42 protein-coding genes (1 of these 42 running past the window's edge) are annotated in these 51,988 nt (G+C 35.7%); 19 read left to right on the top strand and 23 right to left on the bottom strand.

Annotation, left to right across the window (positions count from 1 at the left end):
• The 13 genes from trpC to DCO46_RS04665 form a co-directional block, all read right to left on the bottom strand.
• Positions 1-72, bottom strand: partial view of an indole-3-glycerol phosphate synthase TrpC gene (gene trpC / locus DCO46_RS04605; protein ID WP_116751403.1) — the 5' end (the start) only. 708 nt of this gene lie to the left of the window's left edge; 72 of the gene's 780 nt are visible here — the first part of the coding sequence; its start codon is at positions 70-72; the stop codon falls past the left edge of the window.
• 72 nt (positions 73-144) lie between these two features.
• Positions 145-1,137: an anthranilate phosphoribosyltransferase gene (gene trpD, locus DCO46_RS04610; protein WP_116751404.1), complete on the bottom strand. Its 993-nt coding sequence runs from the start codon at positions 1,135-1,137 to the stop codon at positions 145-147.
• Positions 1,138-1,244: 107 nt separating this feature from the next.
• The gene (locus DCO46_RS04615; RefSeq protein ID WP_116751405.1) at positions 1,245-1,811 is read right to left on the bottom strand and encodes an anthranilate synthase component II; all 567 of its coding nucleotides are present in this window, start codon (positions 1,809-1,811) and stop codon (positions 1,245-1,247) included.
• A gap of 87 nt (positions 1,812-1,898) precedes the next feature.
• Positions 1,899-2,342, bottom strand: a complete 444-nt coding sequence (locus DCO46_RS04620; protein ID WP_116751406.1) for a hypothetical protein — start codon at positions 2,340-2,342, stop codon at positions 1,899-1,901.
• Between the two features lie 114 nt (positions 2,343-2,456).
• Positions 2,457-3,857, bottom strand: a complete 1,401-nt coding sequence (locus tag DCO46_RS04625; RefSeq protein WP_116751407.1) for an anthranilate synthase component I family protein — start codon at positions 3,855-3,857, stop codon at positions 2,457-2,459.
• Positions 3,858-4,154: 297 nt separating this feature from the next.
• Positions 4,155-5,435, bottom strand: coding sequence for a hypothetical protein (locus DCO46_RS04630; RefSeq protein ID WP_116751408.1), 1,281 nt, complete (start codon positions 5,433-5,435; stop codon positions 4,155-4,157).
• Positions 5,436-5,638: 203 nt separating this feature from the next.
• A complete protein-coding gene (locus DCO46_RS04635) occupies positions 5,639-6,205 on the bottom strand; it encodes a YceI family protein (protein ID WP_116751409.1) in 567 nt (188 codons plus the stop codon).
• Between the two features lie 31 nt (positions 6,206-6,236).
• Positions 6,237-6,869, bottom strand: a complete 633-nt coding sequence (locus DCO46_RS04640) for an NAD(P)H-dependent oxidoreductase (RefSeq protein WP_116751410.1) — start codon at positions 6,867-6,869, stop codon at positions 6,237-6,239.
• 4 nt (positions 6,870-6,873) lie between these two features.
• Positions 6,874-7,335 carry a MarR family winged helix-turn-helix transcriptional regulator gene (locus tag DCO46_RS04645; protein WP_116751446.1) on the bottom strand — a complete coding sequence of 154 codons (462 nt, stop codon included), beginning with the start codon at positions 7,333-7,335 and terminating at the stop codon, positions 6,874-6,876.
• A gap of 295 nt (positions 7,336-7,630) precedes the next feature.
• Positions 7,631-9,208, bottom strand: a complete 1,578-nt coding sequence (locus tag DCO46_RS04650) for a glycerol-3-phosphate dehydrogenase/oxidase (RefSeq protein WP_116751411.1) — start codon at positions 9,206-9,208, stop codon at positions 7,631-7,633.
• A gap of 266 nt (positions 9,209-9,474) precedes the next feature.
• Positions 9,475-9,954: a DUF6691 family protein gene (locus DCO46_RS04655; protein WP_116751412.1), complete on the bottom strand. Its 480-nt coding sequence runs from the start codon at positions 9,952-9,954 to the stop codon at positions 9,475-9,477.
• A 10-nt stretch (positions 9,955-9,964) separates the two neighbouring features.
• Positions 9,965-10,528: a YeeE/YedE family protein gene (locus DCO46_RS04660; protein ID WP_116751413.1), complete on the bottom strand. Its 564-nt coding sequence runs from the start codon at positions 10,526-10,528 to the stop codon at positions 9,965-9,967.
• A gap of 118 nt (positions 10,529-10,646) precedes the next feature.
• Positions 10,647-12,062 carry an MBL fold metallo-hydrolase gene (locus tag DCO46_RS04665; RefSeq protein ID WP_116751414.1) on the bottom strand — a complete coding sequence of 472 codons (1,416 nt, stop codon included), beginning with the start codon at positions 12,060-12,062 and terminating at the stop codon, positions 10,647-10,649.
• 205 nt (positions 12,063-12,267) lie between these two features.
• Between DCO46_RS04665 and DCO46_RS04670 the strand changes: the two genes are divergently transcribed.
• The 3 genes from DCO46_RS04670 (at position 12,268) to cydB (ending at position 15,475) form a co-directional block, all read left to right on the top strand.
• Positions 12,268-12,858 (top strand): HD domain-containing protein, encoded by a 591-nt coding sequence (locus tag DCO46_RS04670; protein WP_116751415.1) that lies wholly within the window; start codon positions 12,268-12,270, stop codon positions 12,856-12,858.
• Positions 12,859-13,049: 191 nt separating this feature from the next.
• A complete protein-coding gene (locus DCO46_RS04675) occupies positions 13,050-14,396 on the top strand; it encodes a cytochrome ubiquinol oxidase subunit I (protein WP_116751416.1) in 1,347 nt (448 codons plus the stop codon).
• A 2-nt stretch (positions 14,397-14,398) separates the two neighbouring features.
• A complete protein-coding gene (cydB, locus tag DCO46_RS04680; RefSeq protein ID WP_116751417.1) occupies positions 14,399-15,475 on the top strand; it encodes a cytochrome d ubiquinol oxidase subunit II in 1,077 nt (358 codons plus the stop codon).
• Between the two features lie 470 nt (positions 15,476-15,945).
• Here the strand turns inward: cydB and DCO46_RS04690 are convergent, their stop codons facing one another.
• Both DCO46_RS04690 and DCO46_RS04695 read right to left on the bottom strand, forming a co-directional pair.
• Positions 15,946-16,731, bottom strand: a complete 786-nt coding sequence (locus tag DCO46_RS04690; protein WP_116751419.1) for a sulfite exporter TauE/SafE family protein — start codon at positions 16,729-16,731, stop codon at positions 15,946-15,948.
• A 176-nt stretch (positions 16,732-16,907) separates the two neighbouring features.
• Positions 16,908-17,549, bottom strand: a complete 642-nt coding sequence (locus tag DCO46_RS04695; protein ID WP_116751420.1) for a Crp/Fnr family transcriptional regulator — start codon at positions 17,547-17,549, stop codon at positions 16,908-16,910.
• Between the two features lie 360 nt (positions 17,550-17,909).
• Between DCO46_RS04695 and DCO46_RS04700 the strand changes: the two genes are divergently transcribed.
• The 10 genes from DCO46_RS04700 (at position 17,910) to DCO46_RS04745 (ending at position 31,067) form a co-directional block, all read left to right on the top strand.
• Entirely contained in the window at positions 17,910-18,221 is a 312-nt protein-coding gene (locus tag DCO46_RS04700; RefSeq protein WP_072963814.1) for a rhodanese-like domain-containing protein, read from the top strand.
• 78 nt (positions 18,222-18,299) lie between these two features.
• Positions 18,300-19,880 (top strand): NADP-dependent glyceraldehyde-3-phosphate dehydrogenase, encoded by a 1,581-nt coding sequence (locus DCO46_RS04705; protein WP_116751447.1) that lies wholly within the window; start codon positions 18,300-18,302, stop codon positions 19,878-19,880.
• A gap of 303 nt (positions 19,881-20,183) precedes the next feature.
• Positions 20,184-22,055: a M1 family metallopeptidase gene (locus tag DCO46_RS04710; protein ID WP_116751448.1), complete on the top strand. Its 1,872-nt coding sequence runs from the start codon at positions 20,184-20,186 to the stop codon at positions 22,053-22,055.
• 200 nt (positions 22,056-22,255) lie between these two features.
• Positions 22,256-22,864 carry a tetratricopeptide repeat protein gene (locus DCO46_RS04715; RefSeq protein ID WP_116751421.1) on the top strand — a complete coding sequence of 203 codons (609 nt, stop codon included), beginning with the start codon at positions 22,256-22,258 and terminating at the stop codon, positions 22,862-22,864.
• 62 nt (positions 22,865-22,926) lie between these two features.
• Entirely contained in the window at positions 22,927-24,186 is a 1,260-nt protein-coding gene (locus DCO46_RS04720) for an alpha/beta hydrolase-fold protein (protein WP_116751422.1), read from the top strand.
• A 9-nt stretch (positions 24,187-24,195) separates the two neighbouring features.
• Positions 24,196-24,600 (top strand): GNAT family N-acetyltransferase, encoded by a 405-nt coding sequence (locus DCO46_RS04725; protein ID WP_116751423.1) that lies wholly within the window; start codon positions 24,196-24,198, stop codon positions 24,598-24,600.
• A gap of 204 nt (positions 24,601-24,804) precedes the next feature.
• Positions 24,805-25,182, top strand: a complete 378-nt coding sequence (locus tag DCO46_RS04730) for a hypothetical protein (RefSeq protein WP_116751424.1) — start codon at positions 24,805-24,807, stop codon at positions 25,180-25,182.
• 177 nt (positions 25,183-25,359) lie between these two features.
• Complete coding sequence (locus DCO46_RS04735; protein ID WP_207784947.1) at positions 25,360-26,439, top strand: efflux RND transporter periplasmic adaptor subunit; 1,080 nt, start codon at positions 25,360-25,362, stop codon at positions 26,437-26,439.
• A 34-nt stretch (positions 26,440-26,473) separates the two neighbouring features.
• Positions 26,474-29,641, top strand: a complete 3,168-nt coding sequence (locus DCO46_RS04740) for an efflux RND transporter permease subunit (protein ID WP_116751426.1) — start codon at positions 26,474-26,476, stop codon at positions 29,639-29,641.
• A complete protein-coding gene (locus DCO46_RS04745; protein ID WP_116751427.1) occupies positions 29,634-31,067 on the top strand; it encodes a TolC family protein in 1,434 nt (477 codons plus the stop codon). The genes DCO46_RS04740 and DCO46_RS04745 overlap by 8 nt, the downstream gene beginning before the upstream one ends.
• 197 nt (positions 31,068-31,264) lie before the next feature.
• Here DCO46_RS04745 and DCO46_RS04750 read toward each other — a convergent pair whose 3' ends face one another.
• The 3 genes from DCO46_RS04750 to DCO46_RS04760 form a co-directional block, all read right to left on the bottom strand.
• The gene (locus DCO46_RS04750; protein WP_116751428.1) at positions 31,265-31,603 is read right to left on the bottom strand and encodes a hypothetical protein; all 339 of its coding nucleotides are present in this window, start codon (positions 31,601-31,603) and stop codon (positions 31,265-31,267) included.
• A complete protein-coding gene (locus DCO46_RS04755) occupies positions 31,603-32,070 on the bottom strand; it encodes a Panacea domain-containing protein (RefSeq protein WP_116751429.1) in 468 nt (155 codons plus the stop codon). The genes DCO46_RS04750 and DCO46_RS04755 overlap by 1 nt, the downstream gene beginning before the upstream one ends.
• A 119-nt stretch (positions 32,071-32,189) precedes the next feature.
• The gene (locus DCO46_RS04760; protein ID WP_116751430.1) at positions 32,190-33,047 is read right to left on the bottom strand and encodes an AraC family transcriptional regulator; all 858 of its coding nucleotides are present in this window, start codon (positions 33,045-33,047) and stop codon (positions 32,190-32,192) included.
• A gap of 110 nt (positions 33,048-33,157) precedes the next feature.
• On the opposite strand from DCO46_RS04760, the gene DCO46_RS04765 reads away from it, so the two are divergent.
• Positions 33,158-34,138, top strand: a complete 981-nt coding sequence (locus tag DCO46_RS04765; protein WP_116751431.1) for a zinc-dependent alcohol dehydrogenase family protein — start codon at positions 33,158-33,160, stop codon at positions 34,136-34,138.
• A 50-nt stretch (positions 34,139-34,188) separates the two neighbouring features.
• Here DCO46_RS04765 and DCO46_RS04770 read toward each other — a convergent pair whose 3' ends face one another.
• Positions 34,189-35,550: a GH1 family beta-glucosidase gene (locus DCO46_RS04770; protein WP_116751432.1), complete on the bottom strand. Its 1,362-nt coding sequence runs from the start codon at positions 35,548-35,550 to the stop codon at positions 34,189-34,191.
• Positions 35,551-35,958: 408 nt separating this feature from the next.
• On the opposite strand from DCO46_RS04770, the gene DCO46_RS04775 reads away from it, so the two are divergent.
• Complete coding sequence (locus DCO46_RS04775) at positions 35,959-36,378, top strand: lipocalin family protein (RefSeq protein WP_116751433.1); 420 nt, start codon at positions 35,959-35,961, stop codon at positions 36,376-36,378.
• 96 nt (positions 36,379-36,474) lie between these two features.
• Here DCO46_RS04775 and DCO46_RS04780 read toward each other — a convergent pair whose 3' ends face one another.
• Together DCO46_RS04780 and DCO46_RS04785 are read right to left on the bottom strand one after the other, a co-directional pair.
• Positions 36,475-40,101, bottom strand: coding sequence for a PAS domain S-box protein (locus DCO46_RS04780; protein WP_116751434.1), 3,627 nt, complete (start codon positions 40,099-40,101; stop codon positions 36,475-36,477).
• An 11-nt stretch (positions 40,102-40,112) separates the two neighbouring features.
• Positions 40,113-40,562 carry a response regulator gene (locus tag DCO46_RS04785; RefSeq protein ID WP_116751435.1) on the bottom strand — a complete coding sequence of 150 codons (450 nt, stop codon included), beginning with the start codon at positions 40,560-40,562 and terminating at the stop codon, positions 40,113-40,115.
• Between the two features lie 315 nt (positions 40,563-40,877).
• Between DCO46_RS04785 and DCO46_RS04790 the strand changes: the two genes are divergently transcribed.
• Both DCO46_RS04790 and nagB read left to right on the top strand, forming a co-directional pair.
• Positions 40,878-42,965, top strand: a complete 2,088-nt coding sequence (locus DCO46_RS04790) for an alpha-L-fucosidase (protein WP_410503661.1) — start codon at positions 40,878-40,880, stop codon at positions 42,963-42,965.
• A 149-nt stretch (positions 42,966-43,114) separates the two neighbouring features.
• A complete protein-coding gene (nagB, locus tag DCO46_RS04795) occupies positions 43,115-45,028 on the top strand; it encodes a glucosamine-6-phosphate deaminase (RefSeq protein ID WP_116751437.1) in 1,914 nt (637 codons plus the stop codon).
• Positions 45,029-45,272: 244 nt separating this feature from the next.
• On the opposite strand, the gene DCO46_RS04800 is transcribed toward nagB, so the two are convergent.
• Together DCO46_RS04800 and DCO46_RS04805 are read right to left on the bottom strand one after the other, a co-directional pair.
• Positions 45,273-45,986 carry a LytR/AlgR family response regulator transcription factor gene (locus tag DCO46_RS04800; RefSeq protein ID WP_116751438.1) on the bottom strand — a complete coding sequence of 238 codons (714 nt, stop codon included), beginning with the start codon at positions 45,984-45,986 and terminating at the stop codon, positions 45,273-45,275.
• A gap of 66 nt (positions 45,987-46,052) precedes the next feature.
• Positions 46,053-47,111, bottom strand: a complete 1,059-nt coding sequence (locus DCO46_RS04805) for a sensor histidine kinase (RefSeq protein ID WP_116751439.1) — start codon at positions 47,109-47,111, stop codon at positions 46,053-46,055.
• 121 nt (positions 47,112-47,232) lie between these two features.
• Between DCO46_RS04805 and DCO46_RS04810 the strand changes: the two genes are divergently transcribed.
• A complete protein-coding gene (locus tag DCO46_RS04810) occupies positions 47,233-49,470 on the top strand; it encodes a GH92 family glycosyl hydrolase (protein ID WP_116751440.1) in 2,238 nt (745 codons plus the stop codon).
• A gap of 36 nt (positions 49,471-49,506) precedes the next feature.
• Positions 49,507-51,384, top strand: coding sequence for a sodium:solute symporter family protein (locus DCO46_RS04815; protein WP_116751441.1), 1,878 nt, complete (start codon positions 49,507-49,509; stop codon positions 51,382-51,384).
• Positions 51,385-51,988: the final 604 nt, after the last annotated feature.

Here is a 51,988-nt window from a genome sequence, read left to right on the forward strand (position 1 = left end):
AACCGGAATGATTGATTTTTTCAGAAGTACTTCTCGTTGTTTATCAAATATTATTTTATCTAAGATATTCATTGTTTATTTGTTTCAGGTTTCAAGTTTCAGGTTTGCTCCAACAACTAGAAACCTGAAACTTGAAACAATTCTTTACTTGCTTAGTTCTTGTAATTTTTTGAGTGCCTGATGTCCTTTACCGGAAAATAGACTTTCTTTGGCAAGTTCAAAACCTTCTTGCGGACTGCACTTTGTTACTGTCGAAATTGCCATTGCAGCATTGGCACAAACCACATTATTTTGTGCTTCGTTTCCTTTTCCTGAAATGATAGTAGTAAACATTTCTGCTGATTCTTCAATTGTTTTTCCGCCTTCGATTTCCGTTTGAGATAAAAGACGAACGCCAAAATCTTCCGGTTTCAACATTCCTTCCATGTGGCTGGTAATGATTTTAGTAGGTCCGGTTAATGAAATTTCGTCATAACCGTCAAGCGAATGCAAAATCGTAAAATTGACATTGGTATTTTGGTATAAATAGGCATACATTCTCGCTAGTTCCAAATTGAAAACCCCTACCAGCTGATTGTTTGGAAATGACGGATTTACCATAGGTCCCAACATATTAAAAAAGGTTTTTACAGCCAGTTCTTTTCTGATTGGGCCGACATTTTTCATCGCCGGGTGAAACAGGGGAGCGTGCAGCACACAAATTCCGGCCTGATCGATACATTTTTCTAAAAACGAAGGATCATTACTGAATTTAATACCCATTTTTTCCATTACGTTGCTTGATCCTGAAATAGATGAAACCCCGTAATTTCCGTGCTTGGCTACTTTTATTCCGGCTCCGGCTGCTATAAATGAAGCTAAGGTCGAAATGTTGAACGTATCTTTTCCGTCACCGCCCGTTCCGCACAAATCGATGGTATTGTAAGCTGATAAATCAACACGAATGCATAATTCCAATAAAGCTTCGCGAAAGCCCGAAAGCTCGTCAATCGTAATGCTTCGCATCATAAAAACAGTCAAAAAAGCCGAAATCTGACTTGGATTATACTGACCGCTTGAAATATTAATCAATACGTTTTTTGCTTCTTCTTTTGAAAGTATTTCGTGATTGATTAATTTGTTTAATATAGTTTTCATTTTTTCTTTAAGTTGCTAAGGTTCTAAGTTGCTGAGATACTGAGTTTTTGTTTCAAGTTTCAAGTTTTCGCTAACCTGAAACCTGAAACCTGAAACAAAATTTTATTTTAACTCTTAATCCAGTTCTCTAAAATTCTTTTTCCTTTTGGAGTTAAAACACTTTCGGGATGAAACTGAACGCCTCTTACATCATAATTTTTGTGTCTTAATGACATGATTTGACCGTTTTCGTCTATTGAAGTTGCTTCCAGAACGTCTGGTAAATTAGCGTCAACCACCCACGAGTGATACCTTCCCACTTCGAATTCATTCCCTAAACCTTCAAACAAAATTTCGTCTGAAACTACTGTTTTTACATTTGTAGCAACTCCATGGTATACTTTGTCAAGATTTGAAAGTGTTCCTCCAAAAACTTCTCCTATTGCCTGCTGTCCTAAACAAACGCCTAAAATACTTTTTGTTGGAGCATATTTTTCGATTACCGCTTTTAATAAACCGGCTTCATCAGGAATTCCGGGGCCTGGCGAAAGCAATATTTTATCGAAAGAAGCGATTTCGTCAATTTCGAATTCGTCGTTTCTGTAAACCGTAACTTCGCAGTTTAAATCTTCTAAATAGTGCACTAAATTGTAAGTGAAACTATCGTAATTGTCTATAACTAATATTTTTTTCATTTTTCTTAAGGTTCTAAGTTGCTACGGTTCTGAGTTACTAAGTTTCAACTTGAAACCTGAAACAAAGAAAACCTGAAACTAAATTTTCTATTTTTCCCGAACGTATTTTTCATTGATAATACGGTCGATTCCTAATTTTTCTACTTTTTCGATTCCTTTTTGAATCAGAGTGTCATTTTTAATTTTTACTACAAATTCAAATTTGCCGTTTTCCCATTGCCTGTTATTAAAAAACTCCAGATTTTCTGTGTATATACTGTCTTTTAAAGTGTATTTTCCGCCTCCGCCAAAAAACACGGCATTTGTTGAATCCTTGCCATTATGTAAATCATGATTGAAAAAAGCAAAATGGGTATCATTTATAATTTTAATCATTTTTGTTTTTGGATTGAAAGTCGAAAACGTTGAATCTTTTTCTGTTGTTTCAGCTGATATAAGACGCCAGGTTCCCTGAATTGAATTCTCCCTTTTTTCTGAATTACAAGAGGTTATAGTAACGATTAAAATTAAAATTGATAATGCTTTTTTCATGATTTTGTGGTTTTTGGTTATTGTTTCAGGTTTCAGGTTTCACGTTCCAACAACTTGACCCGAGGCTGAAAGCCGAACGGGCGAAGCAAACTTGAAACCTGAAACAAAAGAAATCTATATTTGTTCTGCCATTTCAAGCGCAGTATTCAACGCTCTTAATTTATTATACACTTCCTGCATTTCGCTTTCTTCATCTGAGCTGGCAACAATTCCGGCACCGGCCTGACAATGCAGCTGATGGTTTTTGGAAAGGAAAGTCCGGATCATAATAGCATGATTAAAATTGCCTTCAAAGTCCATAAAGCCAATGGCACCGCCATAAAAATTACGATTGGTTTTTTCATAATCTTCGATTAACTGCATGGCTCTGTGTTTTGGTGCACCGCTCAAAGTTCCTGCCGGGAAAGTATCGGCAACAACCTGCATGGTAGTGGCTTTTTCATGTAAATGTCCCGTAACTTTTGATACTAAGTGAATTACATGCGAGAAAAACTGAACTTCTCTGTATTTTTCTACGTTTACATCGTGTCCGTTTCGGCTTAAATCATTTCTTGCCAAATCGACAAGCATTACGTGTTCGCTGTTTTCTTTTTTATCTTCAGAAAGTTCTTTTGCCAAAAGAGCGTCGCGTTCGTCATTTCCGGTTCTTTTGAAAGTTCCTGCGATTGGGTGAATTTCGGCCTTTCTGTTTTTTACAATAATTTGTGCTTCAGGAGAAGAACCGAATATTTTGAAATCGCCATAATCAAAAAAGAATAGATATGGAGATGGATTAATACTTCTTAAAGCTCTGTAAACATTAAATTCATCACCTTTAAATCCTTGTGTAAAACGACGTGATAAAACCAGTTGGAAAACGTCTCCGCGGAAACAGTGTTTTTTAGCTAAAGCCACATTATGTTTAAATTCTTCATCGGTAAGGTTTGAGAATCCTTCGCCTTCTTTGGTGAACTTATAGGAAGCAATATTTCTGGATTGCAATAATTGCTCAATTTCTGCAATGTTGTTTTTTCCATCAACGCTGTGGCAGAAAATATAAGCTTCGTTTTTGAAGTGATTTATGGCAATGATATTTTGATACACCGCATAAAATACGTCCGGAATTGAAGTCGCGTTGTCTTTTTTAGCAATGGAAACTTTTTCGAAATAACGAACAGCATCGTAAGAAATGTATCCGAATAAACCGTTGTTAATGAATTTGAAATCATTTTTCTCAGACTTAAACTGACTTGAAAATTCCTGAATTATTTCCGGAATATTCGTTGAAGCATCTACTGAAATTGTTTCTGCAGTTCCGTCAGGAAACGTTTTTGTGATCACTTCGTTTTCGATTTTAATCGTTGCAATCGGGTTACAGCAAACGTAAGAGAAACTATTGTCATTTCCGTGATAATCACTACTTTCCAGTAACAGACTGTTTGGAAATTTATCTCTTATCTTAAAATAAATACTTACCGGCGTGATGGTGTCTGCCAGAATTTGTTTGTAGTGTGTGTTGAGTATAAAAGGTTTCAATGTATATAGATTTTAATTTTTTAATATTTTTTGTGTTTTGGTTTGAACCAAAAAAAAAGGCTTGTCGTGATGACAAGCCTTTTATATTTATAGTTTTACAATACCATAGGAAGCTTTGTTCACGACGTTTGACGTAAATTCTTCCACCACCAAGTATTGTTTAAAATTGTTCTCATTTCTTTTTTTGTTGAAGCAAAGATATAAATGTAATTTGGATTGAGAGATATAAAAAGGCAAAAAAAACTTTTATAAATCTGAAAATTTGTTACATTTTATTTTTAATTCTTCTTTAAATGCTTAATTTCCGATTGCAATTGTGTTATTTATGTTTGCTCTAAAATCCGGGTTTCCTTTAATATTTGGCATAATAAATAATTCATTGTTCTTCATTTTAGTATAACCTATTCCGTTTTCAGGCTTATTATACCAGTTGTCAAGAGTACTATTGATACTGCCTGATTCGCTTGTAATACCACCATTGCAATTATTTACCACCACATTTTTGAATGTAATTTTAGATAAACTTTCATCACCGTTTCCAACATTTGCTTCCAATAAAACAAAAGGAGTGAAACCGGAAACAATTGTATTGGTTAAACTGAAAAAAGTATTTTCTCTGACAAAAACAGACTCCCTTACCAATCCCTGATTGTTTTCTTCAAGATTTACCAAAGTAATATTGCTTGCCGTTATTTTGGTAAATTTCTTGCTCATATCCGTATTCTGAACTTTATCATATGAATCTATCTCAAAGCATCTTGATCCTGAAACATCTGATGAAAAAGGGTGTCGGATAGCAATACTATTACTAATATTGATTTGGGCACCTTGTGTAAAATCAAAATCATCATCTGTAGTTCGGTAAGAAACTAAATTACTCATGTTCAAATCTCCACCGTAACATTCGAAAGAATCATCATTCGAAAAACTGATTTGGATATTATTTAGGATTGTTTTTTTTCCAACACCTGCTAAGGAAAGCCCGTTAAGTTCTTTTAAAGCACTTAATTTTCGGCCTGCATATTCAATTCTCACATATTTTAAAATCCCCGAATTATCTTCTGCGTCCTGACCTCCGTAATGATTCAGAATTGGGTCTAAGTCAAATGGCAATGTGTGCAAACCTCCAAGAGTATTGATCGGTGCTTTTCCTAATACAATAATACCACCCCAGTCACCAGGTTTTCTTTCTGTTTTTTCTTTATTTGAAGTAAAAACAATAGGATCCGTTTCTAAACCTTCGGCTATAATTTTTGAACCATTTGTTATAACAAGTGTCCCGCAGCTTTTATCATCTCCACGAATTACAGTTCCCGGTTCGATACTTAAAGTAGCGTTATTTGTTACATAAACAACACCAACTAATTGATACGTATTGCGTTTTAATAATTTAGTGTCTTTATCTATTGTTCCGGCAATTATATTTGTGGCTTCGTTATATTCGTTTGCGGCAGGTTTAAAATTTGTCCAGTTGTTCATCCAGTTATTAGTTCCGATAATTCCTTTTTGCTGTTGCTGGGCGTGAAGAAAAAAACTACTGAGAAGAGTGAAAATGGCGACTTGTATTTTTGTTTTCATAACTATAATTTGATTTCTAGTTTTTGATTTTTTTAATTACTCAAAATTAGAAGCCATATGTTAATCAAAACTCTGATCGTTGTTACCAAAAAGTTATGTAAATATTAAGAACGTTATTTTTTTGAAAACTTCGCAAAAAAGAAACCCTAATAGCATAAACTATTAGGGTTTCTTAAAATATTTGAACTAGTAAGTCTTAAATATTAGAATTTTAAAGCTACAGTCAATTCAAATTCGTCATTGATAGTTTTGTCTCCTAAACCTTCGAAGAAACTTCCTGAACCGTATTTGATATCATATTTAGTTCTGTCAACTTTAAATGCAGTAGTAGCAGTATTTCCAGCTACAGCAATATCAAAAGTTACAGGTTTAGTGATTCCTTTGATAGTTAAATCTGCAGTTACTGTATAAACGTCAGTTGCTTTAGCACCAATAGTTTTGAAAACTAATTTTGCAGTTGGGAATTTTTCAGTTCCGAAGAAATCGTCAGCTTTTAAGTGACCGTTTAATTTTCCTTGGTATTCTCCAGTTAAATCTGTAGAAGTTAAAGAAGTCATGTCAACTGTAAAGCTACCACCAACTAATTTTTTCCCTTTGAAAACTACTGCACCTTCTTTAAAGTTTACAGTTCCAGAGTGCTCTCCTGTTACTTTTTTACCTACCCATTTGATAGTAGATGCTTTTACGTCGATTTTTTTAGTTTGAGCATTTACTGAAATACTAGCCGCTGCTACGAATAATGCTATTGCAATTGTTTTTAAATTTTTCATGTTGTTAAAATTGATTTTGGATTAATAATAATTATAGTGTGATAAATAATTCTTCTTGAGATTTTCTAACTTTTTTGTGGTGCTGAACGTCGTCCTCATCATGTCTGTAACCTACAGTTGCAATAACTGAAGCACTTAAACCTAACTTATCAAATCCAAGGATTTCATTAAAACTGGCAGCATTAAAGCCTTCCATTGGTGTAGCGTCGATTTTTAATTCGGCAGCTGCTCCTAATAAGTTTCCTAAAGCAATGTAAGTTTGTTTTGCTGTCCAGGTATTTTTTGCATCACCGGATAAATTACCCACAACATTTTTCATCATATCGCTGAAACCACCTAATGCATCAACAGGAACACCTCTTGTTTTGCTGATGTTAGCGATATATTGGTCAACAGAAGTGGCATCAAGAGCTACATCACTTGCAAAAATAAACAGGTGAGAAGCATCTGTAATTTGAGTCTGACCATAAGCCGCAGCTTTTAATTGTTCTCTTAATTCCGGGTTTTCAACGATAACAACTTTATAAGGTTGTAATCCGTATGAAGAAGCGCTTAACCTAACGGCTTCTTTTAAAGTATTTAAGTCAGCATCAGAGATTTTTTTTGCCGCATCAAATCTTTTTGTTGCATATCTCCAATTTAGACTTTCTAAAAATGTGCTCATAATATTAATTTTCTTGGGTTCGGTATTTTTCTAATAATTTATTCAGTAATTCTAATTCTTCCGGGCTTATATTGTTTGCAAATGCACGCTCGTGCTCATCTACTTTCGGATCTAATTCTTTTAATACATCCAGTCCTTTTTGGGTAATCAAAACTTCGATTTTTCGTCGATTTCCCGGGCATACATTTCTGGTTACAAATTCTTTCAGTAATAATTTATCAACTAATCGCGTTGTATTACTTGTCTTAGCTAACATACGTTCCTGAATGACGCACATATTAGCAGGATTTCCTTTTTGTCCTCTTAATATACGCAGCACATTATATTGTTCTCCGGATAAATCATACGGTTTCATCAACTCGTTGAAATTATCCTGAATTACATTTTGCGTGTACATAATGTTTAGAATAACTTTTTTCGCATTATCCATCTTAACTGTACTCTTAATAACCTCTTCAATTGTCATAGTCGTAAGTGTATAATTTGTATATACAAATGTATAGCTTTTAATAGTTGTATATACAACTGTCATGTTAATTTTTTGTTAATACGAAAAATGCTGAAGATTCCTTAAAGGAAGCAGACATTTTAGAAGATAAAAATAATACATTTTTTATTTTAAAAGCCTGATTTTTTGATATTTAATGTTTATTTAAAATAGGGAAGAAAACTTCATTGAAGTGTTTTTGAAAAACAATTTTTGTAAGATTAATTTAAAAAACAAACAGAAAAGAGACTCTGAAAACTTTTAAATTTCATCCTTATCGAAACTCAGAAAGGAAAAAACCTTTGGAAATTTCTTTAAAATTTAAAATTTCTTTCGCTATCCAGGCTTCATCATATCCAAGTTCTTTTGCAATTATTCTCGCAGTTTTTTCAGAAGAGTCAATTGCCGCTCTGGCATCTAAGAATAATAAACGAACACGTCTGGCTAAAACATCGTCAATAGTTCTTGCCATTTCATAACGAATTGCCCAGACAACTTCTGCCATGGTAAATTCATAATCAGGGTGTAGTTTTTCAGCCAATTCTGGTTCATTTTTTTGCAGTTCCATTATTTTAGGAATATCAGAACCATAGATATAAAGGTGATCTTCGCGTTCAGGACCGTTGGTGGGTTTATTTCCATGAATGGGAAGATGCTCTGTTGTACATTCTTTAAATGGTAGTTTACCGGTTTTGATGGCTTTGTCAATAATGTCTTCAGCAATTTTTCTGTACGTTGTCCATTTTCCTCCTGTAATGGTAATCAGACCCGTTTCAGAAACGATAATTTTATGACTTCTGGACACTTCTTTAGTATTTTGGCCTTCTTCTTTTGGTGCAGCCAACGGACGTAAACCTGCAAAAACGGATAATACATCTGCTCTTGTTGGTTTTTTTGCTAAATAATGACGGGCTGTTTCGAGAACAAAATGAATCTCGCTTTCTAAAGCAATTGGTTCTAAACTTTGTTTTTTAATTAAGGTATCTGTTGTTCCAACCACAATTTTATTATGCCACGGAACTGCAAACAAAACTCTTCCGTCATTTGTTTTCGGAATCATCAGAGCATGTTCGCCCGGTAAAAATGATTTGTCAAATACCAAATGTATTCCCTGGCTCGGAACAATATATTTTTTATAAACGTTATCGTTCAGTTTCATTATGGCATTTGTAAAAACGCCCGTAGCATTTATAATGACAGAACCTTTTATGTCATATTTATTTCCAGTTTCCTCATCTGTTGCCTGAACACCGGTAACCTGGTTTTTGTCATCCTTTAATAAATGGACAACTTTGACATAATTTAAAAGACACGCACCATTTTCTACAGCTGTCTGTGCAATATTTATCGCTAAACGGGAGTCGTCAAATTGTCCGTCATGATAAATAACACCGTTGACCAATCCGTTTTCCTGTACATTGGGAAGCATTTCAATAGTTTTTGCTTTCGAAATATATTTGGAACTGCCTAAACTCAAACAACCCGAAAGTATATCATAAATTTTTAGTCCGAAAGTATAGAAATAACCGCCCCACCAATTGTAGTTCGGAATTATAAAGGATTGATTTTTGACTAAATGGCCGGCATTTTTAGCCATTAAACCTCTTTCTTTAAGAGCTTCTCTGACCAAATGAATATTTCCCTGCTCCAGATAACGCACGCCGCCATGAACTAATTTTGTACTTCTGCTGGAAGTTCCTTTTGCAAAATCTACTGCCTCAAGCAAAATTGTTTTATACCCTCTGCTGGCAGCATCAAGAGCAGTTCCGAGACCGCTTGCTCCTCCACCTATAATTATTACGTCCCATTTTTCGGTATTTTGTAATCTGGATAACTGCTCTGAACGATTCATAGTTTTTATGGGACTTATTTGTTTCAGGCAAACTTAACAAAAGGAAATTAGATTTAGATGAAGAAGTTTCTTTTGGGCGTTATTTGTTTCAGGTGTATTAACGTTCACATATTTAACCGCAAAGGACGCAAGGTGTTTTACAAGTAAGGCTTTTTATAAAGCGCAAAGTTCGCAAAGCTTTATAAATAAACTTTGCGAACTTTGCGTATATCTTTGTGTCTTTGCGGTTAAATCAACCTGAAACAAGTAAACCTGAAACAAATTTTTTAATGAGGAAGTTTATCCTTAATCAATCCATATACCCAAGTTCCGGCTATTGCACTTACTAAAGTCACAACAATTACAGTTGCACCTGTACCAATTTGAGCAAAAAGAGGTCCCGGGCATGCTCCGGTAATGGCCCATCCGAAACCAAATAATAAGCCTCCGTAGATTTGTCCTTTGCTGAATGTTTTTGGCTGAATTTCAATTTTCTCGCCCTGCAGGGTTTTGATATTGAATTTTTTAATCAGGAATACAGAAATTACTCCAACGGCAACTGCACTTCCGATTACGCCGTACATAAAGAAAGATTCTAAGTTGAACATTTCCTGAATGCGGAACCAGCTGATGATTTCTGCTTTTACGAATACAATTCCGAAAAAGATGCCGACAATTAAATATTTAAGGTTTACGAATGCAGTTTCGTTTTTCTGGCTTGCGTTAATTCCTTCGCCGTCTGTATTTTTATTTTCTAAATGATCCATTTTTGAAATTTTAAAGTGAAAGAATATGTGGCAAAATCAAAAGTGCCATGACAAAACCGCCAATCATAAAACAGATCGTTGCCACTAATGACGGCCATTGCAGGTTGGATAATCCCATAATAGCATGTCCGCTGGTACATCCTCCTGCGTAACGGGTTCCAAAACCGACTAAAAATCCGCCTACGACAATCATAATAAATCCACGAAGTGTGAATAAACTTTCCCAGGAAAATAATTGTGATGGGACTAAACCGGTATGGTCTGTGATTCCGTAAGTGGCTAATTTCTCTGATAATTCATGAGTGATTACAACTTCATTTGGATTTGACAGTAAATATGCGCCAATTACACCGCCTAAAAATATTCCGAGAACGAAGAATAAATTCCAGCTTTCTTTTTTCCAGTCGTATTTAAAAAACGGAATATTCGCCGGAATACACATCGCACAAATATGTCGCAATGACGAACTGATTCCGAAAGATTTATTTCCGATAATTAATAAAATGGGAACGGTCAATCCGATCAACGGACCTGCAACGTACCAAGGCCAAGGTTCTTTAATAATTTCTAACATAGTTTAAGGTTCTAAGGTACTAAGATTCTAAGTTGCTAAGGTTTCTTTTAGGTTCTGAATTGCTAATTTTCAAAGGCAAAAAATCTTAGAGCCTTAGAATCTTAGCAACTTAGTACCTTTATTTTAAAACCTTGCTCTGACAAACAAAATCTGATTTTGGCAGATTGGTTTTTGAAATTGCTCCAAAACCGCCATCAATTTCGGTAAAATTTCTGAAACCGCGTGCTTGTAAAATAGAAGCCGCAATCATACTTCTGTAACCGCCTGCGCAATGTATGTAAAAATGTTCATTTGGGTTAATGTCTTTTACCCAGTCATTAATATAAGCCAAAGGTTTGCTGTAAGCGTCTTCGATATGTTCTGCTTCGTATTCTGTTTCTTTGCGAATGTCGATTATTTTGTCTTCCTGAAGATTTACTTCGCTTGCAAATTGTTCCGCTGAAATCCGGTTTACAGAATCTGTTTCGAAACCCGCTTTTTGCCAGGCTTCAAAACCGCCTTCCAGATGTCCGATGATGGTGTCAAAACCCACACGGCTTAAGCGTGTTACGGTTTCTTCTTCCATACCGTTTTCGGTAACTAGAATAATTGGCTGTTTTACATTGGCAATCAAAGTTCCAACCCAGGGTGCAAAATCACCGTTGATTCCGATATTGATAGATTGTGGGATATATCCCTTGCTGAAATCGGCTGCACTTCTTGTATCCAGAATCAAAGCGTCTGTTTCTTCTGCAACGGCTTCGAATTCTGCTGCTTTTATGGCTTTCATTCCGTTGTGCAAAACGCTTTCGAAACTTTCGTAACCTTGTTTGTTCATGGCAACATTCATACTGAAATAGGCCGGAGGAGGCAATAAACCGTCGGTTACTTCAGTAATAAATTCTGCTTCGGTCATATTGGCGCGCAAAGCATAATTCGTTGCTTTTTGATTTCCGATAGTCGAAACGGTTTCTTTACTCATGTTTTTTCCGCAGGCACTTCCGGCTCCATGTGCCGGATACACAATTACATCATCAGCCAGTGTCATAATTTTGTCTCTTAACGAATGATACAGAATACCCGCTAACTGATCTTGTGTCATTCCCGCAGCTTTTTGAGCTAAATCAGGACGTCCAACATCACCTATGAATAAAGTATCTCCGGAAAAAATAGCATGATCTTTTCCGTTTTCATCTACCAGTAAAAAAGTAGTGCTTTCCATAGTATGCCCTGGGGTGTGCAATACTTTTATCGTAATTTTTCCGATTTTGAATTCCTGTCCGTCTTTTGCAGAAACGCAGTCAAATTCGCAAGTTGCATTTGGACCGTAGATAATTGGCGCTCCTGTTTCTTTGCTTAAGTCAACGTGTCCGGAAACAAAATCAGCATGAAAATGCGTTTCAAAAATATATTTCAGTTTTACCTGATCGCGTTCTAAACGGTCCAGATAAGGCTGAATTTCTCTAAGTGGGTCAATAATAGCGGCTTCGCCATTTGAAGTGATATAATAAGCACCCTGCGCAAGGCATCCGGTGTAAATTTGTTCTATTTTCATAATAGGTATTGTAAAATGATGGGATACAAAGGTAACTTTGTTTTTTAAAAAAATAGGTGACTAATGTTACAGAAATTAGGTTTTTGTGTAAAAAAATTGTGGAGTTTGTCATATTAGATTCAGATAAATTAATTTAAAGTAGAGCAATTACGCTTTAAGCTTTAATTTTGCATATGACGATTGTCATTTCAAAACAAAAATAAAAATGAACACACAAGACTTATTAGATCAGATCGCTTTTATAAAAGAGATTGATAAAGTAAAATACATTCAGAGAAAAACAAAGCTTTTTAACAGTGAACGAAATGAAAACGATGCAGAACACAGCTGGCATCTGGCTTTAATGGCAATTGTTCTCGCAGGACATTCAGATGCACCGATTGATGTTTTGAAAGTGGTAAAAATGGTGCTGATTCATGATATTGTTGAAATCGATGCCGGTGATGTTTTTATTTATGATACTTTAAAAAGTCATGATAATACAGATGAAGAGAGAATAGCCGCAAATCGGATTTTTGGTTTATTGCCTAAAAATCAAGCAGAAGAATTAATTTCTATCTGGGAAGAATTTGAAGCCGGAGAAACCAACGAGGCAAAATTTGCAAAATCAATGGACAGATTAGAACCGTTATTGCAAAATACTTCTAATAACGGCGGAACCTGGAAAGAGTTTGGAGTGAATTACGATAAGGTCTACGAAAAAAAGAGTGTAATTAAAAATGGTTCCGCATCTTTATGGAATTATGCCGAAGGTTTAATAAACGAAAGCGTTGAAAAAGGAATTCTGAAAAAATAATAAAACATAGCTCAAGGTTTTAACCTTGGGGAAACGGATTGTGGTTTTGCATTATGTCCCCACGGTTGAAACCGCGGGCTATTAAATTGTTGAAAAGTTTAACAAATATCAGGCGATAAACTTTTTTTAAAGCACGCTAATTCGGGTTCTAATGGTTAAATTTGTGGAACTTCATAAAACAAATACCACTTATGGAAGAAATGCTCTTTTATGACCGAATGCAATTTGCCTTCACCATTACTTTTCATTATCTTTTTCCACAACTTACAATGGGTCTTTCGCTCATCATTGTGTACTTTAAGTGGAAATATCTCAAAACTAAAAAAGAAGAATACAATCACGCCACCCATTTCTGGATGAAGATATTTGCCCTGAATTTTGCAATGGGCGTAGTAACCGGAATTCCGATGGAATTTCAATTCGGAACCAACTGGGCAAAGTTCTCCGAATTAACAGGCGGAATTATTGGGCAGACACTCGCCATGGAAGGAATGTTTTCTTTCTTTCTCGAATCTTCTTTCTTAGGAATATTTTTATTTGGAGAAAAACTCCTTGGCCATAAATGGCATTTTGTCACCGGATTATTAATCATGATTGGTTCCTGGGCCAGTGGTTACTTAATTATTGCCACACATTCCTGGATGCAGAATCCGGTTGGTTATGAAATCCTTGAAAACGGAAAATTTGTACTGACCAATTTCAAAGCCTTATTTCTAAATCCATGGCTTTGGCCTTCTTACCTGCATAATCAGGCGGCTTCTATGGTTACGAGTTCGTTTGTTGTAGCCGGAATTGGTGCTTTTTATATCCTGAGTCAGAAGAACATTTCTTTTGGGAAATTGTTTTTAAAAACCGGCGTTATTTTCGGATTGATTTCCAGTGTCATAGTAGCTGTTCCGACAGGAGATTTACTGGCTAAAAATGTTGTAAAATATCAGCCAGTGACTTTTGCTGCAATGGAAGGAATTTTTCATACCGAAAAGAAAGGTTCTGAAATTGTTTTAATTGGTCAGCCCGATGTAAAAGACAAAAAACTGGACAATAAAATTGCGGTTCCAAACATCCTGAGTTTCCTGACTTACGGAAACTGGGATCAGGAAATTAAAGGTTTAGATCAGTTTGAAGAAGATTTGCACCCAACAAATATTTCGGGATTGTATTATGCGTATCATATTATGGTTGGACTCGGAACGGTTTTTATTGGTTTAATGGTGTTGTCACTTTTCCAGTTAATAAGAGGGAAATTATTCGAAACCAAATGGATTTTATGGTCGCTCATGTTTATGATGCCATTTCCGTACATCGCCAATACAACCGGCTGGTACACGGCCGAATTGGGCAGACAGCCGTGGCTGGTTTATAATTTAATGCCAACTTCTGCCGGTGCATCGCCAACGGTTTCTTCCGGGAATACTTTATTTACTTTATTAGGTTTCATCGGATTATACCTTTTGCTTGGTATGCTGTTTTTATTATTGATTGGAAAAATTATCAATAAAGGTCCGCGTCATGTGGAACTTTCAACAGAAAAAATATAAATATGGAATTTTTTTGGTACGTTGTTTTAATGGGAATTCTGGCCGTTTATCTGGTTTTGGACGGCTATGATTTTGGAGCAGGAATTATTCATTTATTTTTTGCCGATACAGAAAAAGATAAAAAAGCAATTACAAGTGCGATTGGTCCGTTTTGGGATGCCAATGAAGTCTGGCTGATTGCAGCCGGAGGGGTTTTGTTTTTTGCTTTTCCGACATTATACGCATCTTCTTTCAGCGGATTTTACCTGCCTTTAATCATGATTTTGTGGCTTTTGATTTTCCGTGCGATCGGATTGGAAATGCGCGGACAGGTACATCATCCGATGTGGGAATCAATTTGGGATAAAGCTTTCGGAATTGCGAGTTTACTTTTGGCATTGTTCTTCGGAATCGCTTTAGGAAATATCGTTCGTGGTGTCAATCTCGGAATGGTGCAAAATGGTGTTTCTACACAGGAACCACATTTTTTCTTTCTGCCATTATGGAATCCGACTTTTAGCCCGCAGGCAAATGAGTTGGGAATTATTGACTGGTTTACACTTTTCTTAGGAATCGTAAGCGTTGTCGCTTTGACGATTCACGGTGCAAACTGGATTATTTATAAAACGAATTCAACTTTGAACCCGAAGTTGAAAAATGTAGTTTTTATATTGAACATCGTTTTACTGGTTTTGGTTTGTATTTCGTTGCAAATCTGGCATTTTATCGAACCTAAACCTTTTCATAATTTTGTAGAAAATCCTGTTTTATGGTTTTTTCCTTTGTTGACTTTTATTGGGATTTTAGGATTATTCAAAGTGCGTTCGTTCAAAAAAGACGGTCATGGATTTATATTTTCCACTTTATTTTTAATTGGAGGATTTGCTTCGACAGCAGTTTCGATTTTTCCGAACGTTTTGCCTTCAACGAATAAAGTAAATCCGTCACTGACTATTTATAACACCGCTGCAGGTGAATATGGTTTAAACGCCGGATTGAGCTGGTTTTTTATTGCTCTCTTTTTGGTGATTGTTTACTTTATTATTCAATATCGTGTTTTCAGCGGTAAAATGGATGATGTAGGGTATGGGGAGCATTGAGTTTTTGCCACTAATTACACTAATTTTAACGAATTAATTATTATATGAATAGCCGTTGGTTTTAACCAACGGATTAAGTTAATAAGTTGGAAGGCTTTAGCCAAAACTGGAAAGTTTGGCTGAAGCCTTTTTACATACATTTGTTTACCTCCAGCTAAAGCTGGAGGCAATTCATCGAGAAACCTTAGAAACTACAAAATAATAAATTTATTCAAGTCTGAGTTAGGGATAGAAGCGGTATCCTTTTTCTTACTTATTTAGTAAGAAAAAGATATAGCGAATAGTCTGTTCGCCTCGGCGAAAACGCCCAAAAAATACAAAATCCGTTTATTCCCCAAAATAAACGGATTTTTTTAGTTTCATCTTTTTCAAAATTCAAAAAAATTGATAAAGATTCTACAAGTGAAACTAAAATCAAAATAAAAAAATCTGCCCTATCTGCTAAATCTGCGTGAAATAAAAAAACAATTCTAAAACAAAACTTCTTTAGCAATAATATAAAATCCCATTACCAGAACAAACCATCCAAAAAGCGGTTTTAGTTTTGCTCCGTCGATTTTTTTAGAAAGCTGGCTTCCTAACACCATTCCGAGAAGTGCCATTGCGGAAACACTTAATAAAAAAGGATAATTTATTGGTGTTCCGATATATAAATCTCCTGCAAAACCTAGTGAAGAATTGATTGTAATAATTAATAACGAAGTTCCAACGGCTTGTTTCATTGGTAATTTGGCAAAGAACAATAATGCAGGAATAATTAAGAATCCGCCTCCGGCGCCTAAAAAACCCGTTACAATACCAACCAGAAACCCGATGAGGCTTAATTGCAGGTAATTGGTTTCGCAGCCTTTTATTTCAGGCTGGTTTTTTCGGATCATCGAAACGGCAGCCGTAATCATCAAAACCGAAAATACGATCATGATTAAAAAATCTTTTGAAACAGTATAAGAAGCCACGGAAAAAAGTGTGGCGGCAATCTGAGGAAATATAACTTCGCGGATAATGAGAATCGAGATAACAGACGGAATGGCAAAATACAACGCAGATTTTAGTTTCAGGTTTCCCATTTTGTAATGACTGTAACTTCCGAACAAAGCGGTCAGTCCCACAATAAATAAAGAATAGGATGTTGCCTGATCAGGATTTACTTTAAATAAATACACTAAAATTGGAATAGTCAAAATAGATCCGCCCCCGCCAATTAAGCCCAGTGAAATCCCGATAATGATTGAAGCAAAATAAGCTATATATTCCATTGCATTTATTTTTAGGCAAAGTTGCTTCGGAAATTAGAAATCTACAGTAACATTTATCACAGAAGTAAATTATAATACTAATTTACACAGATTTGATTTGTAAAAAATGTCAGTTCGAGCGTCACGAGAACCCGCAAAGCATTTCGACTTCGCTCAATGTGACAAAATAATTCGTGCTAATTCGTGAAATTAGTGTTTAATAATTCAATCTGGTTTCGGTTGAGTTTTACCAGACCTCTTTGTTCCATTTTTTTTAATAATCTTGAAACAACTTCTCTGGACGTATTTAATTCGGTTGCGATTTCCTGATGTGAAAGTTTAACTTCAGAGCAGCCGCAGGCTTCTGAATGTCTTTTTAAATAGAATTCCAAACGCTCATCCATAGAACGGAAGGCGATATTATCAACCACTTCCAGAACTTCTTCAAAACGGCTTCTGTACGTTTCAATTACAAATTCGTACCAGGATCTGTGCTCCATCATCCATTTGTCCATCATCTGCAGCGGAATCATCATGACCGAAACATCTTCGACCACTTTTGCCATAATCTGGCTTTTTTCACTTTTAGCAGTACAAATCATCGAGATGGCACAAGCCTGCCCGGGCTGCAGATAATACATCAGAAATTCACCGCCGTCTTCACCTTCACGGTAAATTTTGATTTTACCTCTGGTAATTAAAACAGTATTTTTAATGTATTGCCCGGTTCGCATTAAAATAGTTCCTGCTTCAAAATCCTGAGCAGTGCCATTTTCTTCAATTGTAGAAATGAGTTCACGGGAGAAATTTGGAAATATAGTTTGTAATGAATGCTGCATTATAGAGGTTTTTTTGACACGAATTTTACAAATTGTCCCAAATTAATTAATGAAGATTAGTAAAATTAGTGGCGGATACTTTTATCAAAATCTGATTAAAAATTGTAATTGTTTGCAAAGATAACAGAATGAAATGGTATTAATTGTCAGAAAACTATTTTTAAGTTGTATTTTACACAAATGAAAAAATCCTATTTTCTATCGATTTTATAGACTGTATTTTTAAAAATAGTGAGTAAATTTGTAAAACACTGATTATAATCCTTTCTCTAAAACGTTTTCTGAGAATAATAATCGAAATCGCATTTTGTACGTATTTTATTTAATAAAAACGTCGTAATTTTACAAAAAACATATATTATGAATCTATCACAAGAAGATTGGGTTAACCAACTAGCTGCTGACGAGAATGCAGTTATACTTGACGTAAGAACTGAAGACGAGTTTAATGACGGCTATATCGAAAACGCTGTTAATATTGATATTAATAAAGGTCAGGGTTTCATTTATGAAATCGAAGAATTAGATAAGAATAAAAATTATTATGTGTATTGCCGTTCTGGAGCCAGAAGTGCCAAAGCATGTCAGATTATGAATGAGTTAGGTATCAATAATGCCTACAATCTGCTTGGCGGAATCCTGGATTGGGAAGGTGAAACGATAAATCCATAAAAAAGAAGAAGAGGCCTGAAAAAGCCTCTTTTTTCTTTTGAAATGCTATTAAATAACCAAACAAAAAATTACCAAATTATGAGTTTTATCCCAGAAGAATATCAGATTAAAACCCTTATAAATCAAGATACATATCTTGTAGACGGAGAGTTGAAAAAATGGACAGGGCAAACCACACCTGTATTTTCGACGATTTCATCTACCGAAAAATACTCGCCAACTTTATTAGGATCAATCCCGTTTATGGGAGAGAAAGAAGCGCAGGAAGTTGTTGACGCTGCTACAGCCGCCTATGATATGGGACAGGGATTATGGCCAACGATGAAAGTGGCTGACCGTATTAAATGTATGGAAAACTTTGTGAAGCAAATGAAAGCGACACGCGAAGAAGTGGTGAAGTTTTTAATGTGGGAAATTGGTAAAACACTAGGAGATTCACAAAAAGAATTTGACAGAACGGTAGAATATATCCACGATACAATTGACAGTTACAAAGAACTGAACGGCCGTAGTTCATATTTCTCAAAAGTACAGGGTGTAAACGCAATGATTCGTCGTGGGCCACTTGGTGTAGTTTTATGTCTTGGGCCTTATAATTATCCGCTAAATGAAACTTTCTCCTTATTGATTCCGGCTCTGATTATGGGTAATGCTGTAATCTTCAAACCTGCTAAACATGGCGTGTTGTGTATTTCACCATTATTAGAGGCTTTCAGAAGCAGTTTTCCAAAAGGAGTGATCAATATTGTTTACGGAAGAGGGCGCGAAGTGGCTTCTCCGATCATGAAATCAGGAAAAATTGACGTTCTGGCCTTAATCGGAAACAGTAAATCGGCCATTGCTTTACAGGATCAGCATCCAAACAAAAACAGACTTCGTCTGATTTTAGGCTTAGAAGCAAAAAATCCGGCGATTATTTTACCCGATGCCGATTTAGATCTGGCGATTCAGGAATGTATTGCAGGAAGTTTGTCTTTTAACGGTCAGCGTTGTACAGCTTTGAAAGTATTATATGTTCACGAATCTGTAAGAGAAGAATTCAACCGACGTTTCTCAGAAAAAGTAGATGCACTGGTATTCGGAAATCCATGGGAAAGTGGTGTTTCTCTGACGCCGCTTCCTGAGACAGATAAACCGTCATACATTCAGGGATTAATTGACGATGCTACATCAAAAGGAGCAAAAATACTGAACGAAAAAGGAGGAAAACGTACTGATAACTATATTTTTCCGGCAGTTTTATATCCGGTAGACAGCAAAATGCGCGTGTATCACGAAGAACAGTTTGGACCTGTAGTGCCGATACTTTCATTTAAAGATATCAAAGAACCATTAAAAGATATGGCCGAATCTAATTACGGACAACAAGTGAGTTTGTTCGGAAAAGATATTAAAACGCTTGCTCCGCTGATTGATGCTTTGGTAAACTTAGTTTGCAGGGTAAACCTGAACAGTTCATGCCAAAGAGGGCCGGACGCATTCCCTTTTACAGGACGTAAAGATTCTGCTGTGGGTACTTTAAGTATTCCGGATGCCTTGCGTTCTTTCTCAATTCGTACGTTTGTGGCTTCAAAAGATATTGATTACAATAATGAAATTCTGCAGGAATTGCTGAACAGCAAAGAATCGAATTTTATTAATACCGATTATATTTTGTAGTTCCCAAGGTTATATATTAATTGTAGATTGCCGCCTTTTTCTTTTGAGAGAGGCGGTTTTTTTAATTATAGATTTCAGTGCCGAAGCTTCGGGATTAGAATTTGGATTTTAGTCCCGAAGCTTCGGGATTAGAATTTGGTCCCGAAGTCTCGGGATTAGAATTTGGAATTTGAAATTTGGATTTCAGAATTTGATTTTTAAAAATCCTTACGATTGATATTTTTTCAATAAATTGTAACAATAAAATAAAATAATCCACTAATGTTGTATTACGATTCCAAAAATCATATAATCAAAAGAACTATGAGAAAAAAAGCACTTCAATTATTACTTTTTAGTTTTCTTTTTCTGGCACAATATGGCTTTTCGCAAGACCTTTTTATGCCAAGAAATATTGAACAGGCTTACGCTAAAGGAACACGCTCCGCCGACGGGAAACCCGGTAAAAATTACTGGCAGAATCATGGTAAGTATACCATGGAACTTACCGTTAATGCTGATACTAAAATAGTAAGCGGAACTGAAACTATTGTTTATGAAAATAACAGTAATGATACCTTAAGAAACCTGCCAATACGATTTGTCAATAACCTGCACAAACCATCTTCGCCAAGAGGAGGAGCGGTAAGCAATGATTTTTTGACTGACGGATTAACGATTACATCTCTTAAAGTGGAGGGCGAAGTGTACAATGAAGATGCAAAAAGCTGGGGAACTGTGGGAAATGTAAAATTGAAAAAACCAATACTTCCTCATAGCAAAATTACAATTAACATAGATTGGAATTACCCATTGTCTAAAGAAAGCGGAAGAGAAGGACAAATTGACGATACTACTTTCTTTGTCGCTTACAGTTACCCGAGAGTTTCTGTTTTTGATGATTATAATGGCTGGGACAGACTGCCTCATACAGACCGTCAGGAATTTTATAACGATTTTAATGATTATACCTATTCTGTAAAAGCACCAAAAAATTATGTAGTTTACGCAACAGGAGATTTATTAAACCCTGATGAGGTTTTGCAGCCTGAATTTTCTGCCCGTTTAAAAAAATCCTACACAACAGATGAAATACTTCATATTGCAAACGAACAGGAAATGAAAAGCGGTGCCGTGACTAAACAATATGACTGGAATGTATGGAAATTTGAAGCTAAAAATATTTCAGATGTTTGTTTCGGATTAAGTAATCATTATCTGTGGGATGCAGGAAGTGTGGTTGTCGATAAAAAAACAAATCGTCGTGCCAGTATTCAGGCAGCATACGATGTAAAAGGGACTGATTTTGTAAACTCAGTCAAAAATAACCAATACGCTTTAGATTATTTTTCTAACAACTGGCCCGGAATTCCATATCCGTTTTCTAAAATGACTGCTTTTCAGGGTTTTGCCGATATGGAATACCCAATGATGTGTAATGATTCGCAAATGAACGATCCTGTTTTTGCCCAATTGGTTCAGGATCACGAAGTAGCACATACGTATTTCCCTTTTTATATGGGAATCAATGAAACACGCTATGCTTTTATGGATGAAGGCTGGGCAACAACCTTCGAATATTTAATCGGAATTGCAGAACATGGTAAAGAAGCTGCAGATAAATTTTATAAAGAATTTAGAGTTGCCAATTATATTAATGATCCTTCAACAGAAGAAGACCAGCCGATAATCACTATGTCTACGCAAGTTTCAGGACCGGGTTACGGAAACAATTCATACGGAAAAGCGTCTCTTTCCTATATCGCCTTAAAAGACTTACTTGGAGATGATTTATTTAAAAAATCATTACATGCTTACATGCAAAACTGGAACGGAAAACATCCGATTCCGTGGGATTACTTTAATTCAATAAATACAGCTTCAGGAAAAAACCTGAACTGGTTTTTTAATAATTGGTTTTTCACAACTCATTATATTGACCTTTCCGTTAAAAATGTTGATGCTAAAAGTATTTCGGTTCAAAATGTGGGTGGTTTTGCAATCCCGTTTGATGTAAATATAATTTACACAGACAACTCAAAAGAAACTTTACATCAGACACCTGCGATTTGGGAGAAAAACCAAAAAGTGGCTACTATTGCTTTGAAAAAGCAAAAACAAATAAAACAAGTTAGTATTGATGGGGGAATCTTTATGGACGCCACACCAAAAAATAACGAGTGGAAAAGTAAATAACAAATTAAAAGCCGGTTTTCATAAATCGGCTTTTTGTATATTTTTTTAAATTGGGTATATGTGTAACTTTTTGAATATTAGTAATTTGAAAAGTTTTTATTTCGTTTTAGTAGATTTTTTTTGGTGTAAAAGCCTAAAAACATAATAATATAACAATAATTAAGTTATGTTTACGAAAAATTTAAAAGCCCCCAGTTTAAATGAAAAAATACATTACGATTGTTATTTTATTATTGACGTTCAAAAATTTTGCCCAAAACAACCCAAAAGAAGCATTTCAAAAAAGCAGGTACGAGTTAGCACTTTCCCATTATAAAAAAGGCGAAAATACCAAAGCTCTTGATCTTTTTTCAGTAGCATATAAAATCAATCCTGAAAACGAATTCGGTAAACAATCTATAGAAAAAATAGAGAGTTTGAAGAATGTTTTAAGAAAAGATTTTATAAGTAAAATTGTCGGAACCTGGTATTTTACAGGAGATAAGCCTTCGTGGGCCATTCATGCAGAAGATGATAAGACATTTACTAAATTGATTGAAGTCAGTGAAAACAAGATTGCATTTTACGAACAGGATAAAAAAACGAAAGTAAAAAAACTTATAAAAACCGAAGATCTGACTTTTTATGATAAAGATAAATCAGATCCTTTATTTTCGGCAATAATCTTATCAACTGGTAATATTTGGCTGTGTTCTGTAAATGAAGATTCAAGAGTACTGCATGCTGTTAACATAGCAGAAAAAGATCAAAACGGTACTAAAAAAATCGACACGGATAATAAGGAACGATTTTACACTAAAGCATTATAAGATGCATATTCTTCTTTGCATTTTATAAATATTAATTTAAGAATTTATAAAAGACTAAGAATATGATAAATAATAACTTTACCGGAATTTCTGCAAAGAAAATCCTGCTGCTTTCTGTTTTAGTTTTTGTAACAAGTTTAGGATTTGCGCAAAAAAGCAGAAAAATTGAGATTGGAGCTGTTGACAGTATTTTTTCTAAAACTTTAAATGAAAACAGAAAAATTCTGGTTCACCTTCCCAAAAGTACCCAGCATACCGGTTTTGCCAGACAAAAATATCCGGTTCTCTATTTATTAGACGGCGACAATCATTTTAGTTCCGTAGTCGGAATGATTGAACAGTTGAGTGAAATCAACACGTTGTGCCCGGAAATGATTATAGTAGCAATTCCGAACACAAATAGAACCAGGGATCTTACCCCTACACATATTGGTATTGACCCTCCGTTTGTTAATAAAGATTTAAGCGATCAGTCGGGAGGCGGCGAAAAATTTACGGAGTTCATGGAAAAAGAATTAATTCCGTATATAGACTCAAAATACCCAACAACACCATACAGAACATTAATCGGACATTCTTTTGGAGGATTGACCGTTATCAATATCCTGGCCAATCATACCAGTTTGTTTAATTCTTATATCGCAATAGATCCAAGTATGTGGTGGGATCATCAGAATTTTTTAAAACAGACTGAAAAAACATTAGAGACCAAAAATCTAACCAATGTTTCTTTATTTTTAGGTATTGCAAATACGACCGGAAGCGATATAGGACTTACAAGAGTTAAAAAAGATACCACCGTAATTACAAAACACATTCGTTCTATTCTGGATTTAAGTGATTTTTTGACTAAAAACAAAAAAAGCAATTTAAAATACGGGTACAAATATTATAAGGATGAAAGCCATGGTTCTGTACCATTAATTACAACTTATGACGGGCTTCGTTTTATCTTTGATTTTTATAAGTCAACACTTACTGTTGCAGAAGAAATAAATTTTAATAAAGAGGTCCTTTCTAAAATAGAGAAACAATACCAGGATATTTCCAGACATTTAGGATATAAAGTAAAATTGCCGGAAGCTTTGGTAAATAACTATGGCTATCGTTCCATGTCAAACAGAAATAACGAACTCGCCGGATATTTGTTTAAAATGAATGTAACCAACTATCCTGATAGCCCAAATACGTATGATTCTTTGGGAGATTTTTACGTAAATGTGGGAGATAAAGAAAATGCAATTGCAAATTATCAAAAAGTACTCGACTTAGATAAAAATTTTCCTGAAACAAAAGGTAAACTGGACAATCTTCTAAAATAATTTTATTCAATGGCCATCAAAGAAATAAAACCCTCAGATACATGGCAGATCAGGCATGAGGTAATGTGGCCTGATCAGCCTTTTGAGTATGTGCAGTTGGCTGAAGATGATTCAGGTTTGCATTTTGGTTTTTTTATACATGAAAAATTAGTTTCTATCGTTTCCTGTTTTATTTCTGATGATGAAATGCAATTCAGAAAATTAGCAACGCTGGAAGAATATCAGGGAAAAGGAATAGCTTCTGAACTACTGAATTTCATCTTTGAGCTGGCAAAAGAAAAAGGGGTAAAAAAAATCTGGTGCAATGCCAGAAGCAATAAAACTTCTTTTTACCGGAAATTTAAAATGACAGATACACAGCAGATTTTTGTCAAATCCGGACAGGAATATACTATTATGGAAATTCTGTTTTAACAGAAAATTCTCAAATAAATCAATTCTATTTGTTAAGTCATTGAACTATTTTAGCTTTTTGTCTTTAAAAGCTAGTTTTTTTCTATTAAGATTAAGCCGAAAAATACAATAAATTAAAATGAAAACGTTTTCGTTTGCAGGTTCGTGTTAAGACTTTCTTATTTTATTTTTTTTATTCCGATCTTTTATTACTTTCGCACTCAAATGAGAAAGATAGTCGTTTTTTTAGTATTTATGAATTTCCTTCTGCTTGGCGGAGGGCAATATCTTAATGCAGAAAATCAACATAATCCTCATCACAATCTTGAGCGAAGACACCACGTAAAATTCACCAGTCAGGAGCAGGGAAATTCTATAATAGAAGATGCCGATTTAGATCTTGATGAAGAATTTCTTGGTAATGATCTTAAAGATCAACTTACAAACAAATTTTTTGCAACAAATTATAGCTTAATAGATAATTTGTATTTGACACTCTCTTGTCAAATTATTGTAAATTCTTATAATCTTTTCGAAATTTTAGGGCCTTCTTGTGGCCAGTCAAATCCTATTTATATTACTCAGAGAGTTTTAAGAATATGATTCTACTTATTCATCGGTTACCAATAAGCGTGATCATGTATAAGTGCGAACTGTATTTTTAGGATACTTTTTCATTCTGTCTTTTCACGTTTTATTCTGGCGACTGATTTATTTATTTCAGACCTAAGGATTCTCTGTATTCTTAGCATTCATTCGCTTAATTTCCATTATTATATCATGAAAAGAATCGTGTTAACGGGCTTATTTGCCTTGTTGTGCTTAACGAGTTGTACATCAAAAAAAGAAGAAAAAGAAGAAGTTGAAAAATTTACTGTCACCAATCCGGTAAAAATAGATACTTCGTTTACCAAACAGTATGTTTCCCAGATTAAATCTGTACGCAACATCGAAATCCGCGCTCAGGAAAAAGGATTCCTGCAAAACATTTATGTTGATGAAGGCCAGTTCGTAAAGGCAGGCCAGTTATTGTTCAGAATCATGCCCAACATGTATCAGGCAGAATTACTAAAAGCCCAGGCTGAACAAAAATCAACAGAAATCGAATTGCAAAATGCCAAATTACTGGCAGACAAAAATATCGTTTCTAAAAACGAATTAAGTGTTGCCCAGGCAAAATTGCAATCTGCAAAAGCAGAAGTGGCCCTGGCAAAACTTCACTTATCATTCACAGAAATCAGAGCTCCGTTTGACGGAACAATCGACAGAATTCCGTTAAAATTAGGAAGCCTTATTGATGAAGGAGAATTATTGACAAGCCTTTCAGACAACAGTCAGATGTTTGTTTATTTCAATGTTTCAGAACCTGAATACTTGCAATATGAAACAGATGTAAAAGACCGTGCCGATAATAAAGTCAGCCTGGTTCTGGCCAATGGCGAAACCTTTAAAGAAAAAGGAAAAGTAGAAGTTATCGAAAGTGAGTTTAACAACGAAACCGGGAACATTGCTTTCAGAGCAAGATTCCCTAACTCAGGTAAATTGCTTAAAAACGGAGAAACAGGATCCGTTCAGATGCTGGTGCCTCTTAAAAATGCTATTGTAATTCCGCAAAAAGCAACTTATGAAATACAGGATAAAAAATATGTTTTTGTTGTAGATAAAAACAATAAAGTAAGTTCAAAAGAAATTACTATAACAGGTGAAATACCTGATTTGTATGTGATTAAAACAGGAGTGACTGAAAATGACAAAATTTTACTTGAAGGCGTTCAGAAAGTAAAAGAGAATGACAAAATTAAATACGAATACCAGTCTCCTCAAACGGTAATTAATCATCTGCGAGTAAAAGCAGAATAAGGTTAATAGGTTTAATCATTAAAAAAATATAAAAATGTTTAATAAATTTATACAAAGACCTGTTCTGTCGATAGTAATATCGCTGATAATTGTCTTTTTAGGGATATTGTCAGTATTGAATTTACCAATTACCCAGTTTCCTTCTATTTCTCCCCCTATGGTAAACGTTACGGCGGATTACCCGGGATCGAATGGAGAGCTGATGATCAAATCGGTTGTTATTCCGTTAGAAAGAGCTTTAAACGGAGTTCCCGGAATGAAATACATGACTTCTGATGCCGGTAATGACGGTGAAGCAAGTATACAGGTAGTATTTAACTTAGGTACAGACCCTAATCAGGCGGCGATTAATGTACAAAACCGTGTGGCTTCGGTAACCAATAAACTTCCTCCATTAGTAGTGAGAGAAGGTGTAAAAATTACCCGTGAAGTTCCGAGTATGCTGATGTACGTGAATCTTTATAGTACGGATAAAAATACCGACATGAAGTTCTTGTACAACTATGCAGACATCAACGTATTATCAGAATTAAAAAGGGTAAACGGTATCGGGTCAGGAGATATTTTGGGAACACGTGAATATGCAATGCGTATCTGGCTTAAACCGGATCGTATGTTGGCATACAAAATATCTGCAGATGAGGTAATGGAAGCATTATCAAGTCAGAGTCTGGAAGCTTCTCCGGGTAAAACGGGAGAAAGTTCAGGTAAACGTTCACAGGCATTCGAATACGTATTAAAATATTCAGGACGTTTTACCACTAAAGAACAATACGGAAACATTGTGGTCAGATCAAATCCTAACGGAGAACTTTTGCGTCTGAAAGATATTGCCAATGTTGAATTTGGAAGTTCGATGTATGATATCTATTCAAATTTGAACGGAAAACCATCTGCGGCAATTGTATTGAAACAATCTTTTGGAAGTAACGCCAATCAGGTTATTGAAGATGTAAAAGCAAAACTGGAAAAAATCAAAACCAAATTTCCAAAAGGAATGGATTATGAAATCTCGTACGACGTTTCGAAATTCCTTGATGCGTCTATCGAAAAAGTAATTCACACTTTGGTTGAAGCTTTTATCCTGGTTGGATTAGTAGTTTTCCTTTTCCTTGGAGACTGGCGCTCTACAATCATTCCGGCTATTGCGGTACCGGTTTCATTGGTTGGAACATTCATTTTCATGACGTTCTTCGATATTTCATTGAACTTAATTACCTTATTTGCACTGGTATTGGCAATTGGAGTCGTCGTCGATGATGCGATTGTTGTCATTGAAGCCGTCCACGCCAAAATGGAAGAAGAACATCTTTCTCCGCTTAAAGCGACCAAAAAAGCGATGCATGAGATTGCAGGAGCTATTATTGCAATTACATTCTTAATGGCGGCAGTATTTATTCCGGTTGCGTTTATGTCCGGTCCTGTCGGAGTTTTCTACAGACAGTTCTCGATCACTATGGCAACTGCGATCATACTTTCGGGTATTGTGGCTTTGACGCTGACACCGGCACTTTGTGCGATGATGTTAAAAAATAATCACGGTAAACCCAAAAAGAGAACGCCTGTAAATATATTTATAGATGGTTTTAACAACAAGTTTAATCTTGCACAGGGTAAATATCAGAATGTATTAGGTAAAATCGTAAACAGAAGAGCTGTTACCATTATTGCTCTTCTTGCATTTTGTGCAGGAACATGGCTAATAAGCAGCACGGTTCCTTCCGGATTTATTCCGAATGAGGATCAGGGAATGTTTTATGCCATTATTCAGACGCCTCCGGGTTCATCATTAGAAAGAACAAATAATATTGCAGAAAAACTGCAAAAAATATCCGAAAGTGTAGAAGGAGTAAAATCTGTTTCTTCACTGGCAGGTTATGAGATTCTGACTGAAGGTACCGGGTCTAATGCCGGAACCTGTCTGGTGAACTTAGAAGACTGGAATGACCGTAAACAATCTGTACAGGAAATCATGACAGAACTGGAAGAAAAATCGAAAGATATTCCGGGTGCTAATATCGAATTCTTCCAACCGCCTGCAGTACCGGGATATGGAGCAGCAGGAGGATTTGAGCTTCGTTTACTGGATAAAACAGGTTCAGGGGATTTCAAAAAAATGGAAGCGGTAAACAAAGAGTTTGTAGAAGAACTGAACAAGCGTCCGGAGTTATCCAACGTATTTAGTTTCTTTAGTGCCAGTTTTCCTCAGTATATGATGAAAGTTGACAATGATGCTGCTCAACAAAAAGGGGTTTCGATCGAAAATGCGATGAATACCTTGTCAACTCTTGTGGGTAGTAACTACGAAATTAGTTTTATCAAATACGGAATTAACTATAAAGTAATCGTTCAGGCTTCTCCGGAATATCGTGCGCAGCCAGATGATATTTTGAAACTTTATGTGAAAAATAACCGTGATGAAATGGTGCCTTTTTCTGCCTTTATGAAATTAGAAAAAGTATATGGTCTTTCAGAAATTACAAGACACAATATGTACAATTCTACAGAGATTAGTGGTGGAGCTGCGCCAGGATATAGCTCCGGAACAGCGATTAAGGTAATTCAGGAAGTTGCGGCTAAAAAACTGCCAAGAGGATATGATATTGACTGGGCAGGTATTTCTGCCGATGAGGTTGCACAGGGAAATCAGGCCATTTGGGTATTTCTTATCTGTTTAGGGTTTGTGTACTTAGTTTTGGCAGCACAGTACGAAAGTTTTATTCTGCCATTATCAGTAATCCTTTCGTTGCCGGCCGGTATTTTCGGAGCTTTCCTTTTATTAAAACTAACAGGATTAGAAAACAATATTTACGCGCAGGTTGCAATGGTAATGCTTATTGGATTACTGGGTAAAAATGCGGTATTGATTGTAGAGTTTGCCATTCAAAGGCATGCTGCAGGAAAATCAGTTTTAGAATCGGCTATGGAAGGTGCCAAAGCAAGGTTCCGTCCAATCCTGATGACATCGTTTGCTTTTATCGCAGGATTATTGCCGCTTGCTTTTGCTACCGGACCTGGTAAAATTGGAAACAGAACGATTGGTACAGCAGCAGCAGGAGGTATGTTGATCGGAACGATTTGTGGGGTGTTTGTAATTCCGGGATTGTATTACATATTCGGACGAATTGCAGAAAAACACAAATTAGTAAAACATGAAGAAGAAAATCCATTAACAGAAGAAATTGACAACAATCATGTATAAATTCAAGTTACAATATGGTATTGTGCTGGGTCTTTGTCTTGCAGCGGTAAGCTGCAAGGCTCCTCAGGCCACAGCCGAAACTCAAACTAAAGCCGCTGTTCCTGAGACTTACACAGACAGCAAGGACACCACAAACATGGCGGCTATTCCGTGGCGTCAATACTTTAAAGACCAAAATTTGGTAAATCTTATCGATACCGCACTGAAAAACAATCAGGAATTAATGATCACTTTGCAGGAAATTGAAATTGCAAAGAATGATGTTCGCATACGAAAAGGCGCTTATCTGCCAACTGTTGGTGTTAGGGCGGGAGCAGGAGTAGAGAAAGTAGGAAGATATACAAGCCAGGGGGCTGGAGATGCTTCTACCGAAATTAAACCGGGCAAAGAAACGCCGGATCCGCTTGGCGATTTTGTGGTTGCCGCTTATGCAAACTGGGAAGTAGATATCTGGAAAAAACTGCGCAATTCTAAAAAAGCAGCAGTAAGCCGATATTTGTCTACAGTAGAAGGAAAAAACTTTGTAGTAACCAATCTGATAGCAGAAGTGGCTAATTCGTATTACGAGTTATTAGCACTTGACAGTCAGTTGGATATTGTAAAACAAAATATCGAATTGCAATCCAACGCTTTAGAAATAGTAAAAATACAGAAACAGGCAGCCAGAGCTACTGAATTGGGAGTACAGAAGTTCCAGGCTGAAGTTATGGATTCTAAAAGCAAGGAATTTGCAATTCGTCAGCAAATAAAAGAGACGGAAAACAGGATAAACTTTTTGGTGGGTCAATATCCACAGGAAATTAAGCGAGATAGAAACAACTTTTTAAGTTTGTTGCCATCAACTGTAAATTCTGGAATTCCGTCTCAATTATTGCAAAACCGTCCTGATATTAAACAGGCAGAAATGGAACTAACAGCTGCAAAACTGGATGTAAAAGTGGCCCGCGCAGAATTTTATCCTTCATTGGATATTTCGGCTGCAATTGGGGTAAACGCTTTCAATCCGTCTTACCTGTTCACGTTTCCGGAATCACTTTTGTATTCATTAGCCGGAGATATTGCTGCACCTTTAATCAACAGAAATGCGATCAAAGCAGAGTTTAGCAATGCCAATGCCAGACAGCTTCAGGCGTTGTACAATTATGACCGTGTGGTTTTAAATGCTTATATCGAAGTTTCAAATGAGCTTTCTAAAATCAGTAATTTAGAAAAAAGCTTCGATTTAAAGTCACAACAAGTAGCAGCTTTAAGTACATCAATCGATGTTTCAAACGACTTGTTTAAATCTGCAAGAGTCGATTATTTCGAAGTTCTGATGACACAGCGTGATGCTCTGGAATCTAAACTGGAATTAATAGAAACTAAAAAAGATCAACTAAATGCTGCAGTCAATGTTTATAAAGAACTTGGCGGTGGCTGGAAATAAAATTGGTTATTATTTGTAGGTAAAAACCTTTCGGAAGTTCGCTTTCGAAAGGTTTTTTATTTTAAGAAAAAAAGAGTTATAGTTTTAGGAGCTGATTCTGCTGTCCGCTATATCTTTTGCGGCGAACACCGCCAAAAAAGGATGCCGCTACCATCAGGGCTAGGGCACTCGTTTCCATAAAAAACTTTTGGTAACTATTAAGTCGATTTATCCGAATTAAATAAATATTTGGTTACCAAAGTAAAGAAAACCAAAATGTTTAATGTAGTAGAACCAATTAAGGTTATGATGATTTCGTCGGATAAATTTAATTTACCAAGACCTTTCCACATTAGAATAAAGAAAATACAGATACACCAAATACAGGTAAAAGAGAATATCAATTCAGCATATCTTTTTCTTTCAATCATGTTCTGATTGGAGTTCTGAATATCCGAACGGTGTTTCTCATAAGAAATAAATTCGGCAATAGATACAGAACTTGCCGGGGCATTGGCAATATCATCAATAAGCCCGCCTATATTAAAGCCTCCCATTATTCTTTTATAGGGGTATTAACAAATTTCTTGAAATAGTTGATCATAAGATCATTAGATATTTCTTTTTCATTGTTTCTCTTCGCTTCTGTCCATGGAGATTCAGGAAGATGTGTCCAGTTTGATAACTGGATGGCATTAAGGTTTTTAGCCACTTCCAAAGCAAATTCTACAACATCGTCGGCATTTTTGTCGAGCTCTTTGTGCTGATTCATAGAATAACTCAGTGGAATTTGTTTTATAGCAGCGTTTCCGTAAGTTTTAAATTCCTGATAGACAGATTTAATTACCGGACCATATGGCCAGACCTCAATTGGCTCCTGAATTAACGGAACGCCATTTTTTGCAAGATATAATCCATTAGCAATAAACAAAAGTTTTTGTAGAGACATATTAGAAATCTCAATGTTTTGCTCTTTTGCCCGTTTCAGTATTTCACCGGATAAAAATATTGCTGATTGTGCCATTCTAAAATTTTGTTTTAATGGTATACATTTATATACTAAAATATAAATCTGATTTTAACAAAGTTAGTAAATTTATTTTAAACCACTATTTCTATTGAAAAACTGTATCTGATTGGTTTCTAATATCCAAAATTCCCAAACCCGAAAAACATTTTACGAAATTCTGTCGGATTTACGCCTCTGTGTTTTTTGAACATATTATTAAAATGGCTTTTATCGGTAAAACCAAATTCGGCTGCAATTTCATTGATACGCATGTTGGTATTTAGCAATCGGTTCTCAATTAATTTGAGTTTATAATTGGTTTGATATTCCTGAAGAGTTTCATTGGTATGTTTACGGAAAAAACGCGCCAGATAGGTTTCAGAGATTCCGAATTTAGCACTAATATGCCCGCCTTTCAGTTTTTCAGGATTATAAATATTGGCTTGCACATATTGCAATATCCGAAGGATTTTCGGGTCACTCTGATTATTTATTTTTTCCGGAAGTGCCATCATAATATTTCTTGCCACAATAACCAGTAAGGTATTGATATATTGAGAAAGCAATTCCTTATGATACAGCCCTTTTTTGTTGTGTTCTCTTATTATGGCCTCAATAATAGGATGAACAATAATTTTGTCGTCGTCCTCTTTTAAGATACAGCCTGGTTCGTGAGAAGCATTTTTGAGAATAATTTCTATTTGTTGTAATAGTTCCTGCTGATAGGCCCCGGTTACATAAATATTATTGAACCGGATAAAAAACAATTGCGTTGGTTCTTCAAAATCCAGACTATGCAAATCTTCCGGTGTTATAAGGAACAAATGGCCGGCTTTGTACGGAACTGTATTACTGTTAATACGCTGCGTTCCGCTGCCCTGAACAATGTAAACAAGCTCAAAAAAACTGTGCATATGTTCGCCTCTCGGGCATTCTTCCATTAATTCTTTTAGAACCAGTTCAAAAGGTTCATATAATACATCGTTTACCATAACAACAAAATACACTTTTAGGGCTTAAATCTACAACAATATACAATTATAGATTGTAGAACTTTGCAATATCAATTTTAAATAAGAACAATAATACTAAATATTAAAATATGAAAGCACTTATATTAGAAGAATTTGGATCCGATTTTCAAATTAAAAATATAGCGAAACCAGTACCTGCAAATAATGAAGTATTGGTAAGAATAAAAGCCAGCGGAATTAATATGCTGGATATAAAAATCAAAGCCGGAAATGGTGCACACGCACAAGTATCACTTCCTGCAATTTTAGGAACTGAAATGGCAGGAATAGTAGAAAGTGTCGGTAAAAATGCAACTGCATTTGCTGCCGGAGATGAAGTTTATGGTATGACAGGCGGAGTGGGAAAGGTGCAGGGATCTTTGGCTGAATATGCTGCTGTGGATGAAAAATTATTAGCTGTTAAACCTTCAACATTATCATTTAAAGAAGCAGCAGCAATTCCGCTCGCATTTATCACTGCCTGGGAAGGACTTGTGGACAGAGCAAAAATTGACAGAGAAATGAAAATATTGATACACGGAGGAGCGGGCAGCGTTGGGCATATAGCAGTTCAACTGGCAAAATCTTTTGGAGCTGAAGTGTATGCAACAGGAAGCGCAGAAAATCTGGAAGAAATAAAATCTACTGGTGTTACGGCTATAGATTATAATGCTGTTTCTGTAGAAGAATATGTAAATCTCTACACAGACGGAAAAGGTTTTGATGTTGTTTTTGATACTGTTGGCGGAACAGTTTTGGATAATTCATTTAAAGCCATTAAAAAATATACCGGGCATGTAGTTAGCATTTTGGGCTGGGGATCTCACAGTCTGGCACCGCTTTCTTTTCGTGGTGCCACTTATTCCGGCGTGTTTACGCTATTACCGCTTCTTACAGGTGAAGACAGAGAACATCACGGGGAAATTATGCAAAAAGCGACTCAGCTTGCCAACTCCGGATTATTAAAACCAAAAGTGAACAGTAAAGATTTTTCTTTTGAAAATATAGGGGAAGCTTATAATTCGTTGGAGAATCATTCGTTGAAAAACAGAGGAATTGTTTTGATTTAAATTCTAATTAGAAATTAAAAAGGGAAAAGATGTACTCTTTTCCCTTTTAATTAATTTGTTTGTGCCAAAAAATCCCGAAACCATAATCCGGATTGTTTGATGGTTCTTTTTTGAGTTTCAAAATCAATATGAATAAGTCCAAATCTGGCATTATAACCTTCAGCCCACTCAAAATTATCAGTTAAACTCCAGACAAAATAGCCATCAACATTATAACCGTCCTGTTTGGCTTTTAGCAATTGTTCCAAATGATCCCGAATGTATTGTGTCCTGCGGATATCATATACTTTTCCGTTTTTTACAACGTCAGGAAAAGCGGCACCATTTTCGGTAATAATGATTTTCTTTATGTTTTTGTATTCGTTAAACCTTTTAATAGTATGGTAAAGGGCAGGCGGGTAAACTTCCCAGCCCATTTCTGTGGCGATTACGTTTCTTTTTTCAGCACTCACCAATTCTGCACCTATATAAGGAGTCAGCAAAGATGATTTTACGACTTCTCTGGTATAGCATTGCAGCCCTATAAAATCAAAATCGAAAGCCATGTTGTTTAAATCGTCTTCCAGGATATATTTTTTAAGTTTTTTAAGAACTGCCAAATCTTTTTTCGGATATCCGAGTCCTAAAATTGGTTCTATAAAAGTCCTGTTCAATAAAGTATCTACACGTTTTGCAGCTTCAACATCCTTTTTCTTCTCTGTTTCAGGCTCAATATGCGTACACGAAAATGTTGTACCAATATTGGCTCCCGGAACTTTGTTACGCAGTATTTTTGCTCCTGCAGCTGTTGACAGCGTAACATGATGCATTGCTTTGAGGTAATTGGTCAGCCCTTTTTTTCCAGGAGCATGAATTCCGAGAAAATATCCTGCGCCCGTAAAAACAGAAGGCTCGTTAATCACCATCCAGTTTTTTACCTTGTCTCCGAAATGCTGTGCGCAGACTTCGGTATATGCTGAAAACCACGAAACCGATTCGCGATTGGTCCAGCCGCCTTTTACTTCTAATGCATGAGGCAAATCCCAGTGGTAAATGGTGACCCAGGGTTCGATATTGCATTCTAACAAAAAATCAATGATTTTGTTATAGTAATCAACACCGGATTGGTTGACAGGATGAACGCCAGTAGGCATAATCCGGGTCCAGCTTATAGAAAATCTGAAGTTCGGAATGTTTAATTCGCGAATTAACTCAATATCGTTTTTGTAGTAGTTGTAGAAATCACAGGCTGAAATGGCGTGATGACCATTCTTGATTTTACCTTTTTGCGAGGTAAAAACATCCCAGATAGAAGCTCCTTTGCCATCGGCATCATGTGCTCCTTCAATTTGGAAAGCGGCCGTGGAAACTCCCCACAGGAAGTCATCTCCAAATTGTTCTTTATTTAAAAGTGCGTTTTCTGTTTTATTCATTTAAATATTGCTTATTTCCTTATCGGTAAAAAATTATTAATGAAGGAAAGAAGATTGCATTGCTTTTAAGAAAAGCCATTCTTTAAATGATGTCAGGAATTTTAGGCTAAAGAATTTCATGATGTTTAGTTTTAATCAAAATAATAAAAAAGATTTAAATCTATCGTAATGTAAACGTTATGAAATAGTTAACTGTTTTTTGTTTCAAAAAGGCTAAAAAAAATATTAACATTTGTTTAGAAAATGTGTAAAATTGACAATAATGCAATGATTTAGGTTAAAATTGTATTAAAATAAAAATTATGTAAGAAAATCAAAAAATTATAAAACATACCTCAAGTTATTTCATGCTAATTTTGAATTATGAAATTAAAACATAATAAAAAACAAATTTAAACAAATCAGATCATGAAAAATTTAAACAAAATAGTATACGTATTAGCACTTAGCTTAGGAATATTTGCTACATCTTGCAGCAACGATGACAACGAAGGAGAAACAATTGTGCCATTAGAAGGAACTTATAATTTAAGTAAAACTGGTACACAAAATAGTGACGGTACTGAAAATTTAATTGATGCTCCACAAAATCAAAGCGGATGCAGTAGAGATTATTTAGAATTAAGAGTAAGTAACAAAGCAGTTATCGGGGATTATGGTGCTAACTGTGCCTTAACTAAAACGGAAGGAACTTATGTAAGATCTCATAATGATTTAACTATTACTGTTGGTAATTTAAGTACGACTTCAGATATTATGAATCTTACTAACAAGGAATTGAAAATAAAAGATAAAACTACTGGTATCATTACAGTTTATACCAGATAGTAAAAACGCTTTGAGCTCAGACAAACCCTGATCCTCAGGATTGGGAATTAAACGGAAATGACTTGTGAAGTTGTCTCCGTTTTTTTTGTTTTTATACTAATCTGCGGGAATATAAATATCAAAAGTAGCGCCTTTATCGGGCTCACCTTTGGCAGAAATAAATCCGTTATGATTTTCTACAATTTTTTTAACGATCGCTAGCCCAATACCGGTCCCTTTATAAAGTTCTCTTCCGTGTAAGCGCTGGAAAACTTCAAATATTTTTTTGTTGTACAGTTGGTCAAAACCAATACCGTTGTCAGAAATGCTGATATGGCAATAGTTTTTTTCTTTAGAAAGTGAATCGTTTTTAAAAAGTTCCCCTTTTCCTATTTTACTGGTAATTTTTATATGTGGAGGATTATCCAGTTTAGCAAACTTAATAGAGTTGCTCACCAAATTGTATATCAATTGCCTGAACTGAAAAGGAATAATATTTACTTCCTGTGATTCATTATTTTCTATAACACCATTTTTTTGTTCGAGTTCTTCTCTTAAATCTTCACGCACTTCATTAATAATCTCAGAAAGATCTGTTTTTTCAAATATTCGTTCCTGAACATTTGTTCTCGAATAAGAAAGCAAATCATTGATTAAAGTCTGCATTCGCTGTGCAGCATTTTGAATTCGCTGAAATTTGTCTTTCCCGCTATCCGATAAATTATCCAATTCCCTGTCCATAATCTGGGACGCAAAAGTCTGGATTTTTCTAAGCGGTTCCTGCAGGTCATGACTCGAGATATAGGTAAAAGACTGGAGTTCTTGGTTAATTTGCTCCAATTCTATGTTTTTCTGCTCGAGTTCAAGTGCATTCAGTTTTAATTTATCGTCGGCGCGTTTTTTCTCCGTCAGATCGTGTGTCACTTTTGAGAATCCGATTACATCATTTTTTTTGTTATGAACGGCTGTAATTACAACACTGGCCCAAAAAAGGCTTCCGTTTTTGCGAACGCGCCATCCTTCCTGTAATGCTTTGCCTTTTTCGCGGGCCAATTGCAAAAGTTTTTGCGGCAAGTTATTTTTTCGGTCCTCCTCTGTGTAAAAAGCAGCAAAATACTTTCCGATGATTTCTTCGGCTTTGTAACCCTTTATTTTTTCTGCTCCGACATTCCAGTTTTCAACAATTCCATCACGGTTTAAATACAAAATAGCATAATCCTGAACTTCTTCTACCATTAAATGATAGCGTTCCTCACTTTTCTGAAGCGTTTCATTGATCTGAATAAGCTCTTTGGTTCGGGCACTTACCTGTTGTTCGAGTTCATGAGTAAAAGCTTTTTCATTTTGAATATCAGTAAAAGCGCCAACCCATTTTATAATCTCATTATTTTTATTCAGGACAGCCTCACCAATTCCTGTATGCCATCTGTAGCCGCCATTTTTGCTTTTAATACGAAGATCGCAGCGGTAAGCCTCTCCGGTTTTTAAGCTGTTAGTCCACGTTCTGATGTTTTCCGCGTAATCATTTGGGTGAATAAGCGATTTCCATTCCTCATCACTTTTGGGATGAGTACCGGTAAATTCCAGCCATTTGCCAGATGCAAATAAAGAATTTCCTTTTTCGTCTGTTTCCCAGATCAATTGGGGAAGACTTTCGGTAAGGGAACGGAATCTCTTCTCGCTTTCTTCTATTTCCTGCTGGTATTTTTTTTCTTCTGTAATATCTCTGATGGTTCCCAATAATCTTTCGGGCTGTTTTTCAGTATCATAAAAAACACTTCCTTTGGCTTCTACCCAATGTATCGATTTATCATTCCAGATTAATCTGGCTATATAATGGAGATATCCTGTATCGAGGGCATCCCGATACGCTTTTTGCCTTACGGGCATATCGTCCGGGTGAAGATATTTTAGTAATTGTTCGTGGGTTAGGTTATCAGCATCACTATTTCCGGTAACAATTTCGAGATATTTTTTAGAATATAAAACTTCGGCCGTTTTTGGATATAATTCCCAGGTTCCGAGTTCACTTGCTTCTACTATAATATTAAGTTTTTCTTCGTTAAGCTCTGTTTTTTTTCTGGCTTCTACCTTTTCTGTAACCTCCGTAACAGTGACGATTATACCTGAAATTTCGCCATTTTCTTCTTTTAAAGGGTGGTAAAGAAAATCAAAGAAATAAATTTCTTCTTTTTTTCCGTATCGGTTGATCGGAACAGGAACTTCATTTCCATGATACGGAATCCCTGTTTCGAATACGTCTTTGAGCAGAGGGCTGGTAATTTTTTCAACCTCGGGCAGGGAATCAAAAAGAGGTTTTCCGACAAAAGTTTCTTCTTCTCTTCCAACGAGTTTTAAGTATGCTTCATTGGCCATTTCTACCATGTAATCAGAACCGCGTAAAATCGTTATTCCAACAGGGGCCTGTTTCACTGTATTACGAAAACGTTTATCGCTTTCTTCTATTTTTTTCTTGGCTATATTCAGATCTGTAAGGTCGACCCCGGTATTCATTACGCCATAAACATTGCCATTTATGTCATATAAGGGAGTTAAACTGTAATTGAAATAATAAGTCTGATCTTTTCCGTCTATAGTCAGGTCAAGAGGGGTATTTGTGGTATGAAAAGATTTCCCGGTATCATAAACTGTTTTTATCTGCTCAAATACCAGTTGATTATCCAGTTCGGGCAAAACATCTTTAAATGATTTTCCAATTACATCATTTCCTTTTCCCCATAAATCAATGATAGATTCATTGGCCAGTTCTATAATCATTTCTTCTCCAACATATACCGCAATCGGAAAAGGGGCATTTTCGACCAATTGCCTCATTTTTTGCTCGCTTTCTTCTACTTTCTCACGTGCGAAAACCTGCGGGGTTACTTCAATAGCAATAGCTACAATTCCCGAAATAGTCCCGTCCGGGTCTGTCAGGGCTTCATATACAAAATTGATGTAAGTGTTTTCCAGCTTTCCATTTCGCGGCAGCTGAACCAATTGTTCGTTTGTGGTAAATTTTTTGCCCGTAATAAAAACAGTATCAAGCAAATCTTCGAGATATTGATTTTTTGTATCCGGTAATGCTTCAAAAATCGGTTTGTTGATGACCTCTTCATTTTTTAATCCCCATAATTCAACCATTTGTTTGTTGGCGATTTCAACAACATGATTTTTGCCTCTAAAAACACACATTGCCACCGGTGCCTGCATGATATTGTTTATAAACCTTGCATTGCTTTGTTTTAATGCCTCTGCACTTTTTTTCTTTTCTGTAGTTTCAATTACGGTAACGAGGATACCGCCAACTTCACCGTTTTCTTTTTTAATCGGGCTGTACGAAAAATCAAAGTAACATTCTTCCGTAAATCCATTTCGGTCTAATGGCACCATGAAATCAGGAAAACTTACTGCCTGACCTTTCATTACTTCATTAAACATAGGCCCGATAATTTCCCAAATTTCAGCAAAAGTAATTTCAGAACTTATTCCTAACGCTTCAGGATGTTTCGTGGCCCCGAGAATAGGACGAAATGCGTCATTGTATAATTGAGTATAATTTTCTCCCCAGGCAATATACATTCCGAACGGATTATTGATCATTACCGATACCATTGTCTGAAGACTTTTTGGCCATGTTTCAGGATTTCCGAGCAAAGTGTTATTCCAGTCTTTTGCCCGGATCATTTTGCCCATTTCTCCGCCATCAGCCAGAAAATAATATTCATTATTTGTACTGCTCATTCAGATAATTATTAGGGTTGGAGTATAAAATCTTCTTTTGCCGGCTGGTTAAAATTGTTTTCGGTAGTTACCGCAAGTGCATTTCCTATTACTTTTTTTAATTGGGAAAAATCACCTGGCTTCCTAATGTAATGCATAGCGCCTTTTTCATACATTAAATCGACAATATTGATATCGAGTGAAGTCGAAAAAATGATTACAGGAAGTTGTTGCAATTTTTCAATCTTTTTTATTTCCGTAAGGCATTCAGAACCATTTTTTCTTGGCATATTTAAATCCAGGAAAAGGATATCCGGAAGATTATCAACAGATTTTTCAGATAAAAAATCCATAAGTTGCACACCATCATTAACCGTTACAAGAGAGACAGGCAAATGTAATTCATCAAGTGCTTCTTTAAAAAAAGCACAATCATCCTCGTCGTCATCAGCAAGTAAAAGATTATAATTTGGTGTATTCATATCTATAAAAATAAGAAAATTTAATTGGTTTTTACTTTTACAGAGCTAAGATAAAACTAATTTATTACGTTTTTTGTCAAATTTTATCATTTTAAAGAGGGTTATGTTAAAGAATTATCTTTCATTTTTTTATTAAATGATTATTTTTAACTGAAACAGGAAACTAATCTCAAAAAGAGCTATACTTTTTAGTCTGTAATTAGCCCAATACTCTTTCAAAATTGTTATTGGTCGAAATAGTGCCGGACAAAATATTCATTTGCTTTAAATTTATGGTTTAATTCGCTTACAAACACTGTACTAAACATGACCCCGATAAAAACCACTTTTCTGTTACTGAGTTTTTTATTCGTAATTCAGCCTGCAAAATCTCAGGTAAAATCTCCGGAACCTTTTGGGCCTCTGCCTACGCAGAAGCAAGTTGACTGGCACGAAATGGAGTTTTATGCATTTGTACATTTTTCATTAAACACTTTTACCAATAAAGAATGGGGTTATGGCGATGAGTCACCAGAATTGTTTAACCCTACAAATTTAGATGTTCGTCAGTGGGCGCGTGTGGTAAAGCAGGCGGGTATGAAAGGAATTATACTGGTTGCCAAACATCATGACGGATTTTGTTTATGGCCGTCGGCTTATACAGAAAGATCGGTAAAAAACTCGCCATGGGAAAAGGGTAAAGGTGATTTGGTAAAAGAATTGGCCGCAGCCTGCAAAGAATACGATTTAAAATTGGGATTATATCTTTCTCCATGGGACAGAAACCATCCACAATACGGAAAACCGGAATACATTACGTATTTCAGAAATCAGCTGAAAGAATTACTGACCAATTACGGAGATGTTTTTGAAATGTGGTTTGACGGAGCCAACGGCGGAGACGGCTATTATGGCGGAGCCAATGAAATGAGAAAAATAAATTCGCTTGAATATTATAACTGGGATGAAACCTATAAATTAATATATCAGACTGCTCCAAAAACACTTGTCTGGGGCGTTGGCCCATCAGAAGCGAGATGGATTGGAAATGAAGAAGGCCGTGCCGGAAAAACAAACTGGAGTCTTTTGCGTCAGAAAGATGAACTGGCCGGAAAAGTAAATTATACCGAATTTGTATCGGGACATGAAGACGGAGAAAAATGGGTTCCCGGAGAAGCAGATGTTTCTATACGACCGGGATGGTTTTACCATGCTGTAGAAGATGATAAAGTTCGCCCTTTGGATGAAATGGTTGATATTTATTATGAATCAATAGGAAGAAATGCCAATTTGTTACTTAACCTCCCAGTTGACAGAAGAGGACTTGTCAATGAAAATGATGAGGTAAGATTAAATGAATTAGTGGCTACTATAAAATCAGATTTTAAAACTGAATTACTCGCAGGAAGTAAAGTTACTGCCGATAATGTGAGAGGAAATAGTACTGAATTTGCTGCAAAAAATGTAACAGACGGTAATAAAAACTCTTATTGGGCAACAGATGATGCTGTAAAAACGGCTTCAGTTGAATTTGATTTTGATAAGCCAACGGCTATCAATCGTGTTCTGCTTCAGGAATATATAAAACTGGGACAGCGTGTTAAAGCATTTTCTGTTGAAGCTAAAGTTGACGGTCAATGGAAAACTGTTGCCAATGAAACGACTATTGGTTACAAAAGAATCCTGAGATTTGACAGGGTTCTGGCTTCTGCACTTAAAATAAACATTACAGACTCAAAAGCAAGTATTGTTATTTCGAATATTCAGGCTTATAATGCGCCTACATTTGTAAAATCTCCTGAGATACAGCGTGATAAAAACGGAACAGTAACGATGAAAGCCGAAGAAGGAGATGTGATCTATTATACGGTTAATGGAAAAACTCCAACAATAAAAAGTACTTTATATAAAGAAACTTTCAAATACAATAAAGCAGTACAAATAAAAGCGGTTGCTTTTAATAAGGAAGAAAACATCAGCAGCGCGATAACGACAGCCAAATATGGAATTTCTAAAGAAAGATGGAAAGTGCTTTCGGCGTCAAGCGGAGATATGAATACTGTAAATCGCATTATAGACGGAAATCCAAATACAGATTGGGGTTTCGGAAATGATTCAAACAAACTTCCGCAGGAAATTACAATTGACATGGGCGCGTTTATAAAAATAAAAGGATTTACTTATTTTCCGCAGCAAGTGGGGAATAATCTGAATCTGATATCGCATTATGAATTCTACACCAGTGCCGATAATATGAAATGGACAAAGCAGTCTGAAGGGGAGTTTTCAAACATAAAAAACAATCCTGTAGAACAGGTGAAAATGTTTGGAGAAACCAAAGCCAGATATATTCGTTTTGTTGCTGTGTCCAGTGTGACAAAAGCACAAACGGTTTCAATAGCAGAAATAAATGTGGTAGAATAACAGTCTTTTTTAGGATTAACGGATCCTGATTTTTTTTAAAGTTTCTAATTATGTCTTTTACCGACGGTTTTATGTTATTAGTCGAATTTTTAATTTTTTAGAATATTAAAAATCTAATTTTAACATATAAATAAATGAATTAGAGATAAATGATTAAAGAAGGTATAAATTTTAAAGAAGCTGGAAAGTTTGAAGAAACTCGTTTTGAAAAAATTCATAACGTCATTTTCGATTCATCTCAGGAAGCCTCCATATTAGTTGCTCAGGAGATTGCAAACATAATCCAGAGAAAAGAAGAACTAAATGAGCCATGCGTTTTAGGTTTGGCAACGGGTTCTTCGCCAATTAAAGTTTATGAAGAATTAGTCAGATTGCATAAAGAAGAAGGTTTGAATTTTTCAAACGTAATAACCTTCAATTTAGATGAATATTATCCGATGGACCGAAATAATATTCAGAGTTATTACCACTTTATGCATGAGCACCTTTTTAATCATGTCAATATCCTTCCGGGGAATATTAATATTCCGAACGGAAATATAAGTAATGAAGATTTACAGCAATACTGTATTGATTATGAAATGAAAATTAAAGCCTATGGCGGATTGGATTTTCAGCTTTTAGGAATTGGAAGAACCGGACATATCGGTTTTAACGAACCTGGATCTCACGTAAATTCAGGGACAAGAAGTATCACGCTCGATCATTTGACCCGTATGGATGCTGCATCTTCTTTTTTAGGAATTGATAATGTACCGAGAAAAGCCATTACAATGGGAATTGGTACAGTCAAAAACGCAAAAAGAATTGTACTTCTGGGTTGGGGAATAAGCAAAGCAGGCATAATAAAGAAAACTATAGAAGGAGAAATTTCTTCACGCGTACCGGCAACGTACTTACAAGAGCATAACAACACAACATTTGTTCTGGATACCGAAGCTTCGTCTGAATTGACAAGGGTAAAAACTCCGTGGTTGGTAAAATCGGTTATCTGGACAGAGGAGTTAAAACTCAAAGCCGTTGCCTGGTTAAGCGAATTGACCAAAAAACCTTTTCTGAAACTAACAGATAAGGATTATAACGACAATGGCATGTCGAGCCTGTTGACCGAAGAGGGAACTGCGTATGACTTAAACATCAAGATGTTTAACAAAATGCAGCAAACGATTACAGGCTGGCCGGGTGGAAAACCAAATGCTGATGATACTTACAGACCGGAACGCGCAACTCCGGAAAAAAAGAGAATTATTATTTTCAGCCCGCATCCTGATGACGATGTTATTTCGATGGGCGGAACTTTTGACAGACTGGTAGAACAGGGACATGAAGTACATATTGCATATCAGACTTCAGGTAATATTGCTGTTTCTAATGAAGAAGCTTTAAAGTTTGCTGAAATTTCAAAAGCATTTAATTCAGGTTCAACAGACGCAGAAAATATTATCAGCTTTTTGAAAAGCAAAAAAAGCAACGATATAGATTTGCTTGAAGTTAGAAAATTAAAAGGATTAATCAGAAGAAGCGAATCCCTGGCGGCGACAAGATATTTAGGTTTGCCTGATTCTAATGTCAACTTTCTTGACTTACCTTTTTATGAAACAGGTACGGTAAAGAAAAATAATCTTGGTGAAGCAGATATTGAAATTATGTGTGATATTATCGAAAGGATAAAACCACACCAAATATATGCGGCAGGAGATTTGGCAGATCCGCACGGAACGCACAAAGTCTGCCTGGATAGTTTATTTGAAGCTTTAAAAAGATTAAAACACAAAAGTTTCATGGATGATTGTTGGGTTTGGCTGTACCGCGGTGCATGGCACGAATGGGAGTCTTACCAAATTGAAATGGCAGTTCCGATGAGTCCGGATCAGGTTCTGAAAAAGCGTCATGCTATTTTTTACCACCAGTCTCAAAAAGATGGTGTTATGTTTCAGGGCGATGACAGCAGAGAATTCTGGGTAAGGGTCGAAGACCGAAACAGACTGACAGCAGAAAAATACCATGCTTTAGGATTAGCAGATTATTCGGCTATTGAAGCATTTAAACGATATTATTTCTAATTAATGAAATAGAAGAGTAATAAATTATTTTTTAAATGGTTTATTTTGGTTAGTTACCTGTATGGAAATGCAACCCTCGTGGTTGCATTTTTTTTTGTTTAAAAAATAAAAAAACAGCAAAATAAATATTGCCAATGGCTTCAACTATTGGAGCGTAATAATTGCACAATCTCTCTATCTCCCACGGTTGAAACCGCGGGCTATGCTGAAATTCAAACAGAATTTAATTTTTAATCAGGGAATTTTAACCAGCGGAATTCAGAATTCTTTGTTTGACATGGTCAATATAGGATCTTCCAATTACATATCTCAGGCCTTCGATTTCAATACTGTTTCCTTCAACCGCATCAATTTTATCAATTGCAATGGTGTAGGAACGATGTATTCTTAGAAAATTTCTTTCGGGCAATAAATCTGTAAAATCAGATAAGGTGCTGTGTATGATATACTTTCCGGTTAAAGTATTTATTTTTAAATAATCTTTTAAACTCTCGATTACCAGGATTTCGTTAAAAAAGATTTTTTTCATTCTTTTTTTGTCAATCTTCACAAATATAAAAGGGCTTTCGGTATTATTTTCCTGAGGAATATGAGTACTGCTGTTTAATCTTTTGCTGATTTTATTCAGCGTTTTCATTAATCGCGGAAACTCAATAGGTTTTACGAGATAATCCAGAACATCCAGTTCATAAGTTTCAATTGCAAATTGACTGTAAGCACTTGTTATCACAAGCAAAGGCGGATTATCTAAGCTTTTGATAAAATTTATTCCGTCCAGTACAGGCATATTAATGTCCAGGAAAATTACATCGACTTTGTTGTTTTTTAAAAAATTAAGACCTTCAATAGGGTTGCTGAAAGTGTCAACAACTTCAAAATTTTCAACAGCTTCTAAATAATTTTTAATAACATTGATTGCTAATGGCTCATCATCTATAATCAAACAATTTATTCTCATTTTTATATTATTTTTTCTTGGTAAAAGAATCGGGGGGTATAGTATAAAAAAAAGCTTTTCAGATAATTAAGACACCTTAATTATAAGCTTCACGACAAAAATATCGTTTTTATTTTTAAATGATAGCTTATAGTCATTTTTATTATAACCTAATTCCAGTCTTTTTTTGACATTTTCAATTCCTATACCACTTGACTTGTTAAAATTATCTGTATGTACGGTAATTTCTGGTGTAGGGTTTGAAATTTTAAAATAAAGAAAGTCTTCTTTGACTTTAAAACTGATGTCAATTTTGACTTTTCCGGTGTTTTTATTCACTCCGTGCTTAAATGCATTTTCAATAAAAGTCAATAATATAATAGGACTTATTTCCTTATCATGAATATCTCCGGAGACAGACATATTAACTTCCAGTCTTTCATCATTTCTGATTCGTTCTAAATCCAGATAATTCTGAATGCAGAGTATTTCATTTTCAAGAGATTGTTTCTGGCTTCTGGTATCATAAAGCATATAGCGCATCAACTCAGAAAGTTTCAGTACAATTTTTGGGGTTTTGTTTGATTTTTCTACAGATAACGAATAAATATTATTCAGCGTGTTGAAGAAAAAGTGCGGTGAGATTTGCGATTTAAGGAAAAGTAATTCAGTTTCAAGCTGCGATTTTTCGAGATCGGTTACCCTTTTTTGTTCTCTCAAAAAATCAAAAGTAATCTTGATAGCCGTTACAAAAGTCATGACATACAATTCCCCCATCATCATATCAATCGTATAATTGAGTGTTAGTTTGTCTATGGTTTCCGGGCCTTCCGGCCAGACTTCGTGCGTTATTAATATATAGGTAAGATTAAATTTTAAAACCACCATAATAAAAATGGCAGACAAAATTGAAATGACATACGCCAGGTATTTTTTCTTGTAAATAAGATTTGGCATAAGGATCAATATATTCAGATAACATAAAGCCATGTGAATAGGGAAGCCCAATAAATTTGTCTTTAAGGAGTAACCGTAATCATTAAAATAACTGCCCCAGCGAAAGGTGTTAAAAACGAAATACGTTAACCAAAATATAATATGATACTGCAATTGAATGCGGTACAGCCTGCTTGAATTTAGGATCATAATAGTTGTGCTGTTTTTGACTTTTTTTGATGTTTATCTAAGTTTATATGTCATCCGTCTAAATTAATTTTAATAAAAGTGGGAATTATATAAATTTAAAGTTAAATTAAGATTGTATTATATGAGGAACTTTACTCTTCTTGTTTTATTTGTAACCATAATTACAAGTTGTAAAATAAAGATAAAAAACGATAACAGCAAAAAAGATGTTTTTGTTAGTCACGTAGACCCTTTTATAGGGACTGGCGGACACGGACATACTTATCCCGGCGCAACAGTTCCTTTTGGAATGCTTCAGGTAAGCCCGGATAACGGAATTTCGAGCTGGGACTGGTGTTCCGGGTATCATCATTCTGATTCAATTGTAGCGGGTTTCAGCCACTTACACTTAAGCGGAACAGGAATCGGTGATTTGGCAGATATTTTATTTATGCCTGTAAACAAAAAACTAGACTTAACCGCCAAAGCCGCTTCACGCGATTTCCTTCCGTATAAATCAAAATATAATCATGTTAACGAAAAAGCAACACCGGGCTCTTACCAGGTTTTTCTTGAAGATCCTAAAATCAATGTAGAATTAACTTCTACACAAAGAACCGCATTCCATAAATATACATTTGCTAATGGCGACAAACAATCTGTTATAGTCGATTTAGGATTTGCTATCAATTGGGACAAAGCAGTAAAAACAGCCATAAAAGTTGAAGACGAATACACAATAAGCGGATATCGCTATAGCACAGGCTGGGCAAAAAACCAGAAAGTATTTTTTGTGGCTAAATTTTCAAAACCCATTACAGAAACCACTTTAATTGCTGATAAAAAAGTAGTAGAAGGTAAAACTGCAGAAGGAGAAAATACCTCATTACAATTGTTTTTTAATTCAAATAATACCAACGAATTACTGGCAAAAGTGGCCTTGTCTTCTGTAAGTGTAGAAAATGCAAAAGACAATTTAGATGGCGGAAATTTTGATTTCCAAAACGTAAAAGCAAAAGCAGAATCGACCTGGAATAAAGCTTTGAGCAAAATTACAATAGAAACTCCTGTAGATTCTCTAAAGACAATTTTCTATACCGCTTTATATCATGCGCAGGTTGCACCGGTAACCTACAGCGATAAAAACGGGCAATTTAGAACCGAAGATGATAAAATTGTAACGGCAAAAAATTACACGGCTTATTCAACCTTATCGCTTTGGGATACGTTTAGAGCTGAAAATCCTTTGCTTACGATATTAGATCCAAACAGGGTTTCGGATATGGTAAATTCGATGCTGGCGTATTACGAAACAAAAAAGATTTTACCGGTTTGGACTTTGTATGCAAACGAAACCAATACCATGACAGGTTATCACTCCATTCCTGTAATTGCAGATGCTTATCTGAAAGGGATAAAAGGTTTTGATGCCGAAAAAGCATTCGAAGCAATGAAAGCGACCATGATGCAGGATGAACGTGGTTTAAATTTCTACAAAAAATACGGTTATATTCCGTACAACTTATTAGATGAATCGGTTACCATAACTTTGGAATACGCTTACGACGACTGGTGCGTCGCGCAAATGGCAAAAGCTCTTGGAAAACAGGCCGATTATGAATTTTTCTACAATCGTTCAAAAGCCTACCAGCATTTATTTGATCCGAAAACCGGATTCATGAGAGGAAAATCAGATGACGGAAAATCATGGAACGAACCTTTTGATGCTAAACATTCTAATCACAGGGAACATACCGATTACACCGAAGGAAATGCATGGCAGCACAGTTGGTTTGTGCCTCATAATGTAGAAGATTTTATCAAACTGCACGGAAGTAATGACGTTTTTACAAACCGTTTAGAACAGTTATTTATCGAAAGTTCTGAGATTACCGGAAATAATGTTTCGGCTGATATTTCAGGATTAATTGGTCAATATGCACACGGAAATGAGCCAAGCCACCATATTGCCTATATGTTCAACAAAGCCAGACAACCGTGGAGAACACAATACTGGGTACGTCATATTTTAGACACACAATACAATACAACACCAAACGGTTTGAGCGGCAACGAAGACTGCGGACAAATGTCGGCCTGGTATGTTTTTAGTTCAATGGGATTATATCCAATGAATCCGGCTTCGGGAGATTATGAAATCGGAAGCCCGATTTTCGAAAAAGCAACAATAAACCTTCAGGGAGGAAAAACTTTTGTAGTAGAAGCAGAAAATGTTTCGGCAAAGAATTTCTATATCCAGTCGGCAACATTAAATGGGGTTGAATTCAATCAGACTTCCATTTCGCATAAACAATTATTACAAGGTGGGGTTTTGCATTTTGTAATGGGATCCGAACCAAATAAAAACTGGGGGTTATAAAAAATCATACAAACTAACTAACTAATAAAAAAATTAATGGACATTATTGACGTATCAATTATCGTAGCTTATATCCTGCTCTCAGTAGGTATAGGGATTTGGATTTCACGAAAAGCATCAAAAGGATTAGATGATTATTTCCTTGGCGGAAAAACAATCAAATGGTATTTCCTTGGTCTTAGTAACGGATCAGGAATGTTTGATGTTTCAGGAACTTCCTGGATGATTGGTGTACTGTTTTTATATGGAGTAAAAAGTTTCATGTTTATGTGGCTTTGGCCAATATGGAATCAGATTTTTGTCATGATGTTCCTGGCCGTCTGGATCAGAAGGTCAAAAGTAATGACAGGTTCTGAGTGGATTTTGACCCGATTTGGCAGCGACAGAGCCGGAAAAGCATCTCATATTATTGTTGCCATTTTTGCTATCATTTCTACAATTGGTTTTATCGCTTACTTTTTTGAAGGAATCGGAAAATTTGTAACGATTATTCTTCCGTGGGATTTGACTCTTCATTACGGAGATATGATTTTATTAACTTCAGAGCGTTCTTATGCTTTGTTAATCATATTTTTAACTACAATTTATACGGTAAAAGGCGGAATGTTTTCTGTAGTGGCCACAGAAGTGGTGCAGTATTTAATTATGATTATTGCAGGTGTTTTAATTGCGGGTTATGCCTTTATCAATTATACAGATCTCCAGATCAATTCGGTGATTACAGAAGAATGGAAAAATGTTTTCTTCGGATGGCAGTTTGAAACCCAGTGGGGTGACAAATTCCAGACCTTTAATAAATTAATTGATTCTGAAGGCTATAAAATGTTTGGTGCTTTTATCGGAATGACATTGTTCAAAGGATTTTTTGCCAGCGTTGCCGGACCAACACCAAGTTACGATTTACAAAGGGTTCTTTCTACAAAATCGGTAAAAGAAGCAGCTTATATGAGTGGTTTCACCAACCTGATTTTATTTATTCCAAGATATTTATTGATTACCGGAATAGTGGTAATTGCTTTGGTAAACTTAGCGCCTGAATTAAATGCAAATACAGGATTAACCGGAGCTGACTTAGAATTATTAATGCCAAAAGTGGTGAACTTATATATTCCGGTTGGGATAAAAGGAATTTTATTAGCGGGTTTACTGGCTGCATTTATGTCCGGATTCTCTGCTTTTGTAAATGCCGGCCCGGCTTATATTGTAAATGACATTTATAAAAAATACTTCAAACCGGTTGCGACAAATGCACATTATATTAAGGTAAGTCAGATTTCGTCTTTCTTAGTAGTTGGTTTGGGAGTTTTCATGGGATTCTTTGCAGATTCGATCAACTCTTTAACCTTATGGATCACAAGTGCATTATACGGAGGTTATGTAGCAGCCAATTTCCTGAAATGGATTTGGTGGCGTTTTAATGGCTGGGGTTATTTCTGGGGAATGTTCGCCGGACTAATTATTGCTACTTTACAATTCTTTTTAGGTATGAACAAAGGGAATTTAGCCGAAGGATCTTTTCTGTATGATTTGTCGCAGGTTCAGGCTATTTATTTATTTCCACTAATATTTGGTTTCTCCATTTTAGGTTGTCTTTTAGGAACATTCTTAAGCAAGCCAACGGATATGGATGTTTTACGATCTTTCTATACCAACGTAAGACCCTGGGGCTGGTGGAATCCTGTTTACAAAACATTAAAAGCAGAAGACCAGACTTTCGAAAAAAATAATGATTTCTGGAAAGATATGATGAATTGCGCCATCGGAATTGTATGGCAGTCGAGTATGATTTTGCTTCCGATATTCTTCATTATCAGAGATTATCCAAAAGCAATAACAGCCTTAATCGTGTTTTTAGTAACAACGACAATATTGAAATTCACGTGGTTGGATAAAGTTAGAAAAATAACGGATTAAAACACTCAGTTTGTCATTCTGAGGAACGAAGAATCTTCGCAAGAAGCCCGACAAAGATTGGCGAATTAGCAGGAGGAGTCACTAACGAAGATTCTTCCTCCGTCAGAATGACAAGATTGAGAGTATAAAAAAATAACACGCCCAGTTTGTCATTCTGAAGAACGAAGAATCTTCATAAGAAGCTCGACAAAAATTGGCGAATTAGCAGGAGGAGTCACTAACGAAAATTCTTCCTCCGTCAGAATGACAAGATTGAGAGTATAAAAAAAATAACACACCCAGTTTGTCATTCTGAGGAACGAAGAATCTTCATAAGAAGCTCGACAAAGAATGGCGAATTAGCAGGAGCAGTCACTAACGAAGATTCTTCCTCCGTCAGAATGACAAGATTGAGAGAATAAAAAAAATAACACGCCCAGTTTGTCATTCTGAGGAACGAAGAATCTTCATAAGAAGCTCGACAAAAATTGGCGAATTAGCAGGAGGAGTCACTAACGAAGATTCTTCCTCCGTCAGAATGACAAGATTGAGAGAATAAAAAAAATAACACACCCAGTTTGTCATTCTGAGGAACGAAGAATCTTCATAAGAAGCTCGACAAAGA

The sequence above is a fragment of the Flavobacterium sp. HTF genome (assembly GCF_003105115.1).
Taxonomy (GTDB): Bacteria; Bacteroidota; Bacteroidia; order Flavobacteriales; family Flavobacteriaceae; genus Flavobacterium.

Bases quoted from the DNA above. Each gene is read 5' to 3' on its own strand.
- trpD (WP_116751404.1), bottom strand. From the start codon at position 1,137: ATGAAAACTATATTAAACAAATTAATCAATCACGAAATACTTTCAAAA.
- DCO46_RS04615 (WP_116751405.1), bottom strand. From the start codon at position 1,811: ATGAAAAAAATATTAGTTATAGACAATTACGATAGTTTCACTTACAAT.
- DCO46_RS04620 (WP_116751406.1), bottom strand. From the start codon at position 2,342: ATGAAAAAAGCATTATCAATTTTAATTTTAATCGTTACTATAACCTCT.
- DCO46_RS04630 (WP_116751408.1), bottom strand. From the start codon at position 5,435: ATGAAAACAAAAATACAAGTCGCCATTTTCACTCTTCTCAGTAGTTTT.
- DCO46_RS04635 (WP_116751409.1), bottom strand. From the start codon at position 6,205: ATGAAAAATTTAAAAACAATTGCAATAGCATTATTCGTAGCAGCGGCT.
- DCO46_RS04640 (WP_116751410.1), bottom strand. From the start codon at position 6,869: ATGAGCACATTTTTAGAAAGTCTAAATTGGAGATATGCAACAAAAAGA.
- DCO46_RS04645 (WP_116751446.1), bottom strand. From the start codon at position 7,335: ATGACAATTGAAGAGGTTATTAAGAGTACAGTTAAGATGGATAATGCG.
- DCO46_RS04650 (WP_116751411.1), bottom strand. From the start codon at position 9,208: ATGAATCGTTCAGAGCAGTTATCCAGATTACAAAATACCGAAAAATGG.
- DCO46_RS04655 (WP_116751412.1), bottom strand. From the start codon at position 9,954: ATGGATCATTTAGAAAATAAAAATACAGACGGCGAAGGAATTAACGCA.
- DCO46_RS04660 (WP_116751413.1), bottom strand. From the start codon at position 10,528: ATGTTAGAAATTATTAAAGAACCTTGGCCTTGGTACGTTGCAGGTCCG.
- DCO46_RS04665 (WP_116751414.1), bottom strand. From the start codon at position 12,062: ATGAAAATAGAACAAATTTACACCGGATGCCTTGCGCAGGGTGCTTAT.
- DCO46_RS04670 (WP_116751415.1), top strand. From the start codon at position 12,268: ATGAACACACAAGACTTATTAGATCAGATCGCTTTTATAAAAGAGATT.
- DCO46_RS04675 (WP_116751416.1), top strand. From the start codon at position 13,050: ATGGAAGAAATGCTCTTTTATGACCGAATGCAATTTGCCTTCACCATT.
- cydB (WP_116751417.1), top strand. From the start codon at position 14,399: ATGGAATTTTTTTGGTACGTTGTTTTAATGGGAATTCTGGCCGTTTAT.
- DCO46_RS04690 (WP_116751419.1), bottom strand. From the start codon at position 16,731: ATGGAATATATAGCTTATTTTGCTTCAATCATTATCGGGATTTCACTG.
- DCO46_RS04695 (WP_116751420.1), bottom strand. From the start codon at position 17,549: ATGCAGCATTCATTACAAACTATATTTCCAAATTTCTCCCGTGAACTC.
- DCO46_RS04700 (WP_072963814.1), top strand. From the start codon at position 17,910: ATGAATCTATCACAAGAAGATTGGGTTAACCAACTAGCTGCTGACGAG.
- DCO46_RS04705 (WP_116751447.1), top strand. From the start codon at position 18,300: ATGAGTTTTATCCCAGAAGAATATCAGATTAAAACCCTTATAAATCAA.
- DCO46_RS04710 (WP_116751448.1), top strand. From the start codon at position 20,184: ATGAGAAAAAAAGCACTTCAATTATTACTTTTTAGTTTTCTTTTTCTG.
- DCO46_RS04715 (WP_116751421.1), top strand. From the start codon at position 22,256: ATGAAAAAATACATTACGATTGTTATTTTATTATTGACGTTCAAAAAT.
- DCO46_RS04720 (WP_116751422.1), top strand. From the start codon at position 22,927: ATGATAAATAATAACTTTACCGGAATTTCTGCAAAGAAAATCCTGCTG.
- DCO46_RS04725 (WP_116751423.1), top strand. From the start codon at position 24,196: ATGGCCATCAAAGAAATAAAACCCTCAGATACATGGCAGATCAGGCAT.
- DCO46_RS04730 (WP_116751424.1), top strand. From the start codon at position 24,805: ATGAGAAAGATAGTCGTTTTTTTAGTATTTATGAATTTCCTTCTGCTT.
- DCO46_RS04735 (WP_207784947.1), top strand. From the start codon at position 25,360: ATGAAAAGAATCGTGTTAACGGGCTTATTTGCCTTGTTGTGCTTAACG.
- DCO46_RS04740 (WP_116751426.1), top strand. From the start codon at position 26,474: ATGTTTAATAAATTTATACAAAGACCTGTTCTGTCGATAGTAATATCG.
- DCO46_RS04745 (WP_116751427.1), top strand. From the start codon at position 29,634: ATGTATAAATTCAAGTTACAATATGGTATTGTGCTGGGTCTTTGTCTT.
- DCO46_RS04750 (WP_116751428.1), bottom strand. From the start codon at position 31,603: ATGGGAGGCTTTAATATAGGCGGGCTTATTGATGATATTGCCAATGCC.
- DCO46_RS04755 (WP_116751429.1), bottom strand. From the start codon at position 32,070: ATGGCACAATCAGCAATATTTTTATCCGGTGAAATACTGAAACGGGCA.
- DCO46_RS04760 (WP_116751430.1), bottom strand. From the start codon at position 33,047: ATGGTAAACGATGTATTATATGAACCTTTTGAACTGGTTCTAAAAGAA.
- DCO46_RS04765 (WP_116751431.1), top strand. From the start codon at position 33,158: ATGAAAGCACTTATATTAGAAGAATTTGGATCCGATTTTCAAATTAAA.
- DCO46_RS04770 (WP_116751432.1), bottom strand. From the start codon at position 35,550: ATGAATAAAACAGAAAACGCACTTTTAAATAAAGAACAATTTGGAGAT.
- DCO46_RS04775 (WP_116751433.1), top strand. From the start codon at position 35,959: ATGAAAAATTTAAACAAAATAGTATACGTATTAGCACTTAGCTTAGGA.
- DCO46_RS04780 (WP_116751434.1), bottom strand. From the start codon at position 40,101: ATGAGCAGTACAAATAATGAATATTATTTTCTGGCTGATGGCGGAGAA.
- DCO46_RS04785 (WP_116751435.1), bottom strand. From the start codon at position 40,562: ATGAATACACCAAATTATAATCTTTTACTTGCTGATGACGACGAGGAT.
- nagB (WP_116751437.1), top strand. From the start codon at position 43,115: ATGATTAAAGAAGGTATAAATTTTAAAGAAGCTGGAAAGTTTGAAGAA.
- DCO46_RS04800 (WP_116751438.1), bottom strand. From the start codon at position 45,986: ATGAGAATAAATTGTTTGATTATAGATGATGAGCCATTAGCAATCAAT.
- DCO46_RS04805 (WP_116751439.1), bottom strand. From the start codon at position 47,111: ATGATCCTAAATTCAAGCAGGCTGTACCGCATTCAATTGCAGTATCAT.
- DCO46_RS04810 (WP_116751440.1), top strand. From the start codon at position 47,233: ATGAGGAACTTTACTCTTCTTGTTTTATTTGTAACCATAATTACAAGT.
- DCO46_RS04815 (WP_116751441.1), top strand. From the start codon at position 49,507: ATGGACATTATTGACGTATCAATTATCGTAGCTTATATCCTGCTCTCA.